Consider the following 41,559-nt stretch of genomic DNA (forward strand, 5'->3'; position numbering starts at 1 on the left):
GCCTGCAACGGGCAGAGCTGTTGATGCCGAAGATCAAAGCCTATCGGCAATCCCTTAAACCGGCGTAATCTGGATGGACGAAGCCCTTATAGCCGGGCTTCGCTACGACGTTGATACTCAGTGATCATGCGGTTAATGGCGTCTTGGTCATACGGACGCAAGCCACTGAGTACCATCGTTTTACGGCCGGTACCGACCTGCTTGTCGCCGCTGAGCAAGGCAAATTCCAGCAAGACGTCACCCCGCTTGCCATCAACCTGCAACTGCTTGTTCACCAGTTCCAGCGTCATCTCTTCAAACGCTAAGGTGTCCAGTTCAAAACTCATGGTTTCGTAGATAACCAGTGGCCGCTCGGGATTGATCATCACCTGGTATTCCTGCATCAGCGGCACCAGCACATGGATGAAGTTGAGTCCAGAAAAGGCCACATAACTACGAATAAACGCTTCTAGCTGCTGTTCGCAATAACGCTGTTCACCTTCACGATGAACTTTAAGATAGCTCTTGCCTTTTTCATCTTCGATACATATCTGCCCGTCGCTAGCTTCAGGGAAATGCAATGCGACAACATCACTCACCATACCTTCAAAGCGAAACTGCATCTTGCGGCTAAGACCATATTTGTCCAGCACCAAGGCGAACAACAAGTCACCTGGAACGCAAAAACGCTTGGCGTCCTCGTCGTGCAACGGATTAAAGTCGCCAGCGATGTCTTTGGCGAAGTTACTGGCCTGCGTTCTGCTGATGACAATATTATTATTTTCTTTTTTAAAATAATTAGTTAGAAACATCTATAATCAATACTCTATGACGGGTGGCAATACTTACAACGAAAACTGCTGCACAGTTTATACGTAAACGGCCCAATAACTCACCCGATGACTTCACGGCAATCGCCACCTGATCCTCACTAACTCGCGGCTACTTCAGGAGCCAATAACTGCAAGCTGGCAAACTCGCGATACAGAGGACTCTGTTCCAGAAGTTGTTGATGAGTACCGCTTGCCACTAAACGCCCCTTATCGAACACTAAAATACGATTGGCATTCAAGACGGTTGCCAGTCGATGCGCTATCACTAGGGTGGTGCGTCCAACCATCAACCTGTCTAAGGCTTTCTTCACCATCACTTCACTGACGGCATCCAGCGCACTGGTTGCCTCATCCAATAACAGCAAGGGTCGATCGGCCAAAATTGCTCTGGCAATAGAGATACGCTGTTTCTGTCCACCGGACAAACGAACACCTCGCTCACCCAAATAGGTCTGATAACCTTCAGCAAATTCGCGAATGAATTCATCGGCATGTGCCGCTTGGCAAGCGGCAATGACTTCCGTTTCAGTCGCATCAGGACGCCCATAGCGCACATTTTCCAACACGCTGTCAGCAAAAATTACCGACTCCTGCGGCACCAAGGCAAACTGTGCCCGTAGCTGCGCCAGTGATACCTGTGAAATATCCACGCCATCCAAAGTTATGCGACCTGAGGTTGGCAGATAAAAGCGTTGCAATAGTTGGAAGAGCGTGGTTTTACCCGCACCACTAGGGCCAACCAGCGCCACCCGTTCCCCGGGTTCTATAGCAAAATTCAGTTGCTGAAGTACCGCCTCTCCTGACTGATAAGCAAATTGCAGGTCCTGTACTGCTAGAGCGCCGCGTAAAGGCTGTGGCAAAGGCTGCGGATGCGAAGGTTCGGTAATCACCACCGGCGTATTGGCTAATTCCAACAGCCGTTCAGTAGCACCGACAGCACGCTGGATATCCCCCACCACCTCACTGATGGTGGCGACCGCGCCAGCGACCATCACCGCATAAAACATGAAAGCCGAAAGTTGTCCGGCACTGATGCGTCCCTGCATCACATCATGAGCGCCCACCCAAGTGACAAATACGATGGCGCTGATACTCAACAACATCACGCCAGAAATCAGTAGTGACCGATAGTAGATGCGGCCGCTTGCCGCCTTTAACACCTGCGCCAGATGCTGATCAAAATGGGCTTTATCACTGGGCTCGTGACCATAAGACTGCACCGTATGGATCTCATGTAAGGTCTCATCCACAAAAGCACCGAGATCGGCTACCTTATCTTGACTACTACGCGCCAGTCGCCGCACTTTACGCCCGAGAATACCTACGGGTACCAGTACCAAAGGCACGGCTAATAATACCAGTGCGGTCAATTTCCAGCTGGTAATACCCATCATCACCAAGCCACCGATAACGGTTACCGAAGAGCGGAGCGCCATGGACAGACTCGACCCGACGACGGTTTGCAGTAACGTCGTGTCCGCAGTAAAACGTGAGATCACTTCGCCGGTACGCAATTTGGCAAAAAAGTCTCGGCTCTGCCCTAGCAACTGTTGATAAACCATGCGCCGGATATCGTTACTGACTTTCTCGCCGAGCCAAGTCATCAGATAAAAACGGCAAAAGACTGCGGCGGCACTCACCGCCGTAATTCCCAGAATAAACACAATAATCTGGTTCAGTCGGTGCGGATCACCGGCAGCAAAGCCTTGGTCGACCATCATCCGTACCCCCTGCCCTAAGGACAGCCAGGCCAAGGAGCCAATCAATAGGCAGATAAGTGCAGTCACCACCCGCCAGCGGTAGGGCTTCAAAAAGCTTAAAATCCAGGGTAATACCTTGGAGGAAGTGGCTGAGGGGAAGTGATTACTGGCTACGGCATCAGCAGTGTCGGAAGTGTTAGTGTCGGACAAACGAGTTATCTCACAGAGAAGGTCTGTTGCGATTGTCGCGGGAATTTGCGCTGACGTCCAGCAAGGCGAGAAAAAGCCCGTATAATGGAGCGCAATTCAGGATCACCGGAGAGCCTACATTATGCTGAGTAAAACGCCCATCTCTGCAGAAACTCAAGAACAGGCATTACAGATCGCCCGTGCAACACAGAAACCAGGGCAGACGAAGGAACAGACAAAACTGATCGCACAAGGCATTGAGAAAGGCATTGCCGAATACAAAAAACAACAGAAAGCCAAAGCCAGAGAACGCGATAAACTTGCCAAAAGACTACGTGCCACCAAAGCCAGCGTAACCCATGAGCCAATGGCGACCGAGGAAATGACCTATACCACATCCCGCCCATGGCTACCCTGGATATTACTATTACTGAGTTGGTTAGTTTTCGCTGCCAGTTGGCTGTTTTAAGCCTTTGGCAACTGCAATATCAAGGCAATCTGGGTGAGATGGGTACCAACCCAGGCACTGTTTATCGGTCCCCAGGTTTTGATGTGGTAATGACCAGCATTATTACGACCACCATCCTGCACAAATTCCACAGTAATGCCGATATCGCTGAAAGCCGCAATGGCATCCTGCAACGTACGCCGCGGCATACCGGTCAGCTTTTGCAAAGACAACAGGTTGTGCTGCTGATCATCAATCAGATGGGCCAGATAAAGTTTCCGCAAAAATGCGATTTGCTGTTTGGTGACATGCTCAGGTTGCAACATACACTCGTTCCGTTGTGTGCCATGGTGGCAACAACCTATTGCTATTAGTTGATTTGCATAACGCTAATTGATAAGACCGTGGTGAGACAAGCATCATATCGCGCCAGTAAGCGCTGGCTCACACCCACACACCCACCGCCCAGTGAAACTGACGCACTAGGAATACATTATGGCAATAGCGCCATCAGGCAAGGAACCCAGAAGCGAATTTCTGGGTTCAGCCCACAACAGCTATTTCACCACCAATACCGGACAGATCGCCTTATTAGCGATTTCCTCAGACACATTGGTATTGAGGAAGTGGCTCAGGCCACTGCGACCGTGGCTAGCAAGCACTATCATGCCAACATCGGCATCTTTGGCTTCAGTGAGGATTTCTTCCACTGGATCACCACGACGGATGATAGTTTCCACATGCAGGGATGTGTCTAACTGCGCCAGCAACTTATGCATACTGTCCGCTGCCGCTTTTTCCATGCTCTGTGCCAACTCTTCCGGTGTCACTATCAGCAGTTGGTAACTGGCGTCAGCTACTGGCTGGTCCACTACATGCAGAATACGTAATCCCACTTTGTAATGGTTTGCCATATCAATTGCGTATCCAAGCGCATGCGATGCCGTATCAGAAAAATCTGTCGGCCACAGGATATCTTTGTCGCGCATCATGACCTCCTTGCGGGAATAACTTCCCAGAGTATCAAATCGCAGGATTACAGAATGAACTCCAGCATTCTGCAAACCAGTTTCTGGTTACGGCCTACTCCCGTAACCAAGCCACGGCTTCCTGCCGATCTTCGAAAAATTTCACAGCAGAAGGGGTAAACCAGTCTGCCATCCGCGCCATCCACTCATGCCACCCATGGTGACCAAAGACAGCAATTTTTTTAAATTCGCGGCCATGCTTGATCCCTAACTTCAGATCGTCCCACATCGCCCTAGCTTCCCAGCCATCCATTTCAGTAACGTCCAGCAAGGCAAAAATCTGCGGTTGGGTCACACCATCAATCGCAGCTTCCAATACGGGTACCATGCACTCGTAATCCTCGTGAGTCAAAGTACCGGTAGCTTTGATAAACAGCACAAAATCAGCACCGCCATGATTCTCAATACCAATGGAAATTCCATGTACTTTCATATTCATAGTGAACTCCTTGTGCATCACTTTTGCAACTCCTTTACAGTTAAGTCTAGTAAGCGGATAGCAGTTTTTCTGTGATCGCGATCAATATCGCTGGGCAGTTGTCTGGAAACGCTTGCTGACTTAGCATGGAGCCATCAAGGACTGTTATTTGAGTGCTGGCACCATGGAATCGTCATCGACTTCAGCTTTATCAACCACAGAAATACTGCCGCAAATATTGCAACAGCAACAGCAGGCGTTTGTGCAACAGCCCTATCCTGAGAGGGAACAACGCCTAGCGGCGTTGCAGGCGCTAAAGCAGGTACTACTTGAGGGGTATCCGCAATTGCTAAACGCCATGAGCCGTGATTTTGGTCATCGCAGTGACTACGACAGCCTGTTGGCAGATGTGTTACCTGTGCTCAATTATCTTAAGTATTGTCAGTGCAACCTGCGCCGCTGGATGCGGCCACAACGACGTCACAGCGGCCTGTTGCTTGCGCCCAGTAACATCAAAGTCCACTACCAACCTAAAGGCGTGTGCGGCATTATCGTTCCGTGGAATTTTCCAGTGATGCTGTCGCTCAGTCCATTAATCAGTGCTTTGGCTGCGGGCAATCGGGTAATGTTGAAACTTTCAGAATTTACGCCCACCACCAATCAAGTGCTGCGGCAACTGCTATCACAGGCGTTTGATGAATCACAGGTAGCCGTGGTAGAAGGAGATGCCAACGTCGCCGCCGCGTTTGCGGCACTACCGTTTGATCATCTGCTGTTTACCGGCGCAACCCACGTCGGCAAATCGGTGATGCAAGCAGCAGCTCATAATCTGACGCCAGTGACACTGGAATTGGGAGGAAAATCCCCTGCCATAATTGCTGATGACATGCCGCTAGCAGTAGCGGTTGAACGATTGTTGTATGGCAAAACCCTCAATGCCGGACAGACCTGCGTTGCACCGGATTACGTTCTGTGCCCGCAAGCCAAAGTAGCCGAGTTTGTCAGTCTTTGGCAAACTGCCTTTCAGCAGATGTATCCAGATTTCGCAGGCAACGCCGATTACAGCTTTATTATCAATGACCGCCACCAGCAACGCTTACTGGGATTGCTCAACGATGCTAAAGCCAAAGGTGCCATATGCGAGCCTGCATGTGGCAATCTTGAGGCTCTCGCACAACAACGCAAATGGCCCACCGTTTTACTCACCGAAGTGACCGATAAGATGGAAATCATGCAACAAGAAATTTTTGGTCCCCTGCTTCCCATTATCGGTTACCAAACATTACCGCAAGCCGTGGATTATATCCGGCAGAAACCCAGACCGCTGGCGCTGTATCTATTGACATTTTCACAACAATTGCAGCAACAACTCCTACAGCAAACCCATTCTGGTGGAGTATGTATTAATGATTCGCTTTACCATGTAGCGGCGGATGATGCGCCTTTTGGCGGTATTGGTCCTTCGGGAATGGGGCATTATCACGGTGTGGAGGGTTTTCTAGAGTTCAGCCATGCTCGAACCGTGCTGTGCAAAGGTCGCTTCAATCCCGCTAGACTGATGCAACCCCCTTATCATCGCTGGTGGCAGAAGCTGCTGCTGCAATATTTGTTGCGCTGAACAGATGCCAAGTTATGCTGGCTGTGTTAACTATATGGTGGATTTGACAAAATTTTAGCTAAAACCCTAAACCTGTCTAGCTGAGTAAAATTAACATATTGATATTTAACATCTATTTTTATGGCACCTGTTTTGCTTAATTTCAGTTTTAATTCATAGGGAGTCAACCATGGGACCATTTGAAGTTGCTGTTGTCGCGATTGTGTGCGGCATCATCTACAAGCTTGCCAACACTTATCTTGAACATAAAGGCGCGATTGTAGCGGAACAGGAACTAAGCAAAATGCGCCAAGAGATGGACGAGATGAAACAGCGGCTGGTCACGCTAGAACAGATTGTGACGGATGAAAGCTACCAACTAAAAAGCAAAATCGACAGCCTATGAGAGTAGCGAGGCGTCTATGCCGAACTCCCGTAGAGGGTTTCGCAATAGACGCCTAGGATAATTTACAGGCTGAAATGTCTGACCATCTGATGCAGTTCTTGACCTAATTCAGCCAGATTCCCGCTAGAACTAGCAATCTCATTTGAGGTCTCCGCTGATTGTTCAGTGATATCCCGCATAGAGATAACATTGCGGTTAATCTCCTCGGCAACCGCTGATTGCTCTTCGGAAGCCGCCGCGATTTGATGGTTCATATCTCGAATAGTCGACACGGCGTCAGTGATCTGCGCCAACATCTCACCAGCCGAACGTGACAGCGAGACAGCGTCAGTACATTGCGCTGTACTTTGTTGCATCATTTTTACTGATTGCTCACTACCGCTTTGTAAGTTGTTGATTAAATTTTCAATTTCAATAGCCGAACTTTGTGTGCGACTTGCCAAGCTACGGACTTCATCGGCTACAACTGCAAATCCACGCCCAGCTTCACCCGCTCTCGCCGCTTCAATTGCAGCGTTCAACGCCAGTAAATTAGTCTGCTCAGAAACCGATTTTATCACGTCCAGCACGGCATCTATCTGTTCACTATCTGCCTGTAATTTGTTCATTGCCTCGGAGGTGTTAGCTAATCCCGTCGCCAACCGTTCAATCTGCTGGATTGCATGGTCCACCAAGGAGTTACCCTCACTGGTTTTGTTATGTGCCACGGTGACAGCTTGCTCTGCTTTAGCAGCATTATCAGCAACTTCTTGCACTGAAGACGTCATCTGATTAACGGCTGCGGCAACTTGCTCTGTTTGGCTGCGCTGTTCCTGCATACTGACACTGTTCTGCTCGGTTGCAGCGGACAGACGTGCCGCCGACTCGGTCAGCTGGCTTACAGAGGTATCGATCTGACCCAGTACATTTCTCAATGTCTGGTTCATGTCACCAATTGCCCGCAACAGTTCACCTAACTCGTCACGTCGCGCTGATGCAATATTCTTCGACAGATCACCTGCCGCAATCGTCTTTGCAATAGTAACAGTTGCCTGTAGTGGCTTGATGATCTGCACACCTATCCATCTAGCAATGAATAGTCCCAGTAACAAGGCGATGCTAACAATCGATATCAGCAATATTTTGCTATTGCTCTTGTTAGTTGCACTCAATTGTAACTGATGCGCAACCAGCCCACGGATCAGCACTTTTAAGGCATCTCCGGTATCAGCCAAGTTAGTGCGGGCGTGCTGAATATCGTTATTGAGTGTGACCAGCGTATCGAGATCCTGCCGATATCGCCCCAATACATCGACTGCGGCACGAGTATCTATGCCGCGAACGGCGTCTACCTGCTGGTTCAATTCCGCCATCGCGTTTTTTGCCGTGCTCAGTGTTTGCTCAGACGGTGCATAAACATAACCGCGAATGTAGTATCGCAACATCGTCATCTGCTGGCTGATTTGCAGCGCCTGCGCCGGACTGCTTTGGCTCAGCTCGTTTACTAACTCAGCATAAGTACTGACCAAGTTGGCCCCCACTTGCGCCCCGGTTACCATCATGTTTTTTTTGCGTTCAAAGACTTGCTGTAGCTGGTTAATGGAATCAATGTATTTAGCCAGAACCTGTTTAGCGTCATCTAGTTGCTGTTGATTCTGTTGATCTGCCAGTATCTCCGCTTGGGTATCGAGAATAGCTTTAGCCTCATCGCACACGCTATTTAACGCCGCAAGCGCCTTGCTGTCTCCCGAGGTCAGATATTCCATTCGCAATATTTTTGCTTGCAACAGCTTCATATCCAGAGTGCTGATATCACCAACCTTCTGGTAGCCATCGCTCATATCCGCATTGGCACGATAACCGATGAAGGCAACAAGCAGCAGCAACATGAGTATTAGCCCAAAGCCCAAACGCAGTTTGTTGCTTACTGACAGATCTTCAAAACGATTTGCCAAAGCCCCCATTCAACTATCCTCTTTTAGCGAATTTGATATATTTGCCGACTTTAGCATCAAGTATTATCGTAATACTTTGAGGGAGTTAACTAAATTAATTAGTAATGTAATACATATGACTTATTTGTGATCTACTATGTTGATTACATGAATTTCGTGACTGAAGTGGCGTGCTGAGTCTTCAAGCCATAGCGGCTTAACCAAGTTAAAAACGGTTAAGGCATACGGCTAAAAACAATAAGAGCTGACACGCTATATCGCCAGAAACCAAAAATCTCGCTATTGGGCGGGTTGCCCTGACAATACACTGTGGTGGTTACTACGAGCTCGGTCCAGCACTTGGCACAACTGTGTTAATCCCTGTACTAAGCGTGGGGTTGGTCGTTGCAATAAATCGGCATCAATGGTGTAAATTTGCTGGTTTTTTACGGCGGGGATTTCTGGCCACTGTTGCCAATTCAATGATTGTGGATTACCGGTTTCAGCCGTTTTGATAATCACCTGAGGCTGCCGCATCAGCACCGCTTCGAGACTCACTTGCGGATAGGCCGTCGCCGCATCAGCAAACACATTGTCACCGCGACAGACTTGCAACAACTGCTGCATCCAACTGCCGTTGGCCACCGTCATTAATGGATTGGACCACAGCTGATAAAACACTTTTACTGGAGTTTTGCTGGCATTGTGCTGCTGGATGGCTTGCAGTTGCCGCTGGTACGTTGCAGCAACTTGTGCCGCTTTTGCCTCATGTCCAGTAAGCTTACCCAGTTGCAGCAAGTCTTTTGTCACATCTTGCAGGGTGTGTGGCGCGCTGATATACAGCGGCAATCCCAGTTGGCGGATCCTAGCAATGTCCTGCGCCTGATTGCCGTCGCCCCATACCACTACCAGATCTGGTGACAACGCCAGCAACTTATCCAACTGTACGCCGTAATTGCCGCCGATACGCGGGATCTGTTTGGCCGCGTCAGGATAATTGGCAAAATCGGTAGTCGCAATGATCTCCTCGCCGGCACCGATGGCATAAAGCAATTCCACGGTATGAGGGGATAATGCGACGATACGTTTTGCTACATCTGCAGGTGTTGCCACATCCGCCAGTGCTGAGGCTGAAAACATTATCAGCAGCAGGCATAACCATCTCATAGCAACTCCCCATCAGTGTTCGACGCAAACCCAAGTATTCCTGAAACAAGCACGGGGAAAATATAGTGATGCTGACAAAAGATCAACTGCGGCAGGCGCTAAACCGTTGATGGTGTCCAGCAGCCTGTCACCGTAACCAATTTACAGTTTGAAATGGCCGAGAAGCCCTTTCAGTTGCAATCCGAGTGCCGCCACACCTTCGGTAGCTTGTGCAGTTTCTTCTGTTGCCTGAGCAGTCTGCTCAGCAATGTCCCGCACCCGCACCACACTCTTATTGATATCCTCTGCTACAGCACTTTGTTCTTCCGCAGCGGCAGCGATCTGATGGTTCATATCCTGAATTTTTGCCACGGCGCTCGCTATATCATCCAACATGCTCCCGGATTTACGGGATAGACTTACCGCTTCTTCACTTAGCTCTCGGCTGCGTTCCATCTTCTGTACCGAACTCTGGGTACCGTGTTGTAGATTGGAGATCAGTTTTTCAATCTCTTCAGTAGACGCCTGGGTACGGCTGGCCAAGCTCCTGACTTCATCGGCCACCACTGCAAATCCGCGACCAGCTTCACCCGCTCTGGCGGCTTCAATGGCCGCATTCAGCGCCAGCAGGTTAGTCTGTTCCGCCACGGATTTAATGACATCGAGTACTGAACCAATGCTATCACTTTCGGTTTTCAACTGGGCCATCGCCTCTGCAGTGCTCGCAATTTCAGCGGATAGCCGTTCAATATGCTGCACTGCTTCTGATACCATTTTATTACCGGTCGCAGTGACATTGTCGGCTTCAATTGCCGCTTGTGCCGCCTGCTCGGCGTTACCGGCGACTTCCTGTACCGAGGCGGTCATCTCGTTGATAGCGGCAGCAACCTGATCGGTTTCACTGCGCTGACTCTGCATGCCTACACTATTTTGTTCAGACACTGCTGACAACTGCTCGGCGGAGCTGGCAAGTTGTACCACACTGCCGTCAATCTGACTCATCATGTCCTTAAGGGTGTCGTTCATCTCACCCATCGCTCGCAGCAACGTCCCTAGTTCATCTTTACGCTCGCTGTGGATACTTTGTGTCAAATCGCCGCCGGCAATCCGTCGGGCAGCACTTACCGTCAAATGCAAAGGTGAGATAATCTGCTTGGTGATAAGCAGCGAACAAGCAATGCCCAATATTAATGCCAGCACTGCGACCACCAGCACCAGTAGTTCTGCCCGCTCCCCATCAGACAAACGTTTTGCCGATTGGGATTCCACTAAACTGGTGACACTGGACAATAGTTCCGAAGCGTCCTGCTCCAGAGTCGTCTTGGTGTCAGCAATACGTTTATCAATATCGACCAGACCATCAAGCTTGGCTTCATACTCATCAAGCCCTGATAATGCACTGCTGAGCAGATTCTGTTCTGCCGCTGGGACAGTTAACGCTTTGCCCTGACGCCGGATATCAGCGATCTGCTGTTTGGCGCCATCTAGGTTTTTCTGGCTTGGTTCGAAGATGTAACCCCGTACATAATAACGCATCAGCGCAATCTGCTGATTGATGCGGGCAACCGCCAACGATGACTGCCAGTTATCTGCTTGCTGCCCAAGTTGCTGATCTAACTGAGAGAAACTATTGATGACACCATTACCTATTGCCACCCAAGACTTACGCAACACGGACTTATCCGTCTGCAACTGTTTTACTTGGTTGAAACCTTTTTCATATTTGGTTAGTGCAGTCTGGGCATCTTGGATATGCTGCTGATCTATGTCATTTGCGTATGTTGTCGCTTCATGCTGCAGTGATTTATGGGTCTGAGCTATCAGTTCATCGAACTTCTGCAGTTGCTGTTGATTACCCGTTTGCAGAAAATCCTGACGGATAATTTTTAACTGATAGAGGATATTTTTCAGTTCCGACGCCACCGCCACTTTTTGACTGCGATCAATCATCATTCCTACACCGCTGTGGCCAACCCAGGCCACCGAAAATGTCAGCAACAAAACCAGACTGAAACCCAACCCGAGTTTGCGAGAAACGGTCATGTTATCCAATAAACGGTGCAATAGTGTCATAACAATATCCCTTTGGCAGTGGTTAAAACCTGTACAGATAGATGCAACCCACAGTAATAAATTATTTTAAGTATGAATTAGTTAGAAATTCCTACTGTGGCAATCATCACACTACAGATCATCATCAACGTGGATGTCTGCTTACTTATATAGTGCCAATTAGAACAAATGTATATTCACCACAAGGCTAAGGTGACAATTTTCTCAAAGGCTCAACAATCACTAAAGGAGTACGCTGACGCAGCGTCTAACAGCTCGGGGAAAACCATAAATATTAATTATATTCAATATGTTGACTGAAAAATCGAATACATCGAAATGTAACAATATTTCATTGGTCGTACTTCGCCATGCAATTGCTGCAAAATGACATCATTAGCGTTAAGAAGACCCATCAAAGGGTAGCATGCAAACCACAATGCGTTAGAAATCAGCCAACGATGTACCGTGGCTGAGTTGACGGCGAGCCTGAGATGGAAGCGTTGGATGTAGACGGTCGCGCTCCACATGGGCTGATGATGCCCAAGGTAGTGATAATCGCCTGCCGGCTGCATCGTAAAATTTCAAATATATCGGCTGGCGACAGGTATCGCAGGCACTCAAGTTGGCTTAACGAGCAACGAATTGGAATAGATGAGTAAATTACGATGAGCATTCCAATCGATTGTTTGTCAGCTTCCTGCATTATCGTCGGCGCAACAAGGTAACCAGAAACGCACCTGCAAGCCGCCATCTTCGCGATTGCTTATTGCCAGTTGTCCACCGTGGTTTTCGATGATTTCCCGACACAACGCCAGCCCCAACCCGGTGCCTCCGGCTTTGGTGGAGTAAAACGGCAACAGCGCTTGACTCAGCGCCTCAGGGGCCATGCCTTCACCGCGGTCGCTGACGGTGAGCCACTGTCTGTGAGGCGTAATACGCAACTCCAACTGTATATCTTTGGCGGCAGAACTGGCCTCCGCAGCATTTTTTAACAAATTGAGCAATACCTGTCCGAGCTGTCTAGCATCGCCCCAGCCCAGCGCATCCGGTAGTGGTTCGACGATGGCGAAAGGTTGCAGACTTTGCAGCGTATTGAGTAACTCCGACCAATGGAAATGACTGCATTGCGGTAACGGCAACCGCGCAAAATCGGCGTATTCTTGCAAAAAAGTGTTGAGATGCGCACTGCGCTCACTGATGGTGTCGAATATCCGCCTCAACACTTTGGTATCTGCCTGAGTCTGCAACAACCGCTGGCCGGAATGGGCCATCGAACTGATGGGGGCCAGCGAATTATTCAGTTCATGGCTGATGACCCGGATCACTTTTTTCCAGGTTTGGATCTCGGCCCGCGTGAGTTCCTGGGTCAAAGGCTTGAACTGATACAGATGATGCTGCACACCGTTCATACGCATGACTGCACAATTCAGATGCCAAATTTGCTGTTGCTGCTCCCGATTGATAGAAAACACGCCGGTTTTTGCTTGTTGCAACAGACTGGTAATTTCATCCTGATCATCTACCAGTTCCGGCAAACGCTTACCTTCAAGTGGTAAACCATGTGCTAGCAGATGCCGTGCGGCCAAGTTGCCATACAGCACCCGCCGAGTATCATCAGTTAACACAATCGCCAAACTGGTGTTCTGTAGCACCGAATCCAGTAGCAATTCCCGTTGGTAGATGTGTGCCCGTTGCTCACGTAACCGTGAGGTGGCGGTATTGAACAGTGTCGCCAGTTCGCACCATTCATCGCGACCGTCCAGCGTCAGCGACACCGAGAAATCGTTATCCTGAAAATTCAGCAGCCCGGTGGTTAGCGCCTGTAATCCGCGATTAATACGTTGAGTAATGCGACGTCCTAACAACAACGCCAGCAGCATTGCCGCTAATCCGCCCGTAATCAACGACAGCAGCAGCGGCCATTGCCAGGTTAACAGTAAGTCTGTCACCGCTGCCATCAGCAGCAATGCCAGTATCAGCACTGATGTTAGTTTGCCTTCGATACTCAAGCTGAAGGGATCCCATATTTTTCCATGCGCCGATACAACGCCTGTCGTGATAAGCCTAACTGCCGCGCCGCTTCCGCAAGGGAACTGGTGTTGGCCAGCATTTCGCGGATCTGAGTGACATCCGGCTCAAAAACTGGGCGCGGTGTCACCCCGGTTGCCGCCGGTAATCCGAGATCCGCTAAGGTAATCTGCACCCCCTGAGACAGCAAATCAGCGCGGATCAGCGTGTTTTGCAACTCGCGGACATTGCCGGGCCAACTATAAGCTTCCAGCGCCCGCGCCGCCTCAGTAGTCAATGCCCGTCCCTGCAAAAAATGCCGGGCCAATGGCAGAATATCATCTGGTCGCTCATGTAACGGAGGCAGTTTCAGTTCAATCACATTCAACCGGTAATACAGATCTTCGCGAAATTCACCATTTCTGATAGCTTGCGGCAGGTCGCTGTTAGTGGCTGAGATCAGTCGTACCCGACAGCGACGGGTTTGGGATGAACCAAGGCGTTCAAATTCACCGGTCTGTAGCACCCGTAGCAGCTTCATCTGCCCGGACAGCGGCAGATTGCCAATCTCATCCAAAAACAAAGTACCACCATCCGCTGCCTCAAAACGGCCAATACGGGTTTTGTTAAGGCCAGTAAAAGCGCCAGGTTCAGCCCCAAACAGCTCAGCTTCCATCAGCTCATTGGGCAATGCGCCAGCATTGACACGGATAAACGGCCCACTTTTTACCGCAGAATTACGCTGGATGAGTTCAGCGATTTTCTCTTTGCCTGCACCGTTGGCCCCGGTGATCAGTATTGGAACGTCGGCCCGCGCCACCTGTAGTGCAGTTTCCACCAGTCGCTGCATAGCATCTGACTGGTAGATAAGACCACTGAGGTCAAAACGCTTTGCCAACTGTTGCCGCCGCTCTGCCAGCGCTTGTTGCTGCTGGCGTTGCTGCCGCGATAGCTCCGACAATTCCAACAGATTGGTCACAGTCGCCAGCAGCTTGGCGTCATCCCAAGGTTTACCCAGATAATCGGCGGCACCAGCTTTCACCAGTTCCACCGCCATTTCCAGCTCCGTCCAAGCAGTTAGCAGAATTAACGGCAGGTCGGGATGCCGCTCCCGAATCGCATAAAACAGCTGCCGACCTTCCTCACCACTGCTCTGGTCGCGACTGAAGTTCATATCCTGGATCACCAAGGCAATATCTTGCTGTGCCAACCGCTGCAAACCAGCAGCTGGCGTAGCAGCGGTCTCAGCATTGAAACCATGCACTGCCAACAGCAAGGACAGGGCATCGCACACTGCGGGATTATCATCAATGATCAGAATGGTATCCATATACGCCACTTGTATCAGATATTACGGGTCGCCAACGCTGGTGAAATCCGTATGGTGCGCCAGGCTGGCATCAATGCTGCCAAAAGTCCCAGCAGCCATACGGCCACCATGCCACTTAGCAAATAGGATACTGGCAGGGCGGTCATGCTGTAATGCTGCACCATCAGTTGATTAATCGCCAATGATATAATCACGCCAACCACAATACCAATACCGGTAATAACCACATTTTCCAGCAGAAAATAACGGATGATGGCCAGCTGTGTAGCGCCAAGTGCGCGACGAATTCCTATCTGTTTTCGGCGCTGATTGACCCACAGTAAAGTCAGTCCAACAATTCCTAATCCGGTCACCGCTGAGACCAGAATGATGGTGGCAGTCATCATCACCACCATTGAGCGGTCACGACGATAGGAGTTGTGTTTGTTATCCGCCATAGTGCGGACATTGCGCACCATCCGGTTAGGATCGAGTTTTTCAAGTAATTCAGGCACCTTAACCATCAGTTGTTCACACTGCTGCGGCTGACAACGAATCACATAGTTGGGCGGATAATTTGTGGCAAAACGCGGAATAAAGGCCACACCATCAGTGTATCCTGGAGCAACATATGACACCATGGCCGAAGCCACCACCCCCACTACTGGCAATCCGTTCAGCAGTTTACCGGTAGGATCCACATCTTTGCCATAGAGTTTGTCTGCCAGCGAACGGCTCAACACTACCGCCTTGATGCTATTAGATCCATCTTCAAACGATGAGCTGGCAGTCACCTCCTGCTCCTCCAGAAAACGGCCTGAAAGCAACGTTAACCCTAACGTATTGAGACCATGACTGTCAGTCGAATACAGATCGACCATGGCTGCCATCGGTTTCTGAGGATCTTCCTCATTAGTCATATCGCTAGAACTGCCAGAGTTAGACAGCGGTGAGGTGTTACTGAATGACGCATCAATCACGCCAGGTAGCCGCCGGATCTCATGCAAATCCCGCTGCACATCTTGATAGCTGAAGCTGGTTTCATCCAGGGGTGCCAACTGCAGTGAAAACAGGTGTTGATCATCGATACCGGTCGGACGCTCAATAATCTGTCGCCGCTGATCGACCACAAACGCAGCATTGGCGACAATGCCCAGTGTCAGTGCGGTCTGAATAATAATCAGTATCGCACCGGTCTTGTTGCGCCACAGGGTACGCACTATGGGGCCAAATTCAAACATGGTGCTCTCCTATTGATTCTTCAGATAGTAGGCTGGGGAAGTTCGGCTAACGCGCCAAGCGGGGTAACAACCGGCGATAATACTTGCCAGCAGCGCCAGCGCGATGGTCAACAGCAGCGTCAAACCATCGCTGTATACCACAGCGGCTTCATCACGACTGACCAAGGTTCTGACCAATCCCAATCCCAGCTGGCTGAGCGCAATACCCAGCAACCCACCGAGCACACCTATCACACCGCTTTCCACCAGATTTTGAATGAAAATGGCGCTGCGACTGGCCCCCAATGCGCGGCGAATGCCGGTTTCTGGAGCCTGCTTCAGTAATTTGGCTAACAGCAACGCTATGGTGTTGATAATACACACCGCCAGAAATACCAATGCCAGCCAAGTCATCACTCGGGTATCGTTGCTGACCACTTGATTAAGTGCCAGCCATTGCGATGGTGTCGAAAGTGCATATTTGAAGTCGCGTTCAAAAAAATCCGTTTTCCGCTGCTCGTCAAAGTAGTTACGTAGATAACTGACAAATGCATTCTTAGTGTCGGCATCCGGTAATTCCACCCAATACTGCATCCAGAAATAACGTTCTTGCAGGATCTGCTCGTACTGCTGCTCCGGTGTCAAAGGCTCTTGCGGCTGGGGTCGAGGGTGACTGGACGAATAGGTCATACTTCCATAGGGCATCATTTGTAACGCCCGATGTAAGCCAAAGGGCAGATAGATACTGGCATTACCCCCAAAAGCACCCTGCGTCAGATCCTGCACCGAGGGCAGTGGATTGAAATCTTCAACCACACCTACGACTTGGTAAGGGCGACCATCCAGTTGCAAACTGCGGCCAACTGAATTTTCACCATTAAACAAGCGCTGATTCATGGTCCGGTCAATCACCACCTGATAACGGGCGTCGTTATCGGCACTTTTGTCCCACACCTGTCCATAGATAAATGGCACGCCGAACAATGCAAAAAAATCGCGACTGGTAACTCGCACCAGTTCTTTACTAGGCCGTACCTGATTGTTCTCCAGTGACAACGCTGCCGCCCAACGATGCATTGCCACCTGATGCAACGGGATGTCAGAACGTAACAGTGTGGTCACGGTACGATAAGACAACAGGTAGGGTAGACCGTTAGTCAATTTGTTACCGCTGCTGGTGCCGCCATCCCCCGCAGAGGCATTATCAATCTGCAAGGCGTATAGGGTATCGTTCTTGGCGGCTAGACCGTTAGTGGACATCACATGTTGCAGTGTCAGCATGGTCATGGAGACCGCTACCCCTACCGCCAATGTCAGGATCATCAGCAATGACATCACCGGGGTGCGCCGCACCGATAGCCATGCCAATTGCAGGTAATAACTCAGCATGATGCCTCCTTATACCGCTGCCGCAGTCGCGTTGAAGCCATGAAAATCCGCGACCTCACCATCCACTATCTGGATGTTACGCTGGGCGCGATGCGCCAGATCCGGGTCATGGGTTACCATGATGATGGTGGTTCCTTGGCTGTTAATCTGTTCCAACAGTTCCATCACCTGCCTTGCCATAATAGAGTCGAGGTTACCGGTCGGTTCATCCGCCAGCAGGAAAGCTGGCTCTCCCGCTAAGGCTCTGGCAATGGCGGCACGTTGCTGCTGACCACCACTGAGCTGTGATGGCAGGTGCTTTTGACGGGCGGCTAGCCCCACCTGTTCCAATGCCTTATCAATACGCCGTTGCCGCTCCTTGCGACCAAAACCGCGGTAACGTAACGGTACATCCACATTGTCATAGATATTTAGGTCAGGAATAAGATTAAATCCTTGAAATATAAATCCTATTTTTTCATTTCTGAGTTTGGAACGAGCGCTGTCAGACAAACCGCTGACACTGATGCCATCCAGCATATAGCGGCCGCTATCAAACTGCTCTAGCAGTCCGGCAATGTTCAGAAAAGTGGTCTTGCCCGCACCAGAGGGGCCGGTCACCGAGACAAACTCGCCTGACTGCACATGCAGATTAAAATCCCGTAAGGCATGAGTGGCGACAGTTTCAGTACGATAAACCTTGCTGATGTTGTCCATCTGCAGCATAGCTATGTTCTCCCTGTTGTTTCAGGTCGTCAAAAATTCAGTTAGCGGCATATTGCGCCGCAGCGTAAAAAATACGGCACACTCCTTGTGCCAACGTCGGGAAGTCTCCTTAAAAACTCAATCAGTTAGCAGTAAGCTATCGGCCGTTTTAAAACGACTGGTATCAGACACTATCACCTGCTGTCCGGGTTTAACGCCGCTGGTAATTTCAACATATTTGAAACCACTGGCACCCAGCGTCAGCGGCACTCGTCTGGCCTGATTACCCTCGACCACAAACACACTGCGGCCGTTATCTGAGTCGACAAAACTACCGCGCTCAACACGAACCACCTGCAGACGATTCTCCAGCAGGATCCGTCCTGACAGTCGTTGGTTCTGGCGGATCTGGGCGGGGGTTTCTGCCGAGAAACGTAACCTTGCCACCACCTGCCCGTTGGTAATTTCTGGACTGATTGCAGCGATTTGCCCCGGATACTGGCGACCATCGGAGGCGATCTCTACCGGCATACTCAGCGCCAGCTCGTTGGCATAGCTTTCGGGCACCATCACCTCGACTTCATAGCCGGATAAATCTACCACTGTCAGCAATGGCTGATATGCGGGTACGGCAGCTTTCTGCGCTTCGGCGAGACTCCCCACCATGCCATCCACCGGCGACAACACTTGCAGGTTATCGGCTTGCCGCTGCCACTCTGCCACCAGCAGTTGCTGTGCTTTGATCTGCTGCGCTAGCGTTTCCTCTTCATAACGGATGGATTGCCGCGCCAATTCCAGTGAGGCTTCTGATTGCTTGAACACCACCTCTGCACGGGCCAGTTCATCTTTGCTGCGCTGGTAGTCGCGATCGCTGATCACCTTATCCTGCCGGGCATCAGCGTTGCGCTGTAACTCGCGTTTGGCAGCGTTAAGATCCACCTGCGCTAAATCCTGAGCCTGCTGTTTTTCCAGCAAATCCCGCTGCGCTTTAATACGGTGCTGCTCCAATTCCCCTTGCAACTGCGCCAGTGTTGCCTGCTGCTGTTTAAGCTGTGACGTGGTCTGGGGGCTGTCGAGCTGTGCCAACAGCTGGCCGCTCTTTACTCGGTCCCCAGCCTTCACTTCATAGGTCACAATCCCTTGTGCTGTGCTATAAAGCGTCGGACTGTTCGCGGCGACGACTTTGCCCTGCACACTGAGATCCCGCAGAACATCGCCAGTAGATACTGTAGCGATCTGCACCGAAGCCCTAGGCACGGTCATATCGGTGGCGGCAGCTCTCTGCCAACGTTGTACCAACATCACTATCAGCACTACCACGAGCAGTGCAACGGCGGCGTACATGCCGTAGCGGGATTTTGACTTCGGCTGCAGTATCACATCCTGGCCGGCGGTATCTCTGATCATATCGTTCCCCGAAAGTTGTCTGACAGTGATTAAACAAATCTCGGGCCAACATTTAACATATTGTTTTATATTGTTTTAATTTATATAAAGTGTCCGTTTTAGGTGTCCACCGTCCGCCCGGCGTCCGCGCCATTTGAAAGTCAGATTTCTGGTCTATGCTTAAAAGCAGCAGATACAGGTGCTTTTGAACGGGGAATCTCATAATGAAATTTTTCAAACACTTACCTATTCGGATACAGATAGCAACGCCAATTATGTTGCTGACCTTGCTGATACTGCTGCTGGCGGTCATTGGTTGGTATAACAGCACACAATTAGTGCTTAAAATCCGCATGCTGACAGACCATTTAGCGCCAGCTTCTGAGTTGGTGCTCAATGCTGATCGCGACCTGTATCAGGCAGAGGTGGCATTACGTGATTACAACGCCCAAGCCCAGCAAAAGCTCGATAACGCCATTATTAAAAAGAGTCGTGATGCCATAGTGGAAAACCGGCAACAAGCTTATGACCGCATGCTGCAGTCGCGAGCCAAGGCGTCCATTGAAGGCGTGAAACTCTATCCAGAACGGGATGCCGACTTTGAGCGGGCTTATAGCGAATGGAAAGCTATCACCGAGCAGATAATGCAAGCCGTGGAGCAACAGAATTACGATCAGGCATACCAGCTATTGGTTGGCCCACACGAGCAGTTATTCAGTACTCTGCGCAGCTTTTACGACAAATTTGAGGAGGAGTTGACCGAGCAGCGCCAGCGGATCTCCGAAACCACATTGCAGCAAGAAGCGCGACAGTTATACACCGTTCTCGGGGTTGCCTGTCTGGCAATTATCTTTGGCGTACTGTTTACGCTGATCATTCCTAAAACCATCAGCAACACCATTAATGGCGTCACCACTAAAATGACCCAACTGAGCCAGTCCGGTGGCGACCTGACTTTACGTTTACCCTCAATGGGAGATAATGAATTAGGCAAATTGACCAGTGCCATCAACGGCTTTATTCACTATCTGCAACAGTTAATCCGCCAGGTAAATGAAGAAACTGGCCGTATCCATGCGCATACGACGGCCCTGGTTGATGCCTCATCGTCCACCGGTAGCAGTGCTACGGAACAGTTTCGTCATATCGAAGATGCAGTCAGTGCCGTGTCGCAGATGAATAGCGCCGTAAAAGAAATCACTCATCAAACCCAACAGTCTTCAGATAAAGCCCATAACGCCCAGCAGGAGATGGAACATTCGCACCGGCAGATCTCCGGCACCATCGAACAGGTCTCCAGTTTGGTCGAAGACATGAACAATGCCATTAGCACCATCAAACAACTCGAGCAGGAAAGCAAAAATATTATTTCGGTACTGGATGTCATTGGTGGCATTGCAGATCAGACCAACCTGTTGGCGCTAAACGCCGCTATTGAAGCCGCTCGCGCCGGAGATTCTGGTCGAGGCTTTGCCGTGGTTGCGGATGAAGTCCGGGCACTAGCGATGAAAACCCAAGAATCTACCCAGAATATTCAGGGGATGATCGACCGGCTGAACCAGGGTGTGAAACATGCCGTGGAGGTGATAAACCTCAGTTCCGAACGGGTTAACAGCACCGCTGATAAAGCATCAGCGGCAGGCAATGCCCTAGATCAGGTCGTGGTATTGTTAGACGACATGTTAGGGATTTCTATCCAGATTGCCGCCGCAACCGAACAACAAAGTACCGTTATTGACCACATCAACCGCAATATGGAAAATATCAGCGAGCATTCCCATAACGTGCTGGCTAATGCCCGTAACACCTCGACCGCCAGTAGTGAAGTCTATGAATCGTCACAACGACTCAGCCAGCAGATGCAGCACTTTCATGTGTAATAGATAATTGGGGCGCTGCCTTTGTGAACAACTACAGCAGCAAAGGCAGCAATAGCGCCAACGACACACCAAACAAGCTCATTCCCAGCGCGGAAAACGCACCACATTCTTCGCTTTCCTCCAATGCTCTGACGGTTCCTATGGCATGGGCATTAATACCATAACTCAGACCTCTTGCAGCAGGTTCTGTCACCCGTGCAAGTTTCAACAACCAGGGCGCCAAAGCGGCACCAAAAACACCGGTAATCATCACAAATGCCGCAGTCAATGACATGCTGCCACCGAGACTGTCTGATACCAGAATGGCTATCGGCATAGTGACCGAGCGCGGTGCCAAACTCATCTGCAACATCTCAGACCCGCCTAGCAGCCAGCAAAACAGCACACTGAGGATGACCGTCAGACTGCCGCCACAGAGCAAGGTTATCAAGATCGGGCCAAACAACTGGCGGATACGCCGCAGTTGGCTGTATAACGGCACCGCCAATGCTATCGTTGCTGGACCGATGAGAAATGCCACCGGCTCTGCCGCGACCTGATAGTCGCTATAGGGAACATCCAACAATAGCAACACCGTAATCACCATAGTGACCGCCACAATGACTGGCTGTAACAGCACAATTTTGCTTTTGCGATAAAACAATAGTGCCACTTGAAAGGCGACCAACGTCAAGCCGACCGCAAATTCTGGCGTAGATTTTAATGCTTGCAGACTCGCCAGCAACGACTCAATCATGATGACCTCTTTTTTGCTGCTGACGGCGAATTAACCACTGCATCAACCAACCACTGAGAGGGATGGTGATCAGCATAGCGCCAAAGAGTGACCCGGCAATCACCAGCCATTGAGACTGCAGTGTGTCTAAGTTATTCATCAGCCCAACGCAGGGCACCACCAGCAGCAACGGTAGATACTGCAATAACGGTGACGCAGCGGCTTCTAACGACTTAGGCAAGCGCCCATAAAATAGCAGCCAGATAAACAGTAACAGCAACCCAATGATTGGGCCGGGCAAAGTTGGCAACAACCATTGCTGCAACAAGGCGCCTAATAATTGCAGTACTACCAGCCAAGTTAAACCATTAACAGGCAATTTGTCCTCCGGTGACTAACATCCGCAACGTATTGCAGTAAGGCTCAAGACTACCCTGTTTATAAGCATCTGCGAAGATAGCATTGAGCATCTCTGACGGCCTGAAAGCAACGGTTGATGATTGTTGCAACAGACAATGGCAATCCGGACTTGCAGATGACAATCAACTGAGGCAGTGTGATCTTGATCAAATATCAACAAAGGGAAGTATCATGAGTATTTATGACATCCAAGTCAAAACCATTACTGGAGACAATCAACTGCTAGCTGACTTTCACGGCAAAGTACTGCTGATTGTCAACACTGCCTCTAAGTGCGGCTTGACCGGTCAGTACGAACACCTGGAAGCGCTCTACAAAGCAAAAGCTGCTGATGGATTAGAAATCCTCGGTTTTCCCTGCAATCAATTTCTAGGTCAGGAACCTGGCGATGAAGCGGAAATCCAACAATTCTGCAGTATGAATTACGGCGTGACTTTCCCAATGTTCGCCAAAATTGACGTCAATGGTGAGCACCGCCATCCCTTGTACAAAGCATTAGTTCTGTCACAGCCTGAGGCGATAGCTGCCGCAGATGGCAAACTCAAAGCCAAACTTATCGAACTGGGCCAGGCACCAAAACACGATGAGGATATTTTATGGAATTTCGAGAAATTTCTTGTTGGCAAAGATGGCACAGTGCTGGCGCGTTTTGCACCGGATGTGACCGTTACTTCTGAGGTATTTCTAACAGCACTTAATAAAGCGCTTGCCTGAGTGAGTCACAAAGGATGGCATTGCCATCCTTTAAAAAAACGCATTCGAGCGTTATTCAACGCCAACCACCACCGCTGACGATGAGTATGAATCTCGCTGGGAACAGGACGATGTGTTCCTGAGTATTCAATTATCTGCAGCAATTCGCTGACCGCTTGAGAGGTAAGGCATAACAGCTCGTGGAATACTCGGTAGCCGTAGTGCAACTTTCAGTAGTCAAACCCCGCCTGCGCCTTAACACCATGATCAAAGGCATGTCTGACATTCTGGATTTCACTGATCGTATCAGCCAGCTCCAGTAACTGCCGATGGCAATTACGGCCGGTGACGATCACATGTTGCAACGGCGGGCGATTTTTCAGCGCCAGCAACACCCGTTGCAGATCCAGATAGTGGAAGCTCAGCATGTAGGTCAGTTCATCTAACAGCAATACATCAATTGCGGGGTCTTGTAACCACTGTTCGGCTACCGCCCACGCCTTTTCTGCCGCTAGAGTGTCACTGGCACGATTTTGGGTATCCCAGGTAAATCCAGTTGCCATCACTTCAAAGCGTACACCGGCATTTTCCAGTAACTTACGCTCGCCACATGCCCAGTTACCTTTAATAAACTGCACTACTGCGGCATTTTTACCGTGGCCAACCGCCCGCGCCACCGTACCAAAACCTGATGTGGACTTGCCCTTACCATTGCCGGTCAGCACCAGCAAGATCCCCTTTTCATCGGTAGCAGCAGCGACTCGTGCATCGACCGCTTGCTTCAATTTTTGCTGCCGCGCTTGGTGGCGGGCATTGTCATCATGATTGTCCGTCACAATATTATCCTGGAAAACAAATTAACTACGGGTCGCAGCATTCCAGCCAGCTAACACAATTATGTAAACCAATACTTCGGCCAGTTGCTGTCCGGCACCGAGCGTATCACCGGTATACCCATCAATTTGATGGCGGAACCAACGCGCCAGAATAAAACGCAACAGTAGCAGCCCCACCACTAGCGGAATGAGCTGCCCGCGGGAAAACAACAGCATCACAATTAACCCGGTAACCAGCAGAAAACTCAGTTCATTAATGCTTTGGCGTTGCACCGGATGGCGGTTCAGCCCCTCTTCATGGACGCAGGTTTCACCAAAAATAAGGCTGGCGGCAGTGACTCGACTGAGCGTGTGGCCCAGTACCAGCGCCAATGCCGTCAGTGTCGGATCATATAACGCCAATTCCATTAGCAGCTCAAACTTGAGCAGCAATACCAACACCAACGCTAACACGCCATAACTGCCAAGCCGCCGTTCTTTCATCATTTGCAGTTTCTGTCCGGCAGAATCGCCAGCACCAAAACTGTCTGCGGTGACGGCCAGCCCGTGCTCGTCAAAACCACCGGTCAGCCAGACGCTGGTGATCATCGACAACACTATTGCAACCGACAATGGCAGGTAGAGCGACAACAGCCACAACACCAGTGCTGACAAACCGCCCACCAAGGTTCCGACCAACCCATAATAACGGCTGGCGCGATTGATGGTATCGTTGTCAGGACTGGTGCGTCGCAATAACGGAATACGGGTAAAAAAGCCAACGGCAATGACAAACAGCCGTAGCTGCTCCAGCCAGAAAGCCCATTTACCCATTAATTTGCTCCCGTTCCGTTGCTGTTACTGGCATCAACACCATCTACAGCCGCCATTTCATTGTAGAAGTTCACCGCAGAGTGCAGCAGTGGCATCGCCAGCGCAGCACCGGAGCCTTCACCCAGACGTAAATTCAGATGCAGCATAGGATGTGCATCTAGCCGTGCCAGCAATTGCTTATGGCCATAGACCGCCGACTGATGTGCAAAAATCAGATATTCACGGACACCTGGAGCCAATTTTACCGCCGCCAATGCCGCTACCGATGAGGTAAATCCGTCGACCACGACAGGCACGCCAAACTCCGCAGCGGCCAACATGGCACCAGTCATCTGCACAATTTCGTAGCCACCGAGGCAAGCCAAAACCCGCACAGGATCTGTCAGATTGGCATAGTGTAGCTGCAAAGCACGCTCCACTATCATACGCTTGCGTTTTAGCGCTTCTTCATCAATACCTGAGCCGCGGCCAGTACATTCTGCGACCGGAATACCGGTGAGCGCGGCCATGACTGCAGAAGCTGAGGTAGTGTTACCAATGCCGATTTCCCCAACTGCCAACATATTGCTGCCGTTATAGATATGGCGCTTCACCAGTTCTTTCGCCATCCGGAAACCTTCAAAGACGGTTTCAATAGACATGGCTTCTTCTTGATGTATTGGTTTAGTGGCATCACCTAGACGCTGATTAACGACCTGGGGTAGTGCCAACTGATGACGGGTACCACAGTCAATCACTTCCAGTTCCAGGCCATTCTGGCGGCAAAATACGTTAATTGCCGCACCACCTTTGACAAAGTTCTCAATCATTTCGGAAGTGAGTTCACTGTCACCCACTGATACGCCGAAATCGGCTACGCCATGATCAGCGGCAAAGACCAGCATCACCGGCTTCTTGATGGCAAGTTTATCTTCAGGAGATTTAAACTGGATACGTGCCAGCTTCAGGGCGACTTCTTCCAGCTTGCCGAGCGAACCACGTAACTTGGTTTTATGGTGGATCCGCGATTTGATGGCATCATCAAATGCGTGATTGACGGGAGTTACCGAATACATAATAGCTTGACCTTAATCTAGGTTAATACTGTCTGCGCTGATGCAGAACAGCCAAAAAAAATACACTGCCGATTGCCGACGTAATAATGCCGACCGGTAGTTCCTGGGTGGGTAACAGGCTGCGCGCTACCACATCTACCCACACCATAAATAACCCGCCTGCCAGTGCCGTTAGCATCATTGGATGCCTTCCCGGCAACAGCAAACGCAGCAGATGGGGCACCATCAGCCCCACAAAACCTATACCACCGCACTGTGCCACCAGTGTTGCAGTAATCAGTGAACACAATAACAACATTCCCAGTCGCATCTGCATCACCCTAACCCCCAAGGTGTGCGCGGTCTCATCGCCGCTCAGCATTGCTAGGATTTGTCGTCGGTAACCGACTATCAGTACCAGTGCCACCAAAACCACCACCACCGGCATCCACAGTGTGTTCCAGTCGGCTCGAGCAAAACTGCCCAAGGTCCAGAACAACAATGATGCGGTCGCCTGTGGCGTGGAAAAATACAATAATAGGCTGGTAAAGGCACCGAACATAAAAGACACCGCCACGCCGGATAATAACAAGCGTTCTACCTGACGTTCTGCCTGGCTCCCTGCCATTATCAGTACCAACAATACTGACAAACAGGCACCGGCAAATGCCCCTAATGGTAACGATACCCACGCCAGCCAAGTGCCACCGAGTAGCGTCATTGCCAATACGCCACCGAAAGACGCACCGGCACTGATGCCAAACAGATATGGGTCAGCCAAAGGATTCCGGGTCACACTTTGCAGCACATAGCCACATAGCGCTAGACCACAGCCAGCAACAAACGCCAGCAACACACGCGGGAATCGCAACTCCCACACAATCCGTTGGTCGATAGCAGACACTTGCCCCATGCCTGCTATTTTGTGGCCCAATACCCGGGCGACTTCCAGTACCCCGATATTATCGGCAGCACCAAAAGCGGTCGCGGCTAGTGGCGTCACCAACAGCCCTAACAACACCACTAACCAGCAGCTCTGTAATCGCCTATCCACGCGTAATGGTGGGCTTTCACTTAGCGACATAAATCGCTCCGCTATCACGTCGAGCTGCATCAATTTCAACTTTATCCACCACTAACGGCGAATAACCATAAAAATACTGGATCAACGGTTTACCCGTCTGCGGATGCTGACTGATCCGGCTACAAACACCAAAGACATCACTCAGCCGCTGTTCTGTCAGCACTTCTGCTGCATCCCCCACTGCCACCACTTGTCCCTGATGCAATAACAGCAAGTTATCGCACATCGCTGCCGCCAAATTGAGGTCATGGATTGAGGCGATAACACTCACACCAAGACTTCTCACCAGTTCAAGGATCTGGATCTGATAACGGATATCCAGATGATTTGTTGGCTCATCGAGCAATAGCAATGCAGGTTTCTGCACAATAGCTCTGGCGATCAGCGCCCGCTGTTTTTCTCCGCCAGAGAGGTGCCGAAATACTTCATCCGCCAGCGAGCTCAGACCCACCTGAGTTAATGCTGCGGCAACAGCATTATTATCCTCTGCTGAATCGCGCTCGAAAAGTCTTTTATAAGGGGTCAGACCGGTTGCTACCAATTGTCGTAAACTTAGCTCTGACTGAGGTGGAGTATCCTGCAATACAACTGCAACCTGACGAGCAAAAACTTGCGGCGGCATACGGTTGATGTCTTCACCAAACAACTGGATATGACCGGTATCAGGCCGGATGTAGCGGTACAAACATCGCAGCAAACTGGATTTACCGGCGCCGTTAGGGCCTATCAGGCCCAGCACTTTTCCTTTGGTTAAACTAAAGCTGACACCAGACAGAATCGATTTTTCGGCTACCGACCAGCAAATATTATCAGCCTTCAGTGCCGGCTTCATAGGCCGTCTCCAGCAACTTCATCATCTCAGGCTCAATAGGCTAACAGGATATGGTAGTCTGCCGCCAGTAATTAGCGCGGCAGACCACTGGTGATGTTTATAATTGCCAGTGCAGTTTTGGTAGACATTGCCATTCGCCATCAACTTCATGGGCATCCACCACAATTTTCAGCAATGAACCATAAGGCAACTCTAGGCTGCTGAACACACCGCTCAATGGCGCCTGTCCCGGATTAAGCACTTCGCTAATAAGGGTGCGTATTACCCCGCCATGAGTGATCAACAAGGCATTGTCCTGCTGGCTACTCAGCAGTTCTTCTACCAAATCTTGCCAACCACGGTTAACCCGCTGGTACAGTTCATTCACGGTTTCGCCATGAGGCGGCGTATGATTAAGGGGGTCAAGGGCATAAGCCGCAGTGGCTTTAGGATAGTCGGCCTGCAGCGCGACCATAGATTTACCGTCCCACTCACCAAAATTCAGTTCCTGCAACCAGTTAGCGGTCTGTAGCGGACGTTCAAAAAACTCCGGCATTTCGCTGGCAAGACTGTCGGCAAATAGGCTGCAACGCTGTAATGGTGAACTTAATAACAGCAATTTGCCTTCAGGCAGATGATTACACAGCTCACGCCAAGCGTTCCACATCTGCTCTTGTCCCTGTTCGCTCAGTGGCGAATCGGTACGGCCTCTTAGAATCTCGCCATCGGCGCAGTTGCCGTGGCGCATCAAATATACTGTCAATTTTCTGTAGCAGGACATGATGGTTCCTTCGATTTAACTACCCGGGCTAAAGGGCAACATTTTCACCTTGCCGCAGAACGTTGTAATCCTTATTATGGACGTCTATACGTATAAACATCCAAAACAGCCCTGTAGTTATTCCGCAGCCATACTATGATGCTCGTTTACTGTCATAATCACAGTAATGTGATCTGGATCATAACTCAATTTTAAAAGTTTGTATTTGTTAATTTTTATTTTAGTAATAGGTAATTAAGGCTTCGAATGATTAACACTTCTTCCACCGTTGCAGCCCGACAAATTCATGATGCGCTGGCGCAACGAATTTTGATTATCGACGGTGCGATGGGCACCATGATCCAGAGCTTCAAGTTGGAAGAAGCCGATTATCGTGGCGAGCGTTTCCGCGACTGGCACTGTGATGTCAAAGGTAATAATGATCTGTTGGTATTAACTCAGCCACAGATCATCAAGTCGATTCACCGCCAATATCTGCAAGCCGGTGCCGATATTATTGAAACCAACAGTTTCAACGCTACCACCGTCGCCATGGCGGATTATGACATGCAGGCGTTGGTCAGCGAAATTAACGAACACGCGGCCCGACTGGCACGAGAGGCCGCCGATGAAGTTGCTGCAGCTACTGGGATTCCGCGTTATGTCGCCGGTGTTCTAGGCCCAACAAACCGTACCTGTTCCATCAGCCCCGATGTCAACGACCCAGGATTTCGCAATATCCATTTCGATGAGTTAGTGGCTGCTTACATACAAGCCACAGAAGCGCTTATCAAAGGCGGCGCGGATATACTGATGGTGGAAACCATCTTCGACACCCTCAATGCCAAGGCGGCGTTGTTTGCTATCGATGAAGTGTTTGAAAAGCTCGGCATACGACTGCCGGTGATGATTTCCGGTACCATTACCGATGCCTCCGGCCGAACCCTGACCGGCCAAACAACCGAGGCGTTCTATAACTCACTGCGCCATATCAAACCGCTGTCATTCGGCCTTAACTGCGCCCTTGGGCCAAAAGAATTGCGGCCCTACGTAGAAGAACTGGCGCGCATCTGCGAGACCTTTGTTTCGGTGCATCCGAACGCCGGATTGCCAAACGAATTTGGTGGCTATGATGAAACGCCGGCGCAGATGGCTGACGTGATTGGTCAATGGGCCAAAGAAGGGCTAGTCAACCTGGTGGGCGGTTGCTGCGGTACGACTCCGGCTCACATTAAAGCCATCCGTGAAGCCGTCAGTCAGCATCAACCACGGCAGTTGCCTGAATTACCCGTCGCCTGCCGCCTTGCCGGGCTGGAACCGCTAACCATAGATGCCAACAGTCTGTTTGTTAACGTGGGAGAGCGCACTAACGTCACCGGCTCGGCCAAGTTTTTGCGGTTGATTAAAGAGGGGCAATTTGAAACCGCGCTCGATGTGGCTCGCGAACAGGTAGAAAGTGGCGCGCAGATCATCGATGTCAACATGGATGAAGGCATGTTGGACGGCGTGGAGATGATGCAGAAATTTCTTAACCTCATCGCCTCTGAACCCGACATCAGCAAAGTGCCGGTGATGATTGACTCCTCTAAATGGGAAGTGATTGAAGCCGGATTAAAGTGCATCCAAGGTAAAGGCATCGTCAACTCTATCTCGTTAAAAGAGGGCGAGGCCACCTTCATTGCACATGCGCAACTGGTAAAACGTTATGGCGCAGCGGCGATCATCATGGCGTTCGATGAACAAGGCCAAGCCGATACCCACGCACGCAAAATCAATATCTGTACTCGTGCCTACCGCATATTGGTCGATAAGGTCGGCTTTCCGCCAGAAGATATTATTTTCGACCCGAATATTTTTGCCATCGCCACCGGCATTGAAGAACACGACAACTACGCGGTGGACTTCATCAATGCCGTGAAAGATATCAAGGCTACCTTGCCACACGCCATGGTGTCTGGCGGGGTGTCTAACGTGTCCTTCTCATTCCGCGGCAACAACCCGGTGCGCGAAGCCATTCATGCCGTGTTCCTGTATCACGCCATCAAGGCGGGGATGGACATGGGCATAGTCAACGCCGGTCAGTTGGCCATTTACGACGATATTGACGCGGAACTAAAACAGCGCGTCGAAGCAGTAGTATTGAATCTGCCATGTCCGGTTGCTGGCTCCAGCAATACCGAACAACTACTGGATATTGCCGAAAAATTCCGTGGTGGCCAAAGCGGAGCCAACAAGCAGGAAGACCAGGCGTGGCGGCACTGGCCCGTCAATAAACGGCTGGAACACGCACTGGTCAAAGGGATCACTGAATTTATCGATGAAGACACCGAGGAAGCACGTCTAGCAGCGACGCGTCCGCTCGATGTGATCGAAGGGCCGTTGATGGATGGCATGAATGTGGTTGGCGACCTGTTTGGTGCCGGCAAGATGTTCCTGCCACAAGTGGTGAAATCGGCGCGGGTGATGAAAAAGGCTGTCGCCTACCTGAATCCGTTCATTGAAGCAGAAAAGGTGCAAGGCTCCAGCAACGGTAAAGTCTTGATGGTCACCGTTAAAGGCGATGTGCACGACATCGGTAAAAACATTGTCGGCGTGGTACTGGCCTGTAACGGTTATGAGGTGATTGACCTCGGGGTCATGGTGCCGGTAGAGCAGATCATCGAAACCGCCCGTAAAGAGCAGGTTGATATCATCGGTATGTCGGGGCTTATTACCCCCAGTCTTGACGAGATGGTGCATAACGTCAAAACCTTCGCCCGGGAAGGCCTGACCATTCCGGCGATTATCGGCGGTGCAACGACCTCAAAAATTCACACGGCGGTGAAGATTGCCCCGCACTATCCACATGGTGCCATTTATATCCCAGATGCTTCTCGCGCCGTACCTATGGTCAGTAAGCTCATCAATGACGAGACCCGTGCCCAGACCATCGCGAGTATTTATGCCGAGTACGACATGATGCGCGAGAAACGTCTGGCACAGACCAAACGCAAAACGCTGGTGCCATTGCAAGCCGCCCGCGACAACAAAGTGCAGCACGACTGGCAAGCCAATCCCCCCGTGAAGCCACAGCAATTGGGCATTCAGGTATTTGAGGATTATCCATTGGAAGATCTGGTGGAGCGCATCGACTGGACACCATTTTTCCGCGCTTGGGAGCTACACGGCCACTTCCCAGATATTCTGGACGATATGGTAGTGGGTGAAGAAGCGCGTAAGGTATATGCCGATGGCAAAGCTATGCTGCATAAAATCATTGATGAAAAATGGCTCACCGCCAAAGCGGTATTTGGCTTATTCCCGGCCAATACCATCAACGATGACGATATCGAACTGTACGACAGTGAAGCGCGTCAACAAACTTTGCTGACCACCCATCACTTACGCATGCAGCTAGAACGTGTGGGTAATCATAACTTCTGCCTAGCAGATTTTGTTGCCCCCAAAGACAGCGGTGTTGCCGACTATATGGGTGCCTTTGCCGTCACCGCAGGTCACGGCATTGAGAAACACTTGGCAAAATTTGAAGCGGCCCACGATGACTACAGCGCTATCATGCTGAAATGTCTGGCAGACCGACTGGCTGAAGCCTTTGCCGAACGTCTACATGAACGCGTACGCAAGGAGTTTTGGGGCTATGCCGCCGATGAAGACCTCAATAACGATGCGTTGATCCGCGAAAAATACAAAGGCATTCGCCCTGCCCCCGGCTATCCCGCTTGCCCTGATCACACTGAAAAAGGCTTGTTGTGGCAGTTGCTGCAACCGGATCAACGGATTGATCTCCGACTCACCGAAAGCTATGCCATGTATCCAACCGCAGCCGTCTCCGGCTGGTATTTTGCCAATCCGCAGTCACGCTATTTTGGCATCACCAATATCGATCGCGATCAGGTAGCGAATTACGCCCAGCGCAAGGGCATGACAATCGCAGAAGTGGAAAAATGGCTGGCACCTGTGCTGGATTATGATCCAGAGTAATAGGCAGCAACACAAATAGTTGCCGTCTATCAACAACAAAGAAGGCGCCTAAAGGCGCCTTCTTTGTTTGTCAGCTGACAGTCACAAATATCATTTATGGATGCCTGTAGAGTGACAAATCCGTTGTGTCATAACAAATTGATTAATGCCGAGCACTGTCTTTTGACGATTGTTTTTCCCCCACAGAGTCCGCTGTCAGTGTGACGGGTAACAACAACGTATCGATGATCATACTGGGAAGAAAGTCAGCCATTGCTAAATACCCATACAATTCCCAGTTACCATTGCAATTCGGTAAACCACAGCGGCTGTGTTCACCACTAGAAGCCTTAATTGCTTGAATATTCTGAGCGGTTCCAGAATAAGGTGCGGCTTCGCCGTTAGCAATGGAATACACCGTAGAGCAAGCTGCTGTCATAAATACACTAATAATTGCCACAATTATCATCCATGACTTATTCATATGCATCTCCATATTGCATCTGTATCACTGCCACCCAAGGCATTAGACCTAACATTAGCAGTGACATAGTAAAGTGCTACAACCTCTATATTCATGGCATGCTACTGTAAATTAAATACCACTACTAACACACCGTTTAGCGGTTAATCTTGTAATCTAGCTGAACGCGACTGGTCGCGGCTACTGGTTCACCGTTCTCAAATTTAGGCGCATATCGCCAGCGCTCCAGCGCTTTGATGCTACTGGCTTCAAATGCTTTGCTGCCTTCCCATTGCAACACCTTAGGATCTTTAACAAAACCGTCCTTGTCGATGGTAAATTCCAGTTGCACCCAGCCATCTTGCAACCTTTTGGCCGCAGTATACGGGTATTCTGGTGGAACTCTAAACAGCGGCGTTTGCTCTTGGTTCTCCTTCCACGGCGTCATACGGCCAATCGCCTGGCAGTGCTCTGTAGCTTTATCAGGATTATTTTGCTGTTGATAGAGCCTGACTAACATCGCATGCGCCGAAAGCGCATAGGGGTGGGAATACTTGAGCACTGAAAACTGCTTAACGACGTCCAGAAATAGTGGTTCTGCCGCCGCGTACTTCCTTTCAATAAAATATATTTTGGCAACTTCAAATTCAGTTTCAACGCGGCTGACAGCATCAACCGCCAATTTTTCCTTAAATACATCGTAGGCCTCAAATGCATAATCACGCACGCTACGGGTATAGGCACTGGAACCATAAAGATCATGAAACGCGGTCATCTTGATGCTGGCTGCTAACAGTTGATCATGACTATCCTCAGCAATATCGATGGCGTTACGATACACACTGTCAGCATGAGTCGGACTTTTTTCGGTTGCAGCCATTCCTAGCAAAGCGTCAATTAACTGCACTGAGTCGTCACCATAAAGGTGTTGGTAGATCTTTAGCGCCTGTTGATACAAGGCATTGGCCTGTTGACGCTTATCGTTATCTTGCGCAAACGTTCGTGAGGTATTGTGGCTCAGTGCTCGTGCCCAATTCATAGTGAGTGCGGCAAAATCGGCGCTGTCTTTGGCGTAAACGGATTCACCCAGCTTATAAACCTGCGCTGCCATCAGCAGGATCTGCTCGTTATTCTTAGCGTCAACTGCTGACTGATATGCTTGATAGGCCACATGAAACTTATCACTATTACTGTCAGCAAACACCGGAGAAGACACAACAACTGCCGCCGCTAAAAGACCGCAGTAAAAGGTTTTACGAGGAGAAAAAAACGAATGACTTAACAATGAAAACGCATCAATGCAACCTTGCACAGCTATATCCTTATGATGACAACGCTAATGACAAGCTAACGCAATAATGGCAACGATTCAATGAGATGTTTCATAGCAGTTGCTAATAAACAGTAACAGAAAGTTAGGCTATAGGCAGGAGTATAATGCTAGCAGACCAACGATCACAGCTGCCACACTGAACACCAGCACCATCGCGGCTAGCATGTCTTTCACATGTTTTATTTGCGGATGGATCTGAGGGTGTAGATGGTCGATCAAGCCTTCTAGTGCCGAGTTAATCAATTCAGCCGCCCACACCAACGCAATACACAGCACAATAAGCGCCCACCATAACGCTGCAGGCTGCAACCAGGCGAATAGCAACACCGCCAATAGTGCCGCCGCCAGATGACGGCGCATATTATGCTCTTGCTTTACCGCATAGAAAAAACCATCAACAGCGTATGTTAATTTCTTGATGAAAGACTGATTTTTCACGCAAAGTTCCGACAAAAAACTATCGTTCTAGAATGCCATATGCAAGTTCAAGCCGATACTCCCGCCTTCCGCATAAGCAGAAACCTGCACACCATGATAAGGCTCAGTAAAATAACGGGCATTAAGATAACCTATCAGCGCCCCAGCGAGTACATCTTTGGTGTGATGACGCTCTGATTGCACGCGAGTCCAACCAACATAACTGGCGGCCGCATAAAATGGCAGTGCGCTTTTCCAACCATAACGCTGCTGGATATAGGTAGCCGCCGAAAAGGTCAACGAGGTATGGGCCGAAGGAAAGCTATCATTACCGTCACCGTCCGGCCGCCGTTCATGGATGGTGTACTTCAACAGTTCGGTCGTCACTAAAGTGCTGCCCATTGACCAGTAAAACTGCTGCTGACCTTCATCATCATTCCGCCATTGGCTCATGCCCCAAGCCAGCGCTGGCACCAGCACCAAGCCAGCATCACCGGATATTTCAATAGTGCTAGCGGCCTGAGCACTAACGTTGTACATCATGGCACCACCCAGCAGTGCGGCGGTAAACAGTGATTGAAAAGGTTTCATCGCGTTCCTTGTGTTATCCATAAATGGCACAGCAGACCTAATCCTATACTGTGCTGAGAGTCAGACTCGCCAAACTAAGGGGCAAAAATTAAGTAACAATTAACGTTAGAGAAATATCTCGTCATACGCGTAAAATTATTGCTGCAGAAAACTATCGTTTCGGAAATACAACTGTATTGACGTTCGCACACAGAAAAGCGCCGACAATAGCAAAAAACGCTTACCTCTGCAGCCTAATTGCGGGTGATGGGATGAAAAGCTTTCGACTGACTATCTAAAATTACGCCAGATCGCTACAATCCTAAATCTACTCATTTCATTAACATTTCAGGTAAAAACAACTCAGGTGTACAGCGATATTTCTCTGGCCCACATCCGGCAATTTCCGCCACTGATGTGAATCCTGCTGCTGGGGTCGTTCTTTACCCGTGGCAGCTACTTCATGGTGTGGCCGTTTCTCGCGGTGATCCTGTATGAAAAATTTGCGCTGACGGCGACGCAGGTAGGCTTGGTGTTGTCCAATGCCGCAGTAATTGCCGTATTCACCAGTTTTATCGGCAGCGCGCTCTCAGATCACTTTGGTCGCCGTACGCTGATGTATGTGACTGGCGGGTTGTACATCATCTCATTTTCACTGTTGGCGCAGGTCAATTCGGTAAGCGGTTATGTGGCGGTGATGACACTTTGTGCCATTGCGACCTCGCTTTGGCGACCACTGACGGCTACGACCATAGGTGACATTATTGCCGAGCCACAGACCCGTGAATTGGCAATGCAAGCATTATATTTTATGGTCAATGCCGGGTGTGCCGTAGGCCCCATCGCAGGTGTTTGGATGGGTTTGACCGGGCAACAATCCAGTTTTTATATCACGGCGGCGGCCTTTGCCTTGTTGATGTTGATGTTGCATTGGGGCTTTCAACATCAGCCACCAAAACGCCCGACGCAGGTTGCTGATACACCACCTCCCGCCCGTTACGGTGTGGCCATGACGCTAAAAGTATTATTGGCGGACAAACTGCTACAGTGTCTGATCCTTGCCAATATTCTCTGCATGTTTATTTATGCTCAGACCGACAGTTCACTGATCCAATACCTGACCCGAGCGCAGGCGCCTGAACTTTTGTCGTTGATATCAAGCATTATCTTTACCAACGCCTGCGTAATTATCTCATCGCAGTTTCTGTTGCTGAAATTGTTGGCAGGTTATCCACTAACACGACGCATTCAAATGGGTTTACTGTTGTTACTGGTATCGCAACTATGGCTGGCACTGAATCCCATTGAACTATTCTGGGGCTGGATTGGTGCCATAGTTGTGCTCAGTTTGGGTGAAACCATTCTATTTCCCACCATGAATGTGCACATCGACAGACTGGCACCGGATCATCTGCGCGGCGCGTATTTCGGCGCGGCGTCTGCCTATGATTTTGGCTTTGCACTCGCGCCCTTAGGGGGTGGGATTATTCTTGATCACTGGGGCGGACCAGCACTGTTCGCCACCGCTGCCTTGTTAACTGTATTGGTTATCGCACTTTACCGTATCTTGGATAGCTTACCGCGCCCGGATTTCAGCCGTTTCGATAAGCCCGTACCGAAGAACCCTCGCGCCGACTGATTGATATCAGCCCTCGGCGGGTTACTCTCCGCGTTATCCGCTCAGTTTATTTTCAACATTCGCGACTATAGTTAACACCGGAAATCACTGGCAGTTAAGCTGCCACTCATTATTCCAAGGAGCCTGCGAGTGAAAAAAACAGCGTTAATTCTACTCTGTCTACTGCTGCCAATGACGTCAGCACTGGCCGAAGCCAATAAACCGTTATCGGCAGAAGTCCTATGGCAGCTTAAACGTATTGGTACACCAGTGGTGGCCCCGGCCGGCAATCACATTATTGCCCCGGTTACTGAGTACGATGTTAAAACCGATAAAAGTTCGACCCAGTTATGGTGGTTTGCACCGAATGGCAACCAGCAACGACCATTAACTATCGCCGGAATGAAAGTCAGTGAGCCGGTATTTTCACCTGATGGCAGCACACTGGCATTTATCAGTAAACGCAACGACGACGAAGCGGGTCAGATATACCTATTACCGCTGAACCAACCAGGTGAAGCACAGCGGCTGAGTGATGTCCCTAGCGGCGTTTCAGGTCTCAAGTGGGTCGGCAAGCATCTGTATTTCATCAGCCATGTTTTTCCCGGTAAAAACTGGGAACAGATAAAAGAACAGCTGAAAGCTGACAAAGACAATAAAGTCAGTGCCCATCAATGGAATGCCTTGCCCTATGCCTATTTTGATCACTGGCTGGACGAACGCCGTGAGGCTCATGTATTTCGGATCCCGGCAGATGGGGGCGAAGTTACTGCGATTACCCAACCATTAGGCCATGAGTTGTTCCGTTCTAACCAAGGACGCAGCAGCTATGACATTTCAGCTGACGAAAAATGGATTGCATTTTCCAGCTATGGCTCAGCTAACCGCGTCGACCCCAACTTGGACCTGTTTCTGGCAGCGATTGGTAGCAACAACGCCGAAAATATCACCCCAGATAATCCTGCAGCCGATGACGCTCCACAATTCAGCCCAAACGGAAAGACACTGGCGTTTAACCAACAACATATCCCCGGATTTTATGCGGATACCGCACGACTGGTGTTGTTGGATCTTAGTAGTCGCAAACTACGCAGTCTCAGCGACAACTGGGATCGCTCCATCAATAACTGGCGCTGGACGCCTGACAGCAAAGGCTTTTACGCCAGCATAGATGATGCCGCGACCAATCGTATCTACTACATCGATGCCCAAAGCGGTCAGCACCGTGCCATTACGCATAACACCAATTTCAGCCTACCGTCAGTGAGTGACACAGGACTGTTGGTCGCTAGCAATGAAAGTTTCCTGCAACCACCACAGTTAGTCAGTATTAATCCCCAAAATGGCAAAGTGTCACGTCTGGATAAGTTCAACGATGACGTATTGCGCGATGTGCGGCTTGGTAGCTATGAATCCGTCACTTATAAGGGCTACAACGGGGATGATATTCAGATGTGGGTGCATTACCCGCCTGGATTTGATCGCAGTAAAAAGTATCCGTTGTTTCTGTTGATCCATGGTGGACCGCACAATGCCATTGGCGATGGCTTTCACTTTCGCTGGAATGCCCAGACATTCGCTTCTTGGGGCTATGTCACAGCCTGGCCTAATTTCCATGGCTCCAGTGGTTTTGGTCAGGCCTATGCCGATGCCATCAACCCGGACTGGAAAAGCAAATCATTGGAAGACGTGCTGAAAGCTGCCGACTGGTTTAAAAATCAACCCTGGATAGACAGTGAACGTATGGTCGCTGGAGGTGGCAGTTACGGGGGATACCTAAGTTCTATCATACTTGGCACGCCACAACAGCCATTCAAGGCGTTGCTAATCCATGCGGCGGTGTACGATATGTATTCACAAATGGCATCAGACTTTGCCGTACACAGCACCCGCTTTGGCAACTACTGGGACAATCCAGCGTTGTACCAAACTATCTCGCCACATTACTTTGCAGCTAACTTTAATACCCCAACATTAATCAGCCATGGGCAACTGGATCTTCGCGTGCCAGTTGGGCAAGGATTTGAGCTGTTTCGCACCTTACAAAGCCGTGGCGTAGAATCACGTATGCTGTATTTCCCGGACGAAAATCATTGGATACTGAAACCCAATAACTCCATCTATTGGTACCATCAAGTGCAGGAGTGGATGGCAAAATTTGCTCCGCCGGGGCCACAATAATACGCATATCCACTTAAAAAGGCGGCTGTGACCGCCTTTTCGTTTGCAAGCATTTAACTGCGCAAGATCTGTAACAAGCTGTCGACAGCACGGCTGATATCTTGGTAACGCTGGGCTTTGCTCATCACCCGCATACCCTGCATCTGCACTAACATCAACGCTGCCAAATCGTCTGCCGGTAGTTTGAGGCTAATATTGCCCTGCTGCTGACCATTTTCGAGGGCATTTCGTAGCGCCAATTGCACCTGACTAAACAGCTGCTGAGCCTGTGCCGTTACCATCGCATCGGTTCCTGCATACTCAACCACCGCATTTTGAATAAAACAGCCGAACGGATTGTCCTGCTGCCGTTGTTCAAACTGCCGCAAAAACGCCTCTATTTGTGCTAACCCAGCGTCTGGTTGCATTAACGGCTGCAGGTGTTGTGTCGCCTTAGCCAAATAGCGCTGCAGTGCTGCTTCGTATAATGCCTGTTTATCACCAAAACTGTTGTACAGGCTGAAGCGGTTGATCCCCAATCGCTGCACCAAATCGGCTATTGAGGTGTTGGCAAAGCCTTTTTCCCAGAACAACTGCATCGCCTGTTCCAGTTTTTGCTCGTGGTCAAAACCGCAACTACGTGCCATAACATTTCCTCAAGTTATTCTTGACTGATCGTTCTGATATTATCTAGAGTGTAATCTAACCGATCGTTCCGAAAAAGGTCAGCGCCTGATGAAACTCTATGAAGTTGCCACCACCCCCAGTTGTCGCCGGGTTAATATCTTCTTGAAAGCCCTTGGTGTCGAAGTTGAAAGAGTCACTGTTGATATTCGTGGTGGTGAAAACCTCTCGGAAACCTACCGACAAATGAGCATCAACCTGAAAGTACCGCTGCTGGAAATTGATGCCAATACCCATCTGTGCGAGAGCTTGGCCATCTGCCGCTACTTTGACGAAGTTACTCCGAATCAACGGTATCTGTTTGGTCAAACGCCATTAGAGAAAGCACAGGTAGAGATGTGGAATCGCATTGTGGAGTGGCAGGGGTTAATCCCAGCCTTCCAAGCATTCCGTAATCTTTCCGGCGTCTACCGTGACCGAGAAACCTGTGTCAGTGCCTGGGGTGAAGAAAGCAAAAAGCGCGTCACTGAGTTTATGCCGTTACTGGAGCAACAGCTGCAAAGCCAGCATTACCTGGCCGGGAAACACCTCACAGTCGCCGACATCAGCGCTTATGTATTGATCACCTTCTGCGAAGCCCGACTACAGTTAGTGATCATCGGCAACTACCCGCGTATCAGTGACTGGTATCAGATGTTGCAGCAGCATGATGCGTTTTTATAATCGTAAAGGAGTTCCCATGATTGAGTTGTATACCGCCGCCACGCCTAACGGCCACAAAATCTCGATTGCTTTAGAAGAACTGGGACTGGACTATCAAGTTCATGCACTGGATTTAGCTGCCAAGGAGCAGAAACAGTCTGCGTTTCTAAAAATTAATCCCAACGGCCGTATTCCTGCCATTGTGGACCATGACAACGATGATTTTGCCGTGTTTGAATCGGGTGCTATCTTGCTATATCTGGCGGAGAAAACCGGCCAATTGTTACCGGCAGAAGCCAAAGCACGGTCCCAAGTGATCCAGTGGCTGATGTTTCAGATGAGCGGTGTCGGCCCGATGATGGGGCAAGCAAACGTGTTCTACCGTTACTTTCCAAAAAAGATCCCCGAAGCCATTGAGCGTTATCAGAATGAAGGCCGTCGTCTATTTGAAGTGATGGATAGCCAGTTGGCACACAGCCAATACCTTGCGGGTAACGACTACAGCATTGCCGATATTGCCAGTTGGCCTTGGGTCAATATCCATGAATGGAGCGGTATCAGCATTGACGGGTTACCGCACCTGCAACGCTGGCTGCAGCTAATCGCCGCACGTCCGGCAGTACAGCGAGGCTTGCAAATACCGGCGCCCAGCAACGAAACCGCTGGGGAGAAAGCTGAACGTATCCGCAATATGGTGAGCCGTTAATCCCAACCGGAGACAATCGGCTATCTCCACGGTTGTCTCCGGATTTTTTATACCACACCTTTTTGCTATTTTCTGCAAAAAGCAATTCATCATCATTCATTCAAAATTAATCATGTATTCATAGCATTTATGAATACACCTTCATTTCACAGACAAATAAGCATTGAATATTCACCTTATAAGTTCAATTACATAAATTTAAATCCAATTAAAAGCTAACAATTATGTGATCAACAAATAATATTTAACACAA

At 49.9% G+C, this 41,559-nt stretch carries 38 protein-coding genes (1 of these 38 cut by a window edge); 11 read left to right on the plus strand and 27 right to left on the minus strand.

Annotated elements, in window-relative coordinates; translation table 11 throughout:
* A protein-coding gene (locus tag J3L11_RS04505) for a GFA family protein (protein ID WP_207570265.1) crosses the window boundary here: on the plus strand, positions 1-68 show its end. 445 nt of this gene lie to the left of the window's left edge; the window shows 68 of its 513 coding nt (coding positions 446-513); its start codon lies off the left edge, out of view; the stop codon is at positions 66-68.
* Positions 69-86: 18 nt separating this feature from the next.
* On the opposite strand, the gene J3L11_RS04510 is transcribed toward J3L11_RS04505, so the two are convergent.
* Together J3L11_RS04510 and J3L11_RS04515 are read right to left on the minus strand one after the other, a co-directional pair.
* Positions 87-791: a DUF3581 domain-containing protein gene (locus tag J3L11_RS04510; RefSeq protein WP_207570266.1), complete on the minus strand. Its 705-nt coding sequence runs from the start codon at positions 789-791 to the stop codon at positions 87-89.
* A gap of 119 nt (positions 792-910) precedes the next feature.
* Positions 911-2,722 carry an ABC transporter transmembrane domain-containing protein gene (locus J3L11_RS04515; RefSeq protein WP_278250710.1) on the minus strand — a complete coding sequence of 604 codons (1,812 nt, stop codon included), beginning with the start codon at positions 2,720-2,722 and terminating at the stop codon, positions 911-913.
* Between the two features lie 121 nt (positions 2,723-2,843).
* Between J3L11_RS04515 and J3L11_RS04520 the strand changes: the two genes are divergently transcribed.
* Positions 2,844-3,170, plus strand: a complete 327-nt coding sequence (locus tag J3L11_RS04520; RefSeq protein WP_189618025.1) for a DUF2956 domain-containing protein — start codon at positions 2,844-2,846, stop codon at positions 3,168-3,170.
* Here J3L11_RS04520 and J3L11_RS04525 read toward each other — a convergent pair.
* From J3L11_RS04525 to J3L11_RS04535, 3 genes are all read right to left on the minus strand, one after another.
* Positions 3,167-3,475: a winged helix-turn-helix domain-containing protein gene (locus J3L11_RS04525; protein WP_207570267.1), complete on the minus strand. Its 309-nt coding sequence runs from the start codon at positions 3,473-3,475 to the stop codon at positions 3,167-3,169. The genes J3L11_RS04520 and J3L11_RS04525 overlap by 4 nt on opposite strands.
* 231 nt (positions 3,476-3,706) lie before the next feature.
* Entirely contained in the window at positions 3,707-4,138 is a 432-nt protein-coding gene (locus J3L11_RS04530; RefSeq protein WP_133037986.1) for a universal stress protein, read from the minus strand.
* Positions 4,139-4,232: 94 nt separating this feature from the next.
* Positions 4,233-4,616: an STAS/SEC14 domain-containing protein gene (locus J3L11_RS04535; RefSeq protein WP_133037892.1), complete on the minus strand. Its 384-nt coding sequence runs from the start codon at positions 4,614-4,616 to the stop codon at positions 4,233-4,235.
* Between the two features lie 163 nt (positions 4,617-4,779).
* Between J3L11_RS04535 and J3L11_RS04540 the strand changes: the two genes are divergently transcribed.
* Positions 4,780-6,213, plus strand: a complete 1,434-nt coding sequence (locus J3L11_RS04540) for a coniferyl aldehyde dehydrogenase (RefSeq protein WP_207570285.1) — start codon at positions 4,780-4,782, stop codon at positions 6,211-6,213.
* Between the two features lie 169 nt (positions 6,214-6,382).
* Positions 6,383-6,598, plus strand: coding sequence for a hypothetical protein (locus tag J3L11_RS04545; protein ID WP_133037893.1), 216 nt, complete (start codon positions 6,383-6,385; stop codon positions 6,596-6,598).
* Positions 6,599-6,660: 62 nt separating this feature from the next.
* Here J3L11_RS04545 and J3L11_RS04550 read toward each other — a convergent pair whose 3' ends face one another.
* The 9 genes from J3L11_RS04550 to J3L11_RS04590 form a co-directional block, all read right to left on the minus strand.
* Positions 6,661-8,541: a methyl-accepting chemotaxis protein gene (locus tag J3L11_RS04550; RefSeq protein WP_133037894.1), complete on the minus strand. Its 1,881-nt coding sequence runs from the start codon at positions 8,539-8,541 to the stop codon at positions 6,661-6,663.
* 270 nt (positions 8,542-8,811) lie between these two features.
* The gene (locus tag J3L11_RS04555) at positions 8,812-9,678 is read right to left on the minus strand and encodes a cobalamin-binding protein (protein WP_133037895.1); all 867 of its coding nucleotides are present in this window, start codon (positions 9,676-9,678) and stop codon (positions 8,812-8,814) included.
* 141 nt (positions 9,679-9,819) lie between these two features.
* Entirely contained in the window at positions 9,820-11,730 is a 1,911-nt protein-coding gene (locus J3L11_RS04560) for a methyl-accepting chemotaxis protein (RefSeq protein WP_207570268.1), read from the minus strand.
* A gap of 671 nt (positions 11,731-12,401) precedes the next feature.
* The gene (locus J3L11_RS04565; protein WP_207570269.1) at positions 12,402-13,721 is read right to left on the minus strand and encodes an ATP-binding protein; all 1,320 of its coding nucleotides are present in this window, start codon (positions 13,719-13,721) and stop codon (positions 12,402-12,404) included.
* Positions 13,718-15,049, minus strand: a complete 1,332-nt coding sequence (locus J3L11_RS04570) for a sigma-54 dependent transcriptional regulator (protein WP_207570270.1) — start codon at positions 15,047-15,049, stop codon at positions 13,718-13,720. Before J3L11_RS04570 ends, J3L11_RS04565 begins: the two co-directional genes overlap by 4 nt.
* 14 nt (positions 15,050-15,063) lie before the next feature.
* A complete protein-coding gene (locus J3L11_RS04575; protein ID WP_207570271.1) occupies positions 15,064-16,269 on the minus strand; it encodes an FtsX-like permease family protein in 1,206 nt (401 codons plus the stop codon).
* 9 nt (positions 16,270-16,278) lie between these two features.
* Entirely contained in the window at positions 16,279-17,637 is a 1,359-nt protein-coding gene (locus tag J3L11_RS04580) for an ABC transporter permease (RefSeq protein ID WP_189618018.1), read from the minus strand.
* Between the two features lie 9 nt (positions 17,638-17,646).
* Complete coding sequence (locus tag J3L11_RS04585) at positions 17,647-18,342, minus strand: ABC transporter ATP-binding protein (protein ID WP_207570272.1); 696 nt, start codon at positions 18,340-18,342, stop codon at positions 17,647-17,649.
* A gap of 117 nt (positions 18,343-18,459) precedes the next feature.
* The gene (locus tag J3L11_RS04590; RefSeq protein ID WP_207570273.1) at positions 18,460-19,728 is read right to left on the minus strand and encodes an HlyD family efflux transporter periplasmic adaptor subunit; all 1,269 of its coding nucleotides are present in this window, start codon (positions 19,726-19,728) and stop codon (positions 18,460-18,462) included.
* A gap of 203 nt (positions 19,729-19,931) precedes the next feature.
* On the opposite strand from J3L11_RS04590, the gene J3L11_RS04595 reads away from it, so the two are divergent.
* Complete coding sequence (locus J3L11_RS04595; RefSeq protein ID WP_207570274.1) at positions 19,932-21,587, plus strand: methyl-accepting chemotaxis protein; 1,656 nt, start codon at positions 19,932-19,934, stop codon at positions 21,585-21,587.
* A 31-nt stretch (positions 21,588-21,618) separates the two neighbouring features.
* On the opposite strand, the gene J3L11_RS04600 is transcribed toward J3L11_RS04595, so the two are convergent.
* Positions 21,619-22,323: an LrgB family protein gene (locus J3L11_RS04600; RefSeq protein ID WP_189618014.1), complete on the minus strand. Its 705-nt coding sequence runs from the start codon at positions 22,321-22,323 to the stop codon at positions 21,619-21,621.
* Positions 22,316-22,681: a CidA/LrgA family protein gene (locus J3L11_RS04605; protein ID WP_207570275.1), complete on the minus strand. Its 366-nt coding sequence runs from the start codon at positions 22,679-22,681 to the stop codon at positions 22,316-22,318. The genes J3L11_RS04600 and J3L11_RS04605 overlap by 8 nt, the downstream gene beginning before the upstream one ends.
* 212 nt (positions 22,682-22,893) lie before the next feature.
* Between J3L11_RS04605 and J3L11_RS04610 the strand changes: the two genes are divergently transcribed.
* Positions 22,894-23,436, plus strand: a complete 543-nt coding sequence (locus J3L11_RS04610) for a glutathione peroxidase (protein WP_189618011.1) — start codon at positions 22,894-22,896, stop codon at positions 23,434-23,436.
* A 209-nt stretch (positions 23,437-23,645) separates the two neighbouring features.
* Here J3L11_RS04610 and cobO read toward each other — a convergent pair whose 3' ends face one another.
* From cobO to J3L11_RS04640, 6 genes are all read right to left on the minus strand, one after another.
* Positions 23,646-24,251 carry a cob(I)yrinic acid a,c-diamide adenosyltransferase gene (gene cobO / locus J3L11_RS04615; protein WP_347566496.1) on the minus strand — a complete coding sequence of 202 codons (606 nt, stop codon included), beginning with the start codon at positions 24,249-24,251 and terminating at the stop codon, positions 23,646-23,648.
* A gap of 21 nt (positions 24,252-24,272) precedes the next feature.
* Positions 24,273-25,064, minus strand: coding sequence for an adenosylcobinamide-GDP ribazoletransferase (locus tag J3L11_RS04620; RefSeq protein WP_189618010.1), 792 nt, complete (start codon positions 25,062-25,064; stop codon positions 24,273-24,275).
* A complete protein-coding gene (gene cobT, locus J3L11_RS04625; protein WP_133037909.1) occupies positions 25,064-26,119 on the minus strand; it encodes a nicotinate-nucleotide--dimethylbenzimidazole phosphoribosyltransferase in 1,056 nt (351 codons plus the stop codon). Before cobT ends, J3L11_RS04620 begins: the two co-directional genes overlap by 1 nt.
* A gap of 22 nt (positions 26,120-26,141) precedes the next feature.
* Complete coding sequence (locus tag J3L11_RS04630; RefSeq protein ID WP_133037910.1) at positions 26,142-27,182, minus strand: iron ABC transporter permease; 1,041 nt, start codon at positions 27,180-27,182, stop codon at positions 26,142-26,144.
* Entirely contained in the window at positions 27,169-28,014 is an 846-nt protein-coding gene (locus tag J3L11_RS04635; protein WP_207570276.1) for an ABC transporter ATP-binding protein, read from the minus strand. The genes J3L11_RS04630 and J3L11_RS04635 overlap by 14 nt, the downstream gene beginning before the upstream one ends.
* 97 nt (positions 28,015-28,111) lie before the next feature.
* Positions 28,112-28,774, minus strand: coding sequence for a histidine phosphatase family protein (locus J3L11_RS04640; RefSeq protein ID WP_207570277.1), 663 nt, complete (start codon positions 28,772-28,774; stop codon positions 28,112-28,114).
* A 246-nt stretch (positions 28,775-29,020) separates the two neighbouring features.
* Here J3L11_RS04640 and metH point away from each other — a divergent pair, with 246 nt between their 5' ends.
* Positions 29,021-32,734 carry a methionine synthase gene (gene metH, locus J3L11_RS04645; protein ID WP_207570278.1) on the plus strand — a complete coding sequence of 1,238 codons (3,714 nt, stop codon included), beginning with the start codon at positions 29,021-29,023 and terminating at the stop codon, positions 32,732-32,734.
* 142 nt (positions 32,735-32,876) lie between these two features.
* On the opposite strand, the gene J3L11_RS04650 is transcribed toward metH, so the two are convergent.
* The 4 genes from J3L11_RS04650 to J3L11_RS04665 form a co-directional block, all read right to left on the minus strand.
* Positions 32,877-33,197 carry a YceK/YidQ family lipoprotein gene (locus J3L11_RS04650; protein WP_207570279.1) on the minus strand — a complete coding sequence of 107 codons (321 nt, stop codon included), beginning with the start codon at positions 33,195-33,197 and terminating at the stop codon, positions 32,877-32,879.
* Positions 33,198-33,333: 136 nt separating this feature from the next.
* On the minus strand, positions 33,334-34,488 hold the full coding sequence (locus J3L11_RS19640; RefSeq protein WP_207570280.1) for an energy transducer TonB: 1,155 nt from the start codon (positions 34,486-34,488) through the stop codon (positions 33,334-33,336).
* Positions 34,489-34,596: 108 nt separating this feature from the next.
* A complete protein-coding gene (locus tag J3L11_RS04660; protein WP_347566497.1) occupies positions 34,597-34,947 on the minus strand; it encodes a diacylglycerol kinase in 351 nt (116 codons plus the stop codon).
* A gap of 27 nt (positions 34,948-34,974) precedes the next feature.
* The gene (locus tag J3L11_RS04665) at positions 34,975-35,517 is read right to left on the minus strand and encodes a phosphatase PAP2 family protein (RefSeq protein WP_133037917.1); all 543 of its coding nucleotides are present in this window, start codon (positions 35,515-35,517) and stop codon (positions 34,975-34,977) included.
* Positions 35,518-35,917: 400 nt separating this feature from the next.
* On the opposite strand from J3L11_RS04665, the gene J3L11_RS04670 reads away from it, so the two are divergent.
* Positions 35,918-37,135, plus strand: a complete 1,218-nt coding sequence (locus J3L11_RS04670) for an MFS transporter (RefSeq protein WP_243691923.1) — start codon at positions 35,918-35,920, stop codon at positions 37,133-37,135.
* Between the two features lie 129 nt (positions 37,136-37,264).
* Positions 37,265-39,295: a S9 family peptidase gene (locus J3L11_RS04675; RefSeq protein ID WP_133037918.1), complete on the plus strand. Its 2,031-nt coding sequence runs from the start codon at positions 37,265-37,267 to the stop codon at positions 39,293-39,295.
* 53 nt (positions 39,296-39,348) lie between these two features.
* On the opposite strand, the gene J3L11_RS04680 is transcribed toward J3L11_RS04675, so the two are convergent.
* Positions 39,349-39,921, minus strand: coding sequence for a TetR/AcrR family transcriptional regulator (locus J3L11_RS04680; RefSeq protein ID WP_133037919.1), 573 nt, complete (start codon positions 39,919-39,921; stop codon positions 39,349-39,351).
* A gap of 88 nt (positions 39,922-40,009) precedes the next feature.
* On the opposite strand from J3L11_RS04680, the gene J3L11_RS04685 reads away from it, so the two are divergent.
* Together J3L11_RS04685 and J3L11_RS04690 are read left to right on the plus strand one after the other, a co-directional pair.
* Positions 40,010-40,621: a glutathione S-transferase N-terminal domain-containing protein gene (locus tag J3L11_RS04685; protein ID WP_133037920.1), complete on the plus strand. Its 612-nt coding sequence runs from the start codon at positions 40,010-40,012 to the stop codon at positions 40,619-40,621.
* Between the two features lie 16 nt (positions 40,622-40,637).
* Entirely contained in the window at positions 40,638-41,306 is a 669-nt protein-coding gene (locus tag J3L11_RS04690) for a glutathione S-transferase N-terminal domain-containing protein (RefSeq protein WP_207570281.1), read from the plus strand.
* Positions 41,307-41,559: the final 253 nt, after the last annotated feature.

It is taken from the genome of Shewanella sp. 4t3-1-2LB (assembly GCF_017368415.1).
Classification (GTDB): Bacteria; Pseudomonadota; Gammaproteobacteria; order Enterobacterales; family Shewanellaceae; genus Shewanella; species Shewanella fodinae.

Excerpts from the sequence above, each read along its gene's own strand:
- J3L11_RS04510 (WP_207570266.1), bottom strand. The coding sequence starts at position 791 with ATGTTTCTAACTAATTATTTTAAAAAAGAAAATAATAATATTGTCATC.
- J3L11_RS04520 (WP_189618025.1), top strand. The coding sequence starts at position 2,844 with ATGCTGAGTAAAACGCCCATCTCTGCAGAAACTCAAGAACAGGCATTA.
- J3L11_RS04525 (WP_207570267.1), bottom strand. The coding sequence starts at position 3,475 with ATGTTGCAACCTGAGCATGTCACCAAACAGCAAATCGCATTTTTGCGG.
- J3L11_RS04530 (WP_133037986.1), bottom strand. The coding sequence starts at position 4,138 with ATGCGCGACAAAGATATCCTGTGGCCGACAGATTTTTCTGATACGGCA.
- J3L11_RS04535 (WP_133037892.1), bottom strand. The coding sequence starts at position 4,616 with ATGAATATGAAAGTACATGGAATTTCCATTGGTATTGAGAATCATGGC.
- J3L11_RS04540 (WP_207570285.1), top strand. The coding sequence starts at position 4,780 with ATGGAATCGTCATCGACTTCAGCTTTATCAACCACAGAAATACTGCCG.
- J3L11_RS04545 (WP_133037893.1), top strand. The coding sequence starts at position 6,383 with ATGGGACCATTTGAAGTTGCTGTTGTCGCGATTGTGTGCGGCATCATC.
- J3L11_RS04550 (WP_133037894.1), bottom strand. The coding sequence starts at position 8,541 with ATGGGGGCTTTGGCAAATCGTTTTGAAGATCTGTCAGTAAGCAACAAA.
- J3L11_RS04555 (WP_133037895.1), bottom strand. The coding sequence starts at position 9,678 with ATGAGATGGTTATGCCTGCTGCTGATAATGTTTTCAGCCTCAGCACTG.
- J3L11_RS04560 (WP_207570268.1), bottom strand. The coding sequence starts at position 11,730 with ATGACACTATTGCACCGTTTATTGGATAACATGACCGTTTCTCGCAAA.
- J3L11_RS04570 (WP_207570270.1), bottom strand. The coding sequence starts at position 15,049 with ATGGATACCATTCTGATCATTGATGATAATCCCGCAGTGTGCGATGCC.
- J3L11_RS04575 (WP_207570271.1), bottom strand. The coding sequence starts at position 16,269 with ATGTTTGAATTTGGCCCCATAGTGCGTACCCTGTGGCGCAACAAGACC.
- J3L11_RS04580 (WP_189618018.1), bottom strand. The coding sequence starts at position 17,637 with ATGCTGAGTTATTACCTGCAATTGGCATGGCTATCGGTGCGGCGCACC.
- J3L11_RS04585 (WP_207570272.1), bottom strand. The coding sequence starts at position 18,342 with ATGCTGCAGATGGACAACATCAGCAAGGTTTATCGTACTGAAACTGTC.
- J3L11_RS04590 (WP_207570273.1), bottom strand. The coding sequence starts at position 19,728 with ATGATCAGAGATACCGCCGGCCAGGATGTGATACTGCAGCCGAAGTCA.
- J3L11_RS04595 (WP_207570274.1), top strand. The coding sequence starts at position 19,932 with ATGAAATTTTTCAAACACTTACCTATTCGGATACAGATAGCAACGCCA.
- J3L11_RS04600 (WP_189618014.1), bottom strand. The coding sequence starts at position 22,323 with ATGATTGAGTCGTTGCTGGCGAGTCTGCAAGCATTAAAATCTACGCCA.
- J3L11_RS04610 (WP_189618011.1), top strand. The coding sequence starts at position 22,894 with ATGAGTATTTATGACATCCAAGTCAAAACCATTACTGGAGACAATCAA.
- J3L11_RS04620 (WP_189618010.1), bottom strand. The coding sequence starts at position 25,064 with ATGGGTAAATGGGCTTTCTGGCTGGAGCAGCTACGGCTGTTTGTCATT.
- cobT (WP_133037909.1), bottom strand. The coding sequence starts at position 26,119 with ATGTATTCGGTAACTCCCGTCAATCACGCATTTGATGATGCCATCAAA.
- J3L11_RS04630 (WP_133037910.1), bottom strand. The coding sequence starts at position 27,182 with ATGTCGCTAAGTGAAAGCCCACCATTACGCGTGGATAGGCGATTACAG.
- J3L11_RS04635 (WP_207570276.1), bottom strand. The coding sequence starts at position 28,014 with ATGAAGCCGGCACTGAAGGCTGATAATATTTGCTGGTCGGTAGCCGAA.
- J3L11_RS04640 (WP_207570277.1), bottom strand. The coding sequence starts at position 28,774 with ATGTCCTGCTACAGAAAATTGACAGTATATTTGATGCGCCACGGCAAC.
- metH (WP_207570278.1), top strand. The coding sequence starts at position 29,021 with ATGATTAACACTTCTTCCACCGTTGCAGCCCGACAAATTCATGATGCG.
- J3L11_RS04650 (WP_207570279.1), bottom strand. The coding sequence starts at position 33,197 with ATGAATAAGTCATGGATGATAATTGTGGCAATTATTAGTGTATTTATG.
- J3L11_RS04665 (WP_133037917.1), bottom strand. The coding sequence starts at position 35,517 with ATGAAACCTTTTCAATCACTGTTTACCGCCGCACTGCTGGGTGGTGCC.
- J3L11_RS04680 (WP_133037919.1), bottom strand. The coding sequence starts at position 39,921 with ATGGCACGTAGTTGCGGTTTTGACCACGAGCAAAAACTGGAACAGGCG.
- J3L11_RS04685 (WP_133037920.1), top strand. The coding sequence starts at position 40,010 with ATGAAACTCTATGAAGTTGCCACCACCCCCAGTTGTCGCCGGGTTAAT.
- J3L11_RS04690 (WP_207570281.1), top strand. The coding sequence starts at position 40,638 with ATGATTGAGTTGTATACCGCCGCCACGCCTAACGGCCACAAAATCTCG.